This window comes from Ruania alba (genome assembly GCF_900105765.1).
Classification (GTDB): domain Bacteria; phylum Actinomycetota; class Actinomycetes; order Actinomycetales; family Beutenbergiaceae; genus Ruania; species Ruania alba.
The window spans coordinates 1,712,656-1,770,326 of record NZ_FNTX01000001.1 but is presented as its reverse complement, the minus strand read 5'-3'; the positions used below and the strand labels follow the sequence as shown (position 1 = coordinate 1,770,326).

At 68.1% G+C, this 57,671-nt stretch carries 50 protein-coding genes (2 of these 50 only partly in view); 31 read left to right on the top strand and 19 right to left on the bottom strand.

Annotated elements, in window-relative coordinates:
- The 6 genes from BLU77_RS08160 to putP all read left to right on the top strand — a co-directional run.
- A protein-coding gene (locus BLU77_RS08160; RefSeq protein WP_245708729.1) for a MurR/RpiR family transcriptional regulator crosses the window boundary here: on the top strand, positions 1 to 663 show its 3' portion. The gene continues 243 nt to the left of window position 1, outside the view; only the last 663 of its 906 coding nucleotides appear in the window; the start codon falls outside the window, past its left edge; it ends in the stop codon at positions 661 to 663.
- A 45-nt stretch (positions 664 to 708) separates the two neighbouring features.
- The gene (locus BLU77_RS08155) at positions 709 to 1,464 is read left to right on the top strand and encodes a sugar isomerase domain-containing protein (protein ID WP_089772477.1); all 756 of its coding nucleotides are present in this window, start codon (positions 709 to 711) and stop codon (positions 1,462 to 1,464) included.
- An 81-nt stretch (positions 1,465 to 1,545) separates the two neighbouring features.
- Positions 1,546 to 2,973, top strand: a complete 1,428-nt coding sequence (gene ngcE, locus BLU77_RS08150; protein ID WP_089772476.1) for an N-acetylglucosamine/diacetylchitobiose ABC transporter substrate-binding protein — start codon at positions 1,546 to 1,548, stop codon at positions 2,971 to 2,973.
- A complete protein-coding gene (locus BLU77_RS08145; protein ID WP_089772475.1) occupies positions 2,970 to 3,992 on the top strand; it encodes a carbohydrate ABC transporter permease in 1,023 nt (340 codons plus the stop codon). The genes ngcE and BLU77_RS08145 overlap by 4 nt, the downstream gene beginning before the upstream one ends.
- Positions 3,989 to 4,861, top strand: coding sequence for a carbohydrate ABC transporter permease (locus tag BLU77_RS08140; protein WP_089772474.1), 873 nt, complete (start codon positions 3,989 to 3,991; stop codon positions 4,859 to 4,861). Before BLU77_RS08145 ends, BLU77_RS08140 begins: the two co-directional genes overlap by 4 nt.
- Positions 4,862 to 4,987: 126 nt before the next feature.
- Entirely contained in the window at positions 4,988 to 6,493 is a 1,506-nt protein-coding gene (putP, locus tag BLU77_RS08135; RefSeq protein ID WP_089772473.1) for a sodium/proline symporter PutP, read from the top strand.
- A 158-nt stretch (positions 6,494 to 6,651) separates the two neighbouring features.
- On the opposite strand, the gene BLU77_RS08130 is transcribed toward putP, so the two are convergent.
- From BLU77_RS08130 to BLU77_RS08110, 5 genes are all read right to left on the bottom strand, one after another.
- Positions 6,652 to 7,038 (bottom strand): DUF5134 domain-containing protein, encoded by a 387-nt coding sequence (locus tag BLU77_RS08130; protein ID WP_425441220.1) that lies wholly within the window; start codon positions 7,036 to 7,038, stop codon positions 6,652 to 6,654.
- 223 nt (positions 7,039 to 7,261) lie between these two features.
- Entirely contained in the window at positions 7,262 to 9,526 is a 2,265-nt protein-coding gene (locus BLU77_RS08125; RefSeq protein ID WP_089772471.1) for a heavy metal translocating P-type ATPase, read from the bottom strand.
- The gene (locus BLU77_RS08120) at positions 9,523 to 11,607 is read right to left on the bottom strand and encodes a cytochrome c oxidase assembly protein (protein WP_245708728.1); all 2,085 of its coding nucleotides are present in this window, start codon (positions 11,605 to 11,607) and stop codon (positions 9,523 to 9,525) included. Before BLU77_RS08120 ends, BLU77_RS08125 begins: the two co-directional genes overlap by 4 nt.
- A 289-nt stretch (positions 11,608 to 11,896) precedes the next feature.
- Entirely contained in the window at positions 11,897 to 12,628 is a 732-nt protein-coding gene (locus BLU77_RS08115) for a M48 family metalloprotease (protein WP_245708727.1), read from the bottom strand.
- Positions 12,629 to 12,728: 100 nt separating this feature from the next.
- The gene (locus BLU77_RS08110) at positions 12,729 to 13,097 is read right to left on the bottom strand and encodes a BlaI/MecI/CopY family transcriptional regulator (RefSeq protein WP_245708800.1); all 369 of its coding nucleotides are present in this window, start codon (positions 13,095 to 13,097) and stop codon (positions 12,729 to 12,731) included.
- Between the two features lie 429 nt (positions 13,098 to 13,526).
- Between BLU77_RS08110 and BLU77_RS08105 the strand changes: the two genes are divergently transcribed.
- Positions 13,527 to 14,549, top strand: coding sequence for a TerC family protein (locus BLU77_RS08105; protein ID WP_089772467.1), 1,023 nt, complete (start codon positions 13,527 to 13,529; stop codon positions 14,547 to 14,549).
- On the opposite strand, the gene BLU77_RS08100 is transcribed toward BLU77_RS08105, so the two are convergent.
- Positions 14,550 to 14,849: a YciI family protein gene (locus BLU77_RS08100; protein ID WP_089772466.1), complete on the bottom strand. Its 300-nt coding sequence runs from the start codon at positions 14,847 to 14,849 to the stop codon at positions 14,550 to 14,552.
- 23 nt (positions 14,850 to 14,872) lie between these two features.
- Complete coding sequence (locus tag BLU77_RS08095) at positions 14,873 to 15,550, bottom strand: MBL fold metallo-hydrolase (protein ID WP_089773075.1); 678 nt, start codon at positions 15,548 to 15,550, stop codon at positions 14,873 to 14,875.
- A 124-nt stretch (positions 15,551 to 15,674) separates the two neighbouring features.
- On the opposite strand from BLU77_RS08095, the gene uvrA reads away from it, so the two are divergent.
- Positions 15,675 to 18,626 carry an excinuclease ABC subunit UvrA gene (gene uvrA, locus BLU77_RS08090; RefSeq protein WP_245708726.1) on the top strand — a complete coding sequence of 984 codons (2,952 nt, stop codon included), beginning with the start codon at positions 15,675 to 15,677 and terminating at the stop codon, positions 18,624 to 18,626.
- A 142-nt stretch (positions 18,627 to 18,768) separates the two neighbouring features.
- On the opposite strand, the gene BLU77_RS08085 is transcribed toward uvrA, so the two are convergent.
- The gene (locus tag BLU77_RS08085) at positions 18,769 to 19,251 is read right to left on the bottom strand and encodes an OsmC family protein (protein ID WP_089772464.1); all 483 of its coding nucleotides are present in this window, start codon (positions 19,249 to 19,251) and stop codon (positions 18,769 to 18,771) included.
- Positions 19,252 to 19,284: 33 nt separating this feature from the next.
- Between BLU77_RS08085 and uvrC the strand changes: the two genes are divergently transcribed.
- The 10 genes from uvrC (at position 19,285) to BLU77_RS08035 (ending at position 28,923) form a co-directional block, all read left to right on the top strand.
- The gene (gene uvrC, locus BLU77_RS08080; protein WP_089772463.1) at positions 19,285 to 21,258 is read left to right on the top strand and encodes an excinuclease ABC subunit UvrC; all 1,974 of its coding nucleotides are present in this window, start codon (positions 19,285 to 19,287) and stop codon (positions 21,256 to 21,258) included.
- Between the two features lie 80 nt (positions 21,259 to 21,338).
- Complete coding sequence (gene rapZ, locus BLU77_RS08075; protein WP_089772462.1) at positions 21,339 to 22,307, top strand: RNase adapter RapZ; 969 nt, start codon at positions 21,339 to 21,341, stop codon at positions 22,305 to 22,307.
- Positions 22,304 to 23,320 carry a gluconeogenesis factor YvcK family protein gene (locus BLU77_RS08070; RefSeq protein ID WP_089772461.1) on the top strand — a complete coding sequence of 339 codons (1,017 nt, stop codon included), beginning with the start codon at positions 22,304 to 22,306 and terminating at the stop codon, positions 23,318 to 23,320. Before rapZ ends, BLU77_RS08070 begins: the two co-directional genes overlap by 4 nt.
- A gap of 17 nt (positions 23,321 to 23,337) precedes the next feature.
- The gene (gene whiA, locus BLU77_RS08065; RefSeq protein ID WP_089773074.1) at positions 23,338 to 24,318 is read left to right on the top strand and encodes a DNA-binding protein WhiA; all 981 of its coding nucleotides are present in this window, start codon (positions 23,338 to 23,340) and stop codon (positions 24,316 to 24,318) included.
- A 192-nt stretch (positions 24,319 to 24,510) separates the two neighbouring features.
- Positions 24,511 to 25,518 carry a type I glyceraldehyde-3-phosphate dehydrogenase gene (gap, locus tag BLU77_RS08060; RefSeq protein ID WP_089772460.1) on the top strand — a complete coding sequence of 336 codons (1,008 nt, stop codon included), beginning with the start codon at positions 24,511 to 24,513 and terminating at the stop codon, positions 25,516 to 25,518.
- Between the two features lie 93 nt (positions 25,519 to 25,611).
- Positions 25,612 to 26,811, top strand: a complete 1,200-nt coding sequence (locus BLU77_RS08055) for a phosphoglycerate kinase (RefSeq protein WP_089772459.1) — start codon at positions 25,612 to 25,614, stop codon at positions 26,809 to 26,811.
- A gap of 28 nt (positions 26,812 to 26,839) precedes the next feature.
- Positions 26,840 to 27,634 carry a triose-phosphate isomerase gene (gene tpiA, locus BLU77_RS08050; protein ID WP_089772458.1) on the top strand — a complete coding sequence of 265 codons (795 nt, stop codon included), beginning with the start codon at positions 26,840 to 26,842 and terminating at the stop codon, positions 27,632 to 27,634.
- 156 nt (positions 27,635 to 27,790) lie between these two features.
- Positions 27,791 to 28,036 (top strand): preprotein translocase subunit SecG, encoded by a 246-nt coding sequence (gene secG / locus BLU77_RS08045; protein WP_089772457.1) that lies wholly within the window; start codon positions 27,791 to 27,793, stop codon positions 28,034 to 28,036.
- Between the two features lie 15 nt (positions 28,037 to 28,051).
- Positions 28,052 to 28,399, top strand: a complete 348-nt coding sequence (locus BLU77_RS08040) for an RNA polymerase-binding protein RbpA (RefSeq protein WP_089772456.1) — start codon at positions 28,052 to 28,054, stop codon at positions 28,397 to 28,399.
- Positions 28,396 to 28,923: an AAA family ATPase gene (locus tag BLU77_RS08035; protein ID WP_342741464.1), complete on the top strand. Its 528-nt coding sequence runs from the start codon at positions 28,396 to 28,398 to the stop codon at positions 28,921 to 28,923. The genes BLU77_RS08040 and BLU77_RS08035 overlap by 4 nt, the downstream gene beginning before the upstream one ends.
- 57 nt (positions 28,924 to 28,980) lie before the next feature.
- Here BLU77_RS08035 and pgl read toward each other — a convergent pair whose 3' ends face one another.
- From pgl to tkt, 5 genes are all read right to left on the bottom strand, one after another.
- Positions 28,981 to 30,171, bottom strand: a complete 1,191-nt coding sequence (pgl, locus tag BLU77_RS23065; protein ID WP_175476984.1) for a 6-phosphogluconolactonase — start codon at positions 30,169 to 30,171, stop codon at positions 28,981 to 28,983.
- Positions 30,172 to 30,173: 2 nt separating this feature from the next.
- Positions 30,174 to 31,124, bottom strand: coding sequence for a glucose-6-phosphate dehydrogenase assembly protein OpcA (locus tag BLU77_RS08025; RefSeq protein WP_089772454.1), 951 nt, complete (start codon positions 31,122 to 31,124; stop codon positions 30,174 to 30,176).
- Positions 31,121 to 32,659, bottom strand: a complete 1,539-nt coding sequence (zwf, locus tag BLU77_RS08020) for a glucose-6-phosphate dehydrogenase (RefSeq protein WP_089772453.1) — start codon at positions 32,657 to 32,659, stop codon at positions 31,121 to 31,123. Before zwf ends, BLU77_RS08025 begins: the two co-directional genes overlap by 4 nt.
- A gap of 17 nt (positions 32,660 to 32,676) precedes the next feature.
- Positions 32,677 to 33,819, bottom strand: a complete 1,143-nt coding sequence (gene tal / locus BLU77_RS08015) for a transaldolase (protein ID WP_089772452.1) — start codon at positions 33,817 to 33,819, stop codon at positions 32,677 to 32,679.
- 84 nt (positions 33,820 to 33,903) lie between these two features.
- A complete protein-coding gene (gene tkt, locus BLU77_RS08010) occupies positions 33,904 to 36,033 on the bottom strand; it encodes a transketolase (RefSeq protein WP_089772451.1) in 2,130 nt (709 codons plus the stop codon).
- 276 nt (positions 36,034 to 36,309) lie between these two features.
- Between tkt and BLU77_RS08005 the strand changes: the two genes are divergently transcribed.
- On the top strand, positions 36,310 to 37,269 hold the full coding sequence (locus BLU77_RS08005; RefSeq protein WP_425441212.1) for a heme o synthase: 960 nt from the start codon (positions 36,310 to 36,312) through the stop codon (positions 37,267 to 37,269).
- A gap of 4 nt (positions 37,270 to 37,273) precedes the next feature.
- Positions 37,274 to 38,230 (top strand): site-specific tyrosine recombinase XerD, encoded by a 957-nt coding sequence (gene xerD / locus BLU77_RS08000; protein WP_089772450.1) that lies wholly within the window; start codon positions 37,274 to 37,276, stop codon positions 38,228 to 38,230.
- 26 nt (positions 38,231 to 38,256) lie between these two features.
- Here the strand turns inward: xerD and BLU77_RS07995 are convergent, their stop codons facing one another.
- From BLU77_RS07995 to BLU77_RS07985, 3 genes are all read right to left on the bottom strand, one after another.
- Positions 38,257 to 39,708: an SPFH domain-containing protein gene (locus BLU77_RS07995; protein ID WP_089772449.1), complete on the bottom strand. Its 1,452-nt coding sequence runs from the start codon at positions 39,706 to 39,708 to the stop codon at positions 38,257 to 38,259.
- A gap of 121 nt (positions 39,709 to 39,829) precedes the next feature.
- Positions 39,830 to 41,038, bottom strand: a complete 1,209-nt coding sequence (locus tag BLU77_RS07990; RefSeq protein ID WP_175476983.1) for a GNAT family N-acetyltransferase — start codon at positions 41,036 to 41,038, stop codon at positions 39,830 to 39,832.
- A gap of 20 nt (positions 41,039 to 41,058) precedes the next feature.
- On the bottom strand, positions 41,059 to 41,871 hold the full coding sequence (locus BLU77_RS07985) for a serine protein kinase RIO (protein WP_245708725.1): 813 nt from the start codon (positions 41,869 to 41,871) through the stop codon (positions 41,059 to 41,061).
- 298 nt (positions 41,872 to 42,169) lie between these two features.
- On the opposite strand from BLU77_RS07985, the gene BLU77_RS07980 reads away from it, so the two are divergent.
- From BLU77_RS07980 to der, 9 genes are all read left to right on the top strand, one after another.
- Complete coding sequence (locus BLU77_RS07980) at positions 42,170 to 43,036, top strand: ParA family protein (RefSeq protein ID WP_245708724.1); 867 nt, start codon at positions 42,170 to 42,172, stop codon at positions 43,034 to 43,036.
- Between the two features lie 17 nt (positions 43,037 to 43,053).
- On the top strand, positions 43,054 to 43,995 hold the full coding sequence (locus tag BLU77_RS07975) for a segregation and condensation protein A (protein ID WP_089773071.1): 942 nt from the start codon (positions 43,054 to 43,056) through the stop codon (positions 43,993 to 43,995).
- Complete coding sequence (scpB, locus tag BLU77_RS07970; RefSeq protein ID WP_089772446.1) at positions 43,992 to 44,624, top strand: SMC-Scp complex subunit ScpB; 633 nt, start codon at positions 43,992 to 43,994, stop codon at positions 44,622 to 44,624. Before BLU77_RS07975 ends, scpB begins: the two co-directional genes overlap by 4 nt.
- On the top strand, positions 44,621 to 45,427 hold the full coding sequence (locus BLU77_RS07965) for a pseudouridine synthase (protein WP_175476982.1): 807 nt from the start codon (positions 44,621 to 44,623) through the stop codon (positions 45,425 to 45,427). The genes scpB and BLU77_RS07965 overlap by 4 nt, the downstream gene beginning before the upstream one ends.
- A gap of 4 nt (positions 45,428 to 45,431) precedes the next feature.
- Positions 45,432 to 46,481 (top strand): DUF2332 domain-containing protein, encoded by a 1,050-nt coding sequence (locus tag BLU77_RS07960; protein ID WP_089772445.1) that lies wholly within the window; start codon positions 45,432 to 45,434, stop codon positions 46,479 to 46,481.
- A 4-nt stretch (positions 46,482 to 46,485) separates the two neighbouring features.
- On the top strand, positions 46,486 to 47,610 hold the full coding sequence (locus tag BLU77_RS07955; protein ID WP_089772444.1) for a prephenate dehydrogenase: 1,125 nt from the start codon (positions 46,486 to 46,488) through the stop codon (positions 47,608 to 47,610).
- Positions 47,607 to 48,356 carry a (d)CMP kinase gene (cmk, locus tag BLU77_RS07950; RefSeq protein WP_175476981.1) on the top strand — a complete coding sequence of 250 codons (750 nt, stop codon included), beginning with the start codon at positions 47,607 to 47,609 and terminating at the stop codon, positions 48,354 to 48,356. Before BLU77_RS07955 ends, cmk begins: the two co-directional genes overlap by 4 nt.
- Positions 48,353 to 49,057: a lysophospholipid acyltransferase family protein gene (locus BLU77_RS07945; protein ID WP_089772442.1), complete on the top strand. Its 705-nt coding sequence runs from the start codon at positions 48,353 to 48,355 to the stop codon at positions 49,055 to 49,057. The genes cmk and BLU77_RS07945 overlap by 4 nt, the downstream gene beginning before the upstream one ends.
- Before the next feature lie 169 nt (positions 49,058 to 49,226).
- On the top strand, positions 49,227 to 50,705 hold the full coding sequence (gene der, locus BLU77_RS07940) for a ribosome biogenesis GTPase Der (RefSeq protein ID WP_089773069.1): 1,479 nt from the start codon (positions 49,227 to 49,229) through the stop codon (positions 50,703 to 50,705).
- A 118-nt stretch (positions 50,706 to 50,823) separates the two neighbouring features.
- On the opposite strand, the gene BLU77_RS07935 is transcribed toward der, so the two are convergent.
- Positions 50,824 to 52,200, bottom strand: a complete 1,377-nt coding sequence (locus BLU77_RS07935; protein WP_089772441.1) for an ABC transporter substrate-binding protein — start codon at positions 52,198 to 52,200, stop codon at positions 50,824 to 50,826.
- A 276-nt stretch (positions 52,201 to 52,476) separates the two neighbouring features.
- On the opposite strand from BLU77_RS07935, the gene BLU77_RS07930 reads away from it, so the two are divergent.
- On the top strand, positions 52,477 to 55,056 hold the full coding sequence (locus tag BLU77_RS07930; protein WP_089772440.1) for a glycoside hydrolase family 38 N-terminal domain-containing protein: 2,580 nt from the start codon (positions 52,477 to 52,479) through the stop codon (positions 55,054 to 55,056).
- Positions 55,057 to 55,090: 34 nt separating this feature from the next.
- The gene (locus BLU77_RS07925) at positions 55,091 to 56,161 is read left to right on the top strand and encodes a LacI family DNA-binding transcriptional regulator (RefSeq protein WP_089773068.1); all 1,071 of its coding nucleotides are present in this window, start codon (positions 55,091 to 55,093) and stop codon (positions 56,159 to 56,161) included.
- A 165-nt stretch (positions 56,162 to 56,326) separates the two neighbouring features.
- Here BLU77_RS07925 and BLU77_RS07920 read toward each other — a convergent pair whose 3' ends face one another.
- A complete protein-coding gene (locus tag BLU77_RS07920) occupies positions 56,327 to 57,256 on the bottom strand; it encodes a carbohydrate ABC transporter permease (RefSeq protein WP_089772439.1) in 930 nt (309 codons plus the stop codon).
- Positions 57,256 to 57,671, bottom strand: the 3' end of a protein-coding gene (locus BLU77_RS07915) for a carbohydrate ABC transporter permease (protein ID WP_089773067.1). 547 nt of this gene lie beyond the right edge of the window; 416 of the gene's 963 nt are visible here — the last part of the coding sequence; its start codon lies beyond the right edge, outside the window; it ends in the stop codon at positions 57,256 to 57,258. The genes BLU77_RS07920 and BLU77_RS07915 overlap by 1 nt, the downstream gene beginning before the upstream one ends.

Here is a 57,671-nt window from a genome sequence, read left to right as displayed (position 1 = left end):
GCCACGGATTCTGGCCGCGGGGACACGTCGAACTCGGAAGAGACCTGGCGTGCCGAGATGGGTCGGGCATTGGACCCCGATGACACGCCGGAGGACGTGCTGCGTGCGCTGCTGAACGCCCATGTGCGGTCGCTTCGAGCGACGGCAGACGTTCTCGATCTGGACATCGCCGCCTCGGTCGCACACCAGATCGGCGCGGCGCGACACCTGGACATCTATGGCACCGGTGGCAGCTTCGCGATGGCCGAGGAGATGCGCACCCGGCTCTATCGGATCGGCGTGAACGCGCACGCATGGGGTGACGTGCACGCCGGTCTGGCCAGCGCGTCCATCCTCGACGAGCAAGCGATCGCGATCGGCATCTCGAACAGCGGGCGGACCCGCGAGACCTTGGACATGCTCGATCGGGCGAAGCTGACCGGCGCCCACACCGTGGCCATCACCAGCTTCAGGAACTCACCCTTGGCCCAGACCGCAGACTGCACCCTGCTGGCCTCCGTCCCGGAGCAGTACCTGCACCCGGCCGATCTTTCCGCCAAGCACTCTCAGCTCTTTGTGCTCGACGTGCTCTATCTGCTGGTGGCCCAGCTCGACTACAGCGCCACGGTCGCACGAATCGCGGCTTCGGCTGACGCCGTCGCCTCACATCGCCGACCCGACTGATCTGCGGACCCTGTTCGCTTCTGCATCCCCACCGAAAGGACATCGATGATCTCCGCCGCAGCCGACTTCCACCAGGAGGTCTCCCGCCGGCTCGACACACTCGCCCAGCACGCCACCGATGGCACGCTCGACCCTGCTGTGGACCTGCTCGTCGAAGCGCTCGACGCCGGCGGCGTGATCCAGGCGTTCGGTACCGGACATTCCGAGGCGTTCGCCATGGAGATTGCCGGTCGCGCCGGCGGTCTGATCCCCACCACGCGGATAGCGCTGCGCGACGTGGTGCTCTACGGGGACCGGCCGGTGGCCGACCTCGCCGGAGCCGCGATGGAGCGGGACCCGGACGTGGTCGAGGAACTGCTGGACGCTGCGCCCCTGCATTCCGACGATGTCTTCGTCATCGCCTCCAACTCGGGCGTGAACGGGTCGATCGTTGGTCTCGCCCTCGCGGTGCAGGAGCGCGGGCACAAGATCATCGCTGTGACCAGCATGGAGCACACGATGGCGGTGGAGCCCAAGCACCCGAGCGGCAAGCGCCTGATCGACGTCGCCGACGTGGTGATCGACAACCTGGCCCCGTACGGCGATGCCACCCTGACTCTCGGCGAGGAGTACGGCGCGGGTGCGGTCTCCTCGATCACGGCTGCCTTCATCGCCCAGGCGCTGACGCTCGGCGTCACCGAGCGGATGCTCGAAGCCGGCACAGTGCCGCCGCTGTACATCTCGGCCAATCGACCGGGAGGTGATGAGCACAACCATGCACTCGAAGACCGTTACCGCGGTCGGATCCGCCGCGGCGGCTGACCGTCAGGTTCCGGCCCGTCAGGACTACCTGCCGGGCAGCACATCCCCCAATTGCACGCACAACGAAAGGTCAAGGACGACATGAACGACTCACTCACCCACGCACCGAACCGCCGGTCCGTCCTGCGCGGCGCCCTCTACACCGCAGCGAGCGTCCCGCTCGGCGTCACCCTCGCCTCCTGTGCCACCGGTGGTGGTGGTGACGAAGAGACCGGAGGTGGCTCCGAGGAGCCGGGCGGCGAGATGACGGCGGAGAACCCGTTCGGCATGGCCGAGAACACCACCGTCGACGCGGTCATCTTCGACGGCGGCTACGGCGTGGACTACGTCGAGTTCGCCGCGGACATCCTCGCCGAGACGCACGAGGGATCCTCGGTGGAGGTCTCGCCGTCCACCCAGATCGCCACCGAACTGCAGCCCCGGTTCGTCGGCGGGAACCCGCCCGACCTGGTGGACAACTCCGGTGCCGGCTCGATCGGTTTCAACACGATCCTGGACCAGCTCTCCGACCTCACCGATGTGATCGACGCCCCGAACCTCGAGGGCACGAACATCCGGGACACCTTGTTCGAGGGTGTGCTCGCCCCCGGTACCTACGGGGACAAGCTCGCGGCGCTCAACTACGTGCTGACCGTGTACGGCGTCTGGTACTCCTCCAGCCTGTTCGAGGAGCACGGCTGGACCCCGCCCACCACCTGGGACGAGGCCAAGGAGCTCGGCGCTGCCGCCCAGGAGGAGGGGCTCTATCTGTTCGCCTGGGGCACGGAGGCCGCGACGTACTACGAGACGCTCGCCCTCGAGTCGGCCATCAAGGAGGCCGGTGACGAGTTGCGGCTCGCCCTGGAGAACCTGGAACCGGACGCCTGGCGGCACGACGCCGTCCAGGGCGTGTTCACCGCGATGAAGGAGATCATCGACGCCGGCTACTTCAAGCCGGGCGGCTCGGGCACGCAGTTCACCGCGGCCCAGGCGCAGTGGTCCAATGCGCAGGAGGCGATCCTGTACCCGTCCGGCTCCTGGATCGAGAACGAGATGAAGGACCAGACGGCGGACGGCTTCGAGATGAAGGGCGTCTCCTCGATGAGCCTGTCCTCGAGCCCGGCCATGGGCATGAACGCGCTGCACTCCACCGCCGGTGAACCGTTCATCGTCCCCTCGGACGGGAACACGGCCGCAGGCAAGGAGCTGCTGCGGATCATGCTCTCGAAGGAGTCGGCGGAGAACTTCGCTGCGACGAAGCTGGCACCGACCATTGTCAAGGACACGGTGCCGGCCGACGGCTTCGGGTCCACGGCGCTGGTGTCCCAGACCGACCTGCTCGCGGCCGCCGATGGTGCGATCTTCACCTTCGACTTCCGCCAGACCTACGGGATGAACCCCGAGCACCTGCCGATCTGGAACTCCTTCCTGGACGGGCAGAAGTCCGTGGAGGACCTGACCGACGAACTGCAGGCCACTTCGGACCGTGTGCGGGAGGATGACACGATCGAGAAGATCGAGGTCTCATGAGCGGACAGATCTCAGCGCCGGGACGGGGCGCGCCCCCGTCCCGGGACGTCGCGGCGGGACCCAGCAATGGGTCCCGCCGAGGGCGGAAGAAGTGGACCTTCGACCGGATCAGCTTCTTCATCGTGTTCCTCCTGGTCCCGCTGGCGCTCTTCCTCGTCTTCGTCATCTCCCCGTTCATCCAAGCCGGGTTCTACTCCCTGACGAACTGGACCGGGTTCTCACCGGAGTTCGACTTCATCGGGTTCGCCAACTTCGTCAAGCTGGCGCAGGATCCTCGGTGGACCAACGCGGTCGGCAACAGCATTGTGCTCGGGCTGGTCGTGCCTTTCGTGACGCTGTCCATCGCTCTCATCTTCGCGATCCTCATCACGATCGGAGGGTCCGGAAGGGGGCAGATCCGCGGTGTCAAGAACGCCGGCTTCTACCGGGTGGTGTCCCTGTTCCCGTACGTCATCCCGGGGATCGCGATCGGTCTGATCTGGCGCCTCATCCTGGACCCGAGCAGCGGGCTGGTGAATGGCATCCTGACCGGTCTAGGCCTGGACCAGTTCCAATCGTTCGCCTGGCTCGGCAATGTCACCACCGCGCTGCCTGTGTCGATCCTGGTGATCGTGTGGGGCTTCGTCGGCTTCTACATGCTGCTGTTCATCGCGGCGATCAAGGGGATCCCAGCCGAGACCTATGAGGCAGCACGCATCGACGGTGCAGGCCGGGCGCGGATGTCGTGGTCGATCACGCTGCCGTTGATCCGCAGCAACGTACAGACGGCCTACATCTACATCGGGATCATGGCGCTGGACGCCTTCGTGTACATGCAGGCGTTGAATCCGCAGGGCGGGCCCGACAGCTCCACCCTGGTGATGTCCCAGCAGCTCTTCCGGAGCGCGTTCAGTGAGGGTCAGTTCGGATACGCCAGCGCTATGGGTGTGGTCATCGCTCTGGTCACGCTGTTCTTCGCCGCGATCGTGTTCACCGTGAACCGCCTCACCGGCGGTAAGGATGAGGGAGGCACGTCATGACCGCCATCGACACGCGCGTCGCGCGCAAGCCGCCGCCCGCCAAGGGCGACCGTTGGGTCGGTGGAGTCTCGCACACCGCTCTCGTGGTCTGGTGCGTCCTCGTCATCGCCCCGATGTTGTGGACCTTGCTCAGCTCGTTCAAGACCTCCAGCGAGATCTTTGCGTCGCCCTTCGGTCTGCCCGCCGAGTGGGGGTTCTCCAACTACCGGAACGCCTGGGTCGATTCCGGGCTTGGTGACGCCTTCGTCAACACCATCATCGTGGTCGGCTCCGCGCTGATCCTGGTGATGCTGCTCGGTTCCATGTGCGCCTACGTGCTGGGCCGGTTCGAGTTCTTCGGACGCCGATTCATCTATTACCTGATGCTCGCGGGCCTGACCTTCCCGGTGTTCCTGGCGATCGTGCCGCTGTTCTTCGTGCTGCAGAACCTCGGCCTGCTCGGCACGCTGCCCGGTCTGATCATCACCTATGTGTCATTCGCGCTGCCGTTCACGGTGTTCTTCCTGTACTCCTTCTTCCGGGGACTGCCTGGGGAGATCGCCGAGGCAGCGGCGATCGACGGCGCAGGGGAGTGGCGCACCTTCTTCCAGGTGATGTTGCCGATGGCCCGCCCGGGGATGGCCTCGGTGGCCATCTTCAACTTCCTCGGCCTGTGGAACCAGTTCCTGCTCCCGGTGGCGTTGAACACCGACCGGAGCAACTGGGTGCTCGCCCAGGTGCTCGCGAGCTTCATCTCCTCGGCGGGCTACGCCGTCGACTTCGGTGCCATGTTCGCCGCCGCGGTGGTCACGATCGTGCCGGTCCTGGTGGCCTACATCCTCTTCCAGCGTCAGCTCCAAGGTTCGGTGAGCCAGGGCACGATGAAGTAACCACCACGTCGATCGTCGCCTGTCCAGGAGACACGGCCGTGCGAGCACGGCACGATGGGGCCCACGACGACGTCCGACGGCCGGGTGCGTGCGCGCGCCCGGCCGTCGCCATGTGGAAGGAGACCTGTGAACGAGGACACCTATTTGTGGGTGGCGATCGCCCTGTACTTCCTGGTCATGCTGCTGATCGGGTACTACGGGTACAAGCGCACCTCGACCGGTGAGGACTACATGCTCGGCGGGCGCGGGCTCCGGCCCGGCGTCGCCGCGCTCAGCGCCGGGGCCTCGGACATGTCGGGCTGGCTGATGCTGGGCCTGCCCGGCGCGATCTTCGTGGCCGGGCTGGATCAGGCGTGGATCGCCGTCGGGCTGGTCGTCGGGGCGTGGCTGAACTGGAAGTTCGTCGCGCCGCGCCTTCGCAGCTACACCGAGGTCGCGAACAACTCGATCACAGTGCCCAGCTTCTTCGAGAACCGGCTCCGCGACCAATCCCGGTTGCTGCGCATCGTGGCCGGCCTGGTCATCCTGGTGTTCTTCACCTTCTACGTCTCGTCCGGCATGGTGGCCGCCGGGACATTCTTCCAGGGGGCGTTCGGGGCCTCCTACCTGACCGGCATGATGCTGGTCGCCGGCGTCACCCTCGCGTACACCATGTTCGGGGGGTTCACCGGTGTGGCGTGGACGGACGTGGTGCAGGGGCTGATGTCGATGGTTGCGCTCATCGTGCTGCCGGCGATGGCGATCGCGGCCATGGGTGGCTTCGGAGAGAGCGTCGATGCCATCGGGGCCGTGGATGCCTCGGCGACGTCCTGGATCGCCGGCGCGTCCTTCGTCGGGATCATCTCGGCCGCCGCCTGGGGGCTCGGTTACTTCGGACAGCCGCACATCATCGTCCGGTTCATGGCGCTACGGTCGGCCAAGGACGCCGTGGCTGGACGACGGATCGGGATCAGCTGGATGATCCTGTCCACCGGCGGTGCGGTGCTGCTGGCCCTGCTGGCGATCGGCTACCTGCCCACGCAGGGCGTCACGCTCATCGAGGAAGAGCGGGAGACGGTGCTGCTGCGGATGGCGGACCTTCTGTTCCACCCGTTCATCGCGGGCATCCTGCTGGCCGCGGTGCTCGCCGCGATCATGAGCACGGTCTCCAGCCAGCTCCTGGTCTGTTCTTCCGCGCTGGTGGAGGATCTGGTCAAGGTGGTCTTCACGCGCGCGGCGTCAGGAAAGATGACTGTGCTGCTCGGTCGGTTCGCCGTGCTGGTGGTGGCAGTGGTCGCGGCCGTCATCGCACGCGACCCTGAGGGCTCGGTCCTGGACCTGGTCGGATTTGCGTGGGCGGGATTCGGCTCCGCCTTCGGACCGCTGATCATCCTGAGCTTGTACTGGCGTCGCCTCACCTCCTGGGGCGCCCTGGCCGGGATGGTGACGGGCGCCGTCGTGGTCTTCTTCTGGGCCAGACTCGGGCTAGGGGACTCGCTGATCTACGAGATCGTTCCCGGGTTCCTCGCGTGCGGTGTGGTGGCGATCCTGGTGAGCCTGGCCACAGCAAGGCACGATGCACAGATCGAGGGCGAGTTCGATGCCGCGATTCGGCAGTCCGACGCCTGGAAGCAGCCTGAGCCGACGTCCTGAACCGGGCCCGCGAGAGCTTCGCCCGAGGCTCAGCAACGGCCGCCGGAGCCGGCCTCGCGGGGTGCCCTCGGCGCCACACTGTTGGCAGAACGGGGCATCGTCACGCTCCGCGACGCGGCAGGCGAGTACCGCCCGGTCGGGCTCCAGTCGCTGCCTGGTCAGTTCATGAGCACGAGCATGGCAGCCATCCCGATTCCCTTCACGGCGTGGACGCTCACGTGCAGCCGGTGCCCCTGAGCGGTGACGGCACGGTACGCCCACCACAGGGCGACCGCGACACACAGGACGACGAAGCCGATGTTGACGACGCCCGCCCACATCGGCGTTCCCATCATGGCGGCACGTCCTTCGCCGCTCATGTCCATGTCGGCCATCAGCAGCGGCATGGCGGCGAGCATCCAGATCATCGCCCCATTCAAGACGACGTGCCAGCCGAAATCGCGGCGCCGCCTGGTCGTCCTTGCACCGAGCAGGAACAGCAGGAGGCCAGCGGTGAGAGCGGCAAAGAGGGCGACCTGGAGCCCGAGGGTGAGCGCGGATTCCATCGACCAGGACATCCAGATCATCGCCGCGGACATCAGCATGTGGTTGACATCGACCAGCGCCTCGCCGTCGAACCGCCGCTCGGCTCGCGGTCTGCGGAGCCTGGCGATGAGATTGACGGCCAACACCGCCCCCGTGTACACGAAGGCAGTGGTCAGGATGAGGTTCCACGGCGCGACGATCATCACGCCAATCTACTACAAGATGTAGAGTTAATTGGAGTGGTCAGTCTGCGCGGCGGAAGTTCTGCAGACGGAGACTGTTGTATACGACCAGCACCGAGGACAGGGCCATCGCTGCGGCGGCGATCAGCGGGTTGAGCAGGCCGGCGGCGGCGATGGGGATGGCGGCGATGTTGTAGCCGAATGCCCAGCCGAGGTTGGTCCTGATGGTGCGCAGGGTGCGGCGGGAGAGTCCGATGGCGTCCGGGATGACGGCGAGGTCGTCGCGGACGAGGATGATGTCGGCGGACTTCAAGGCGATGTCGGTGCCGGAGGCGACGGCGAGACCAAGGTCGGCCGCGGCGAGAGCGACGGCGTCGTTGATTCCGTCGCCGACCATCGCGACCCGCTCGCCTCGGGCTTGCAGGTCGCGGATCGTGCCGGCCTTGTCGGCCGGGAGTACGCCGCTGATGACGGTGTCGATGCCCAGCCGTTCGGCGGTGTGCTCTGCGGCGATCCGGGTGTCACCGGTGAGCAGCACGGTCTTCATGCCCTGGCGGTGCAGCGCCGCGATCGCTTTCCGAGCGCCGGGCTTGATCGCATCGCTGAGCCCGATGCGCCCGAGTAGCCGGTCGCCGTGGGCGACGAGGACGGCGGTTTCCGCTCCTGAGTCCGTCTGGCCCTGGTCGTCGGCATTCGTGACGGCGATGCCGTGCTCTCGCAGGAACGTGGGGCTTCCGACCGCGACGATGTCACCGCGAACCATGGCGGTGATGCCACGACCGGGATGGGTGACGAAGTCGGTGGCCGGCTCGCGGCCGGTCTGCCGGGCATCGGCGGCCGCGGTGATGGCCCGGGCGATGATGTGCTCAGAGCCGTGTTCGACCGACGCGGCGATCCGGAGGAGTTCGTCTTCGCCGACCCCGTCTGCCGGGATGAGTGTGCGCGCGGCCATCTCGCCGGTCGTGAGGGTGCCGGTCTTGTCGAGCACGACGGTGGTGATGGTGCCGCTCGCTTCCAGTGCGTCCTGGCCTTTGACGAGGATGCCGAGGGTTGCGCCGCGGCCGATGCCCACCATGAGCGCTGTCGGGGTCGCCAACCCGAGGGCGCAGGGGCAGGCGATGATGAGCACCGCGATTCCGATACCGAACGCGTCCTCGAACGGAGTCCCGGCGAGCATCCAGCCGACGGTGACGAGAATCGCCAGCACGATCACGGCGGGCACGAAGTACGTGGTGACCCGATCGACGAGCGTCTGGACCCGGGCCTTGCGACCTTGGGCCTGCTCGGCGAGTGCCGCCATCTGCGCGAGCTGAGTGTGTGCGCCGACGCTCGTGGCGGACACCTCCAGGCGTCCGTTCGTGCTGATCGTCCCGGCGACCACGGCATCGCCGGGGCCGAGGTCTGCGGGGAGCGGTTCACCGGTGAGCATGCTCGTATCGACCGCCGCGGTGCCGGCGGTGATGGCGCCATCAGCAGGAATCGTCTCGCCGGGAAGGACGACGAAGACGTCGTCGACCCGCAGTGACGCCGCGGGCACGATTGTCTCGGTGTCGCCGGTTCGGAGCCGCACGTGGGTGGCCGCGAGCTGGTTGAGGGCGCCGAGCACGTCGCCGGCCTTCCGGCGTGAGCGGGTCTCGAAGTAGCGACCGGCGAGCTGGAAGGTGGTCATCCCCGCAGCGACATCGAGATAGATGGAGTTCGCGCCCTCGGGAGTGACGCCGAACCCGAGCCAATATCCGGTTCCCTCCTGCCCGAGCCCGAACAGCAGCGTGAGCACCGCCCAACCGAACGACGCGGTGATGCCGAGGGAGACGAGAGTGTCCATGCTGGCCGACCCGTGCCGCAGGTTCCGGAGTGTGGCCCTGTGGAACGGCCATGCCGCCCAGCCCACGATGGGCAGTGCCAGCAGCACGCAGACCCACTCCCAGCCGGGGAACCGCCAGCCGGGGACGAGGGCGAGGATGATGGTGATATCCATCAGCGGGACCGTCAGGATCGCCGAGAGCAGCAGCCTCCTCCGCAGTGAATCGATCCGTACCTCAGTCGCCCGCCGCGACCACGTATCGTCGGCGTCATCGTGCACCCGTGCCCCGTAGCCGGCCTTCTCCACCCGCTGGACGGCGTCACCGACCCGGTCCGCGGTGAGACCGGTGATGATCGCCCGTTCTGTGGCATAGTTCACGCTCGCGCGCACGCCATCGAGCTTGTTGAGGGCGCGTTCGACGCGCCCGGCACATGCCGCGCAGGTCATGCCGGACACGTCCAGCTGCACTGGTTCGTGGGGCAGCGTCGTTTCGGGGGCCGGACGGGGGGCGTTGGTGGTCATGTGGTGTTCTCCTGGTCAACGTCGCGGCGGCCGGGCGCGGGCTGGCGACCAGGCCGGTGGGCGAGTTGCTCGAGCATCCGGTTGTACTGGTCGAACTCGTCGGCGCGACCGGTATCGAAGTGCCGGTTCGTGTGGTGGGCGTCCTTGGCGTCCTGCCGGGACCATTGGACGCCGAGCGCGATGATCACGATCAGCAGCGGGAGTTCCCCACCGGCCCATGCCACCCCGCCGGCCAGATACTGCGCTGACTGCAGGTCGGCCCAGGGCAGGGCGAGGGAGCGGTAGAAGTTCTCCGCGATGATCTCTGTGCTGCTCATGAGGATCACGCCAAAGAACGCGTGGAACGGCATCGCTGCCAACACGAACCCGAGCTTTCCGATGTGCGGCAACGGCCGCGGCGGCCGATCCACACCTATCACGAGCGAATAGAACAAGTACCCGGCGACGAGGAAATGCGCGTTCATCAACTGGTGCGCCCAGTGGAAGCGCATGTACTCCCCGAAAAGGCCCGTGAGATACAGCCCATAGTACGAACCGACGAAGAGGGCGAATACGAGCAGTGGGTTGAACACGAACCGCAACACCGGCCAGTGCAGCACCCACGTGATCCACTCATGCAGTCCAGCGGGCCGGGAGTCGTCGGAGCGCGTCACGCGCAGCAGCAGCGTCAGCACTCCGCCCATCACCAGCAGGATCGGCGCGAGCATGTTCAGGCTCATGTGCACGATCATGTGGATCCCGAAGTCTGGGGCCGAGTATCTCCCGAACCCAGAACTCGTGGCGAACACGACCACGCCCCACCCGGCGATCCATGACACCGTGCGACCGATCGGCCACCGATCGCCCCGACGCCGCAGCGCCCGCACCGCCCACAGGTAGACCGTCACGGCCGCGATCGCGACGACGAGGAAAAGCAGGTTCGGTCGCCACTGCGTGAACAGCACCTCGAGTGTGGGCTCGTCGGGTGCCTCGAAGCCGAGGTAGATCTGGGTAATGCTCGTCGGCGCGAAGTACTGCGGTGGCGGGATGCGCGTCATGGCCGCCGACACGCCCAGCCAGACACCGGCCGCGGCCGTCGAGATGAGCAGCAGGCCGGTCATGCGGTGCGCGGTCAGCCGGCCCCGCCGCCACGATGCCCATGCCGCGCAGATCGTCGTTCCCGCGATCAGCCAGCCGGTTGCACGGAGCAGAATCTGCCAGCCCGTCACGGAGTCGAATAGTCCGCTGCCGGCGAGCTTGAACCACGCCAAGAGCGCGTCCGCTGCGATGAGCACCGGCAAGAGCACGGCGATCGTGACACACAGGCGGGCAAGGATTTCCGGAGCGATCGGCCGACCGGAGAGCACGCGTATCGTTGCGACGACCATCAGGCCGAACACCGCCGGGGCGACCAACGCCTGATAGATGCCTGCGTCGCTGCCGAAATCGTGATTCGGACCGACCAGAATCTGCCCCACGACCACCGGAGCGAGCACACCGAAGATGGACGCCCACAGCGGGATGAGCAGGCCCGTCCACCGGTCGGCAAACATGCTCATGACGAAGACCACCATCGCTGCTGCCGCCGCGACGGTCCATGCCTGCGGGAAGGCACTGGCTTCGTAGAGAACCTGGACTGCGCCAGGCTCGCCGAGACGTGCGAACGGGACACCGCTGCTGTCGAACATCTCGAACACGACCATCGCCATCGCCGCCGTCGCCCAGATCGCGGAAGCGATCTGTAGCACCGTCAGCTCGATGAGGCCTCCCAGTCGCGCCGCATCATGGCCCCGCGCGGTTCGGAAGAACAGCAACCACAGCAGCGCGCCGACCGTGACGGTCGAGGCCGCATCCGCGATGGCTTGTCCGATGGCCGTGGCAACACCGACATCGAGGCCTGGGAAGCCCTGGAGCAGTCGCTCGTAGGGCTCCGCTCTGGCGCGCACAGTCGTGACCACTGCCGGCACGACGGCCAGAAGCGCGAGTGCCGTCACTGTCAGGGCAAGCGGCCATCGACGATGACGGAGCACGTGACAGTCATCGTTGTGGGGCTCACCGGCCGAGGTGGCTGAGGGAGTTGTCACCGGGGAGGACGTACTCACGAGACCGCCTCCTAACCAGCGTCGCCGACAGCAACTGCGACCGTGCCTCTGCCGACACGTCCGGCATGCTGCAGCAGCACCCGTCCACTGATGGGGTTCACGTCGGCGACTGTCACGTCTGCACGTCAGGCAATGCCGGTGTGAGTACGCGTTCGCAGCGCACGCAGGTCATGCCATTCACCACGAACTCGGACTCACCGATACTCAGAAACCCTTCCGCCAGAACGGACTCTCATGCCACCTAACTCTACAAGATGTCGATGAGGGTGACGTGAGTTGTGGCAGCGGATCACGCGGGAGCCGCGATGCGTACCGCTTCCGGCAGCCGGCGTTGCTTCGAGGGCGGCCACCGCCGCGCAGTCACACGTTCCGCGCGCAGCCGTAGACCTTCGGCACCTGTGATCTCTGCGAGGGTGGAGAGCGCGTTGGCGAGATTTGCCGCCCCAGCCTGCCGAGCGGCCGTGTCATCCGCAGTGAGCTCGATCAACAGCCGCGTGGCCTGTTGAAAGGCCTGGCCCGGCCGGGTATTGGGCAGGCACGCCCCATTGACCCGGGCAATGCGGATCGCCCATCCGTGCCTCGCACGCAAGTGTGCGTACTCGTGCGCAAGGACAGCCTGCAACTGTGGCAATGACAAGGCTGCCTCCATCGCCGTCGACACCAGGATCTCGGGGTGACGCCCAGGCACAGCACAAGCGACATGCTGGTCCGATTCGAAACGCACCAGGGTGAAGTCGCTTCGCTTCTCGCGTGAGCAGGCGAGCGCCGTGAACGCCCGCTCCGGGACGCCGTCATGGGCTACGACAGTGGACGCCGATGCCGTGATGAAAGCGAGCGCAGCTCCGAACCCGCCCAGCCCCAGCCAGGCCGCGGGCGTCAGCAGGACCGCTTCTGTGTGGGGATGTGCTGATGAAGCGGTCACTGCCCCGACAATGCTCACGAGCAATGCGGTCAGGATGAGGAGGATACCGAGGAAGAACGAGGCGAACCACGCGGTGAGCGCGAGTCTGGGATGCAGCATCTGCCAACGGCCCACCGTCAGTACCCGGGGTGCCAGAAACGCTGTCAGAACAGCGCCCGATGCGCACCCGAACACCAGCAAGAGGAACATGGTCCGCTCGTCACCGTTTCTTGCGTTGCCCGGCGAACGCCGCCCGCAGCAGCGCCACATCGTCGTCGTCGAGGTTCCCCGCGAATGCTAGCAGCGCAGCCTGTCGATCGCCGGCTTCGTCTAGCGCCGACATCATCGATATGCCGGCGTCCTGCCCATCGGAGCGCCGAATGGAGAACCGCACCTTACGGGGCGATTCCTCGACGCGCGCAATCACACTCTTGCGCTCGAGCCGAGTGAGCGCAGTCATCAGCGTCGTGTACGCGGGCACTGGCTCAGCGAACAGATCCTGCAACTGGCGTGCGCTTACTGGCTTGGCCTGCTCCCGCAACAGACGCAACACCTCACGCTCCAGCCCACCCCACTCACGGGTTCGCATACTTGTCACAGGTCGCCTCCTTGGGAGCCCATGGTAGGGCAATCAGGCTGCCCGCCTCGGGACCAGCTGGCGCACCCGTAGATCGGGGCTTTCGCTACCTGCTGGACCAATTCGCAACCTGCGGTGGTCGTTGCCTGGAGTAACTCGAGGGAGCTGCGCCGGTGCGCTCCATCGTGAAGTCGTGTTCCGTAGACCCCGCTGGGCTCCGGGGACCTGTTCGCACCCCCTGTCGGCTTGCCGAGAATCTGCGCCTCAGGGTGCTGAGAAGGCTCCAGATCTCCGTGTATGATCGGGCGTCTAGGAGGGGAGTACCCCTTAAGCGTTGTCGTCGTCACCACAGGCAGGCCCAGTCCGCCTCGGCGCCATCGGCCCACCACAGGGTGGGGGAGACCTCCGGTGCCATCGTTGACTCACCGGAGGGTTTTTCTCATGGATGTTCCTGTCTGGGCATGGGCGATCACGGTCGGCGTGATCGTGATCATGCTGGCGGTCGACTTCGTCGGCCACGTGCGGACCCCGCATGCGCCCAGCCTCAAGGAAGCGGGCCTGTGGTCGCTCGCCTACGTGTTGATGGCGCTGCTGTTCGGGGTGTTCGTGCTGTGGGAATGGGGCGGGGAGTACGGCCTGCAGTACTTCTCCGGATACATCACGGAGAAGTCCCTCTCCGTGGACAACCTGTTCGTGTTCGTGCTGATCATGGCCAGTTTCCGGGTGCCCCGGGAGTATCAGCAGAAGGTGCTGCTGATCGGCATCGTCATCGCCCTCGTGCTGCGTACGGCGTTCATCTTCGCCGGCGCGGCGATCGTGGCCCAGTTCTCCTGGGTGTTCTACATCTTCGGCGCCTTCCTCATCTACACCGCGATCACCCAGCTCAAGCAGGAGGACGACGAGGAGTTCAAGGAGAACGGGGTCCTTCGTCTCACCCGGCGGGTGTTTCCCACGACGCAAGGCTACGTGGGCGACAAGATGCTGGTGCGCAGCGAGGGCCGCTGGGCCATCACCCCGATGCTCATCGTGATGATCGCGATCGGCAGCGCGGATGTGCTCTTCGCGGTGGACTCGATCCCGGCCATCTTCGGCCTGACCCAGGAAGTCTTCCTGATCTTCGCGGCGAACGCCTTCTCCCTGCTCGGGCTGCGTCAGTTGTTCTTCCTCATCGACGGCCTGCTCGACCGGCTCGTCTACCTCAACTACGGTCTCGCCGCCATCCTCGCGTTCATCGGGTTCAAGCTGGTGAACCACGCGCTGCACGAGAACGAGCTGGGCTTCATCAACGGCGGGGAGCACTGGACGGCGATCCCGGAGCCGAACACGTGGCTGTCCCTGATCGTCATCGTCGGGATCCTGGTGGTCACGACTGTGGCCTCGGTGACTGTGGGCAAGCGCACGACGCCTGACGGCGACGATGACGCAGCTCGCGAGGAGACCTCGTCCGGTGACCTGTATCGCTGACTACTCGGCCCTGTCGGCGAAGACCCCGATCAGCGGGTTCCACGCGCGCACCGTGCGGTGGGTGATGACGTGTGCCCGCTGGAACGGGTCCTCGTCCAGGATCTGCTTGGCTGTGGTGTCGTCCTCGGCGCTGAGCAGAAGCAGGGCACCCGGTGCAGCGTTGTCCAGCCACGGTCCCGAGGCGAGCAGCGTGCCCTCGTCGGCAAGGGCGCGCAAGAACTCCCGATGTTGTGGGCGTAACTCGTTGATGTCCGACGTGCGGGTGATGTCGTAGGAGTACTCGACGGCGAAGGTGCTCATGAGGGGCACTGTAGTGGCGGCGGTCACCAGCCGCGCGTGCGCCAGTCGCCCAGCTGTGGGCGTTGGGCGCCGAGCGTGGTGCTGTCGCCGTGGCCCGGGTGCACCACCGTGTCGTCATCGAAGCGCTCGAACACCCGGGCGGTCACGTCGCTCAGGAGGCGGGTGAAGTCGCCGGTTGAATCGGTCTTGCCGACCCCGCCCGGGAAGAGGCTGTCCCCGGTGAAGAGCCAGGTGGCGCCGTCGGGCGGGTGATAGGCGAGGGCGATGGAGCCGGGCGTGTGGCCGCGCAGGCTGATCACCTCGAGCTGGATGTCGCCGAGCACGAGGTGATCACCGTGGTCCAGGGCCCGGCCCAGGGTGACCGGCAGATGTCCGGCGTCGTCGCGGCCGGCGACAGCTTCCGCGCCCGTGACACCCACTACCGCGGCCAGTGCGCGGTGGTGGTCCCAGTGGCCGTGGGTGGTCAGCACGGTGGTCAGGTGTGGCTGGGGGTGCGCACCGCCGAGCACCTCGAGCAGTGTTTCGGCGCTGTCGGCGGCGTCGACGAGGAGCTGCTCCCCGCTGGTGTGCGTGAGCAGGTAGGCGTTGTTGTCCTGCGCGGAGACGCTGACCTTGCCGATGCGCAGTGGACCGACCTGCCAGTGCAGTGCAGCGCCACCTGGCTCGACGTGTCCTGGGACGGGATGGGTGGTCTCACTCATCCGTCCATGCTGCCCCATGTGAGGTCCGAGTGCGCGTCGTTCCGGACGCGTCCACGTGGAATAACACGCCCACCCAACATAGAACGTTTGTGCGATGTCGGTACCTCGGCTTACCATGGCGGACGTGAGTGAGACCCTCCTCGTCCGTGGTGCCCGCGAGCACAATCTCAAGAACGTCAGCATCGAGCTGCCCCGCGATCGGCTGATCGTGTTCACCGGTCTGTCCGGGTCCGGGAAGTCGTCGCTGGCGTTCGACACGATCTTCGCCGAAGGACAGCGCCGGTACGTCGAATCACTGTCCGCGTATGCGCGCCAGTTCCTCGGTCAGATGGACAAGCCGGACGTGGACTTCATCGAGGGCCTGTCCCCGGCAGTCTCGATCGACCAGAAGTCCACGAACCGGAACCCGCGCTCCACCGTGGGCACGATCACTGAGGTGTACGACTACCTGCGCCTGCTCTTCGCCCGGGCGGGCACTCCGCACTGCCCCACGTGCGGGGAGCGGATCGTGGCCCAGACTCCGCAGCAGATCGTGGACAGGCTGCGCGAGATGCCCGAGGGCACCCGGTTCCAGGTGCTCGCACCCGTGGTGCGCGGACGCAAGGGGGAGTACGCGGATCTCTTCAAGGACCTGCAGTCCCGGGGTTTCGCTCGCGCGCTGGTGGACGGTGAGCTGGTCCAGCTCAGCGAACCGCCGACCTTGGAGAAGAAACTCAAGCACACCATCAGCGTGGTGGTGGACCGGCTCGTGGTGCGCGAGAACATCCGGCAGCGGCTCACCGACTCGGTCGAGACCGCACTCGGCCTCGCGGACGGCCTGGTCGTGGCCGACTTCGTGGACCTCGACGCCGACGACGCGGACCGCACCCGGAGGTTTTCCGAGAAGCGTGCGTGCCCGAACGACCACCCCCTCGCCCTGGAGGAGATGGAGCCCCGGACGTTCTCCTTCAACGCACCGTACGGGGCTTGTGCGGAGTGCACCGGCCTGGGTACTCGCTTGGAGGTGGACGCGGAGCTGGTGATCCCGGACGATGAGCTGAGCCTGGCGGAGGGGGCCGTGGCCCCGTGGGCGAGCGGCAACTCGCAGTACTTCGACCGGGTCCTGGTCGCGCTCGGTGACGATCTCGGGTTCTCGGTGGACACCCCGTGGCGCGCGCTGCCCAAGCGTGCCAAGGATGCCGTGCTCTACGGCAAGGACCATAAGGTGCACGTGCGATACCGGAATCGGTGGGGTCGTGAACGTTCCTACTCCACCGGCTTCGAGGGCGTCATCTCGTTCCTGGAGCGCCGGCACACCGAGACGGAGTCGGAGTGGTCGCGGGAGAAGTACGAGGAGTACATGCGCCAGGTGCCGTGCCCTGCGTGCCAGGGTGCCCGGCTCAAGCCCGAGGTGCTCGCCGTGACCGTTGGTGGAAAGTCCATCGCCGACGTGTGCTTCCTCTCCATCGATGAGGCCAAGCAGTTCCTGGATGGGCTCCAGCTGGGTGAGCGTGAGGCCGCTATTGCCGGCCAGGTGCTCAAGGAGATCCATTCCCGGTTGGGATTCCTGCTGGACGTCGGACTCGATTACCTCTCGCTGTCTCGCCCCGCCGGCACACTTTCCGGCGGTGAGGCGCAACGCATCCGTCTGGCCACCCAGATCGGTTCCGGGCTGGTGGGCGTGCTGTACGTGCTTGACGAGCCGAGCATCGGGCTGCACCAGCGGGACAACCGCCGGCTGATCGAGACACTGTCTCGACTGCGCGACCTGGGTAACACGTTGATCGTGGTCGAGCACGACGAGGACACCATCCGGACCGCTGACTGGATCGTCGACATCGGACCCGGTGCCGGTGAGCACGGTGGCCACATCGTGCACTCCGGCGACTACGACGGTCTGCTTGCCGCCGAAGGCTCACTCACGGGCGACTACCTGTCCGGTCGTCGCAGCATCCCGTTGCCGAGTCATCGGCGTGCGCCGGAGAAGGGCCGGTGGGTCACGGTGCACGGTGCGCGGGAGAACAACCTGCGGGGCATCGACGTCTCCTTCCCGTTGGGCACCTTGACCGCGATCACCGGGGTGTCCGGCTCCGGGAAGTCCACCGTGGTGAATGGGATCTTGTACAACGTGCTGGCGAACGAGCTGAACGGTGCCAAGCACGTGCCTGGCCGGCACAAGCGGGTGACGGGCGTGGACCAGCTGGACAAGGTCGTGCACGTCGACCAGAGCCCGATCGGGCGGACACCGCGATCCAACCCGGCCACCTACACCGGCGTCTGGGACCACATGCGCAAGCTGTTCGCGCAGACCACCGAGGCCAAGGTGCGTGGCTACACACCGGGCCGGTTCTCCTTCAACGTGAAGGGCGGCCGCTGCGAGGCATGCTCGGGGGACGGCACGTTGAAGATCGAGATGAACTTCCTCCCGGACGTGTACGTGCCGTGCGAGGTGTGCCAGGGGGCCCGGTACAACCGCGAGACGCTCGAGGTGCACTACAAGGGCAAGACCGTGGCCGAGGTGCTGGACATGCCGATCTCGGAGGCGGCGGAGTTCTTCGCCGCCGTTCCGGCGATCGCCCGGCACCTGCACACCCTCGTCGACGTTGGCCTCGGATATGTGCGGCTCGGGCAGCCGGCCCCTACGCTCTCCGGCGGTGAGGCACAGCGTGTGAAGCTGGCCTCCGAACTGCAGAAGCGGTCGACCGGTCGCACCGTGTACGTGCTCGACGAGCCGACTACCGGTCTGCACTTCGACGACATTCGCCGGCTGATGGGGGTGCTCCAAGGTCTGGTGGAGAAGGGAAACACGGTCCTGGTGATCGAGCACAACCTCGACGTGATCAAGAGCGCTGACTGGGTCGTGGACATGGGCCCGGAGGGTGGTTCCGGCGGAGGCACCGTGGTGGCCGAAGGGCATCCGGAGGACGTGGCGGCGGTCCAGGGGTCACACACGGGCGCCTTCCTGGCAGAGATTCTCGGCTCGACGGCGCGCCCCACCCTGAAGCCGGTCACGGCGGTCGCGCCGCTGAGCCGGCCGAAGGCACGGTCGGCGCGCCGTTCTGCGAAGATCGCCAAGGCGAAGCGGGAGAGTGCGTGAGTCGGACGGGCGACGATCCGACCGGTCAGTGCGGCGAACCGAGCCACCCGTAGAACGCGACGGCCTCCGGGACGTGGCGCACCGGCACGATCGGCACGCTGCGCTCACCCGAGGCTGACCGCCCCGGTCGTGGAGCCGGGGGTCAGGCCGGTTCGGCCACGCGCGTGGTCGCCGGCATGTGCCGCACGGGGAAATTCACGGACCGGGCGATGAAACAGTGATCGTGCGCCTGCTGGTGCAGGTCAACGATGACGTCGTCGCTGACCTCGTGCGCCACCGTGACCTTCGGGTGCAAGGTGACCTCAGTGAACTGCCCGGCTCCAGCCGTCTCCACCCGCATCGTGCCAGTCGCACGGTCGACATATCCGGTCACCACCACGCCTGCGACGGCGGCCCGGTGCAGGAACCACAACATGTGGCACTGGGAGAGCGAGGCCACGAAGAGTTCCTCAGGTGAGTACCGGTCGGCGTCACCGCGGAAGGCGGGGTCGGCCGATCCGGGCAACGCAGGCTTCCCCTCGATGGTGACCTCATGGTCGCGTGAGTAGGCGGTGTAGGACTCAGTGCCACGTTCGCCGGCTCCGGTCCAGTCCACGGTGACTGAATAGGTGTGAAGTGGTCCCATGACCACACGCTAGCGCGAACTACGCTGGTTGGCATGGCAGACCCTTCCACCTATCGGCCACGACCGGGAGAGATCCCGACCCAGGCGGGGGTCTACCGATTCCGCGACCCGCGCGGTCGGGTGATCTACGTGGGCAAGGCGAAGAACCTGCGTGCCCGGCTCAGCAACTACTTCCAGAACGTGGCGGGGCTGCATCCGCGCACCGCCCAGATGGTCACCACCGCAGCATCAGTGGAGTGGACCGTGGTGGCCACCGAGGTGGAGTCCTTGGCGCTGGAGTATTCCTGGATCAAGGAGTACGACCCGCGCTTCAACGTCAAGTACCGCGACGACAAGTCCTACCCCTACCTGGCGGTCACCATGGGGGAGGACGTTCCCCGGGTGCAGGTGATGCGGGGGGCGAAACGGAAGGGCACCCGCTACTTCGGCCCCTACTCGCATGCGTGGGCGATCCGCGAGACCGTGGACCTCCTGCTGCGGGTGTTCCCGATCCGGTCGTGTTCGAAGGGTGTGTACCGGCGGGCCGAGCAATCCGGGCGCCCCTGCCTGCTCGGCTACATCGACAAGTGCTCGGCACCATGCGTCGGGCAGATCGACCTCGACGCCCACCGTGACCTTGCCGAGGACTTCTGTGCCTTCATGGCGGGGGAGACCGGCGCCGCTGTGAAGCGCCTGGAGCGGGAGATGAAGGCCGCGTCGGCCGAGCTCGACTTCGAGCGGGCGGCGCGGTTGCGCGACGATCTTGCGGCACTGCGACGCGTGGTGGAGAAGAACGCCGTGGTGCTCCCGGACGGGACGAACGCCGACGTCTTCGCGATGGCGGCGGATGACTTGGAGGCCTCCGTACAGGTTTTCCACGTCCGCGGTGGGCGAATCCGTGGCCAACGTGGCTGGGTGACCGAACGGGTCGAGGACATCTCCGACGCCGAGCTGGTCGAGCGCCTCCTGGAACAGGTCTACGGCGATGCCGCCGACGATGCGGAGGTGGTCGACGGGAATGAGACTGTCGTGCCGAGGGAGATCATCGTTCCCGTCCTTCCGGAGAATCTGCCTCAGGTGCAGGCGTGGTTGCGCGGGATCCGCGGGGCCGCCGTCAACGTGCACGTGGCGCACCGCGGCGACAAGCGCGCTCTCGCCGAGACCGTCCACCAGAACGCCGTGCAGGCTCTTGCCCTGCACAAGACCCGGCGGGCGGGTGACCTCACCGCCCGGTCGGCGGCCCTGGCCGAGCTCACCGAGCACCTCGGCCTGCCCGAGTCGCCACTGCGCATCGAGTGCTACGACATCTCGCACACCTCCGGCACCGAGCAGGTCGGGTCCATGGTGGTCTTCGAGGATGGCATCCCGCGCAAGAGCGAGTACCGGCATTTCGTGGTCCGCGGTCCGGACGGCACGGGCGCCCGGGACGACACCGAGGCGATGAATGAGGTGCTCACCCGCCGGTTCCGCCGGCACCTTGCCGAGGCGGAGGGCGCAGCCGGCGAGGCGGTGGATGCGGCCGAGGACGGAGAGGCCGTCACTGACGCCACCGGGGTGCCTGCAGCCGTGCAGGAGAGGCGCCGGTTCGCCTACCCGCCTCAGCTGGTGGTCGTCGACGGCGGAGCACCCCAGGTGGCCGCAGCGCACCAGGCGCTGATGGACCTGGGCGTCACGGATGTGTCCGTGGTGGGCCTGGCCAAGCGGCTTGAGGAGGTGTGGCTCCCCGGGGAGGACTACCCTGCTGTGCTGCCCCGCACCAGCGATGGGTTGTTCCTGCTGCAACGGCTACGGGACGAGGCGCACCGGTTCGCGATCACCCACCATCGCAAGCGCCGCGCCAAGGGAATGACCCGTTCCGCCCTCGACTCAGTTCCGGGGCTCGGACCGAGTCGGCAACGGGCCCTGCTCAAGGAGTTCGGGTCGGTGCGTGCGCTGCGTGGGGCGAGCCCCGACGAGATCGCTCGGGTCTCCGGTATCGGACCGAAGCTGGCGGCAACCATCGCCGATGCCTTGCAGAAGTCGCCATAGATGTGCGCCGCCGTGCCGTCGGGCGGGGGAGATCGGCGACGGACCCGTCGCAACGTGCCGGCACGTGCCATCCTTGGAGGATGAGCGAATCGAGTTCCCCGCCGGGTTCGCAGGACGTTGCGGAGCAGCCCACCACCGTGCCGTACGGGATCCCGTTGCTGGAGGAATCCACGCCACCCCCTACCGACGATCGACCGGAGATCTTGATCATCACCGGCATGTCCGGAGCAGGTCGCACCCGCGCCGCGGCCGTGCTGGAGGATCTGGACTGGTACGTGGTGGACAATCTGCCGCCCAAGATGATCATGGCTCTCGCCGGAATGATGACTCAGGCGGACGGGGGTGTGCGGCGGCTCGCAGCCGTGGTGGACGTGCGCTCACGCGAGTTCTTCTCCGACCTGGTACAGGTGCTGGACGATCTGCGGGGCGCACGGATCGACTATCGGATCGTGTTCCTGGACGCCTCTGATGAGGTCTTGGTGCGACGGTTCGAACAGGTGCGCCGTCCGCACCCGCTGCAGGGAGACGGCCGGATGCTGGACGGCATCGCCGAGGAACGGCGCCTGCTGGTCCACCTGCGCTCCCGCGCCGACGAGACGCTCGACACCAGCGAGCTCTCCGTGCATGACCTGGCCCGGGCGGTACGCGACCTGGTGGCCAACGAGACCGAGACCGCCTTGCGGGTGACGACCGTCTCCTTCGGGTTCAAGTACGGCTTGCCGCTGGATGCCGATCACGTCGTGGACATGCGCTTCCTGAAGAACCCGTACTGGGTGAACGAGCTGCGACACCTCACCGGCAAGGACGAACCGGTGCGGGACTACGTGCTCGGTCTTCCGGGTGCCGAGGAGTTCGTGCAGCGTTGGGTGGCCGCGATCGAGCCGGTCCTGGATGGTTACATCCAGGAGCAGAAGCCGTACGTGACGATCGCCGTCGGCTGCACGGGCGGCAAGCACCGCTCGGTCGCCGTGTCCGAAGCGATCGCCACGGCGTTGCGTGCTCAGGGCCGCACGGTGCGTACCGTGCACCGCGACCTGGGGCGCGAATGACGCCGGCTGTGCCGGGACGTCGCCCGCCGGCGGGCGGGGGCCGCGACCGTCGTCCGCACGTGACCGCGCTCGGCGGTGGGCACGGCCTGGCTGCCACCCTCGGTGCTCTGCGGCATGTGACCACGGCGTTGACCGCCGTCGTGACCGTGGCCGACGACGGCGGGTCGTCCGGGCGGCTACGACAAGAACTCGGAGTGTTGCCTCCGGGAGATCTGCGCATGGCTCTGTCTGCACTGTGCGACGAGTCCGACTGGGGGCATACCTGGCGGGACGTGCTGCAGCACCGGTTCAGCTCCACCGGTCCGTTGCACGGGCATGCGGTGGGTAACCTGCTCATCTCCACGGTCTGGGAACTGCTCGGCGACCAGGTGGCCGGACTGGACCTGATCGGTCAGCTGCTCGGTGCGCACGGGCGAGTGCTCCCGATGGCGGCGGTGCCCTTGGACATCGAGGCGGACGTGGTGCACCGACAGGGCTCGGCCGAGCACCGGAGTCTGGTGCGTGGACAGAGCCGGGTGGCAGTCACGGCCGGCCATGTCGAGCGGGTGCGGCTTCTCCCGGAAGAGCCACCGGCTTGCCCGGAGGCCGTGGCGGCAATCCTGGACGCCGATTGGGTCATCCTTGGTCCCGGTTCCTGGTACACCTCAGTGATGCCGCATCTGCTCGTGCCCGAGATCTCTCGAGCCCTGCACACCACGCACGCCCGGATCGGGCTTACCCTGAACCTGTCTGCGCAGGTCGGAGAGACCTCCGGGTTCAGCGCCGCCGACCATGTGCGATCGTTGTCGGAGTTCGCTCCGGACCTGCGCCTGGACGTGGTGATCGCGGACCCGACGGCGGTGGAGGACATCGACGATCTGTCCGCCTGTGCGGGCGCTCTCGGTGCTGACCTGCTGCTGCGGCAGGTCAGCGAGGGTGATGGCACGCCGCGGCACGACACGCTGCGGCTGGCGGCGGCGTACCGCGATGCGTTCGAACGGTTCCTTGGCGACGTGGGGGAGAAGTCTCGATGAATGGCAGGATGGCGCTCATGTCTCTGACCGCCGACGTGAAGGACGAGCTCGCCCGGCTCAAGGTGGACAAGCTCTCCGCCCGCAAGGCTGAGGTGGCCGCGACCCTCCGGTTCGCTGGTGGCTTGCACATCATCTCCGGGCGCATCGTGGTGGAGGCCGAGGTGGACACCGGTGTCGCGGCCCGTCGCCTGCGTCAGGCCATCCAGGAGGTCTACGGGCACAACAGTGAGGTGATCGTGGTCTCCGGTGGCGGGCTGCGCCGCGGCAACCGTTACGTGGTGCGCGTGGTGGCCGGTGGTGAGCAGCTCGCCCGGCAGACGGGTCTGCTGGACAATCGCGGCCGTCCGGTGCGCGGACTCCCGCCGCACGTGGTGAACTCCAGCATCGGCGATGCTGTGGCCGCCTGGCGGGGAGCGTTCCTGGCGCACGGGTCACTCACTGAACCCGGCCGCTCCTCTGCTCTTGAGGTGACCTGCCCCGGTCCCGAGGCCGCACTGGCGCTCGTCGGAGCAGCCCGTCGTCTCGGAATTCAAGCCAAGGCACGTGAAGTGCGTGGAGTCGACCGCGTCGTGATCCGGGACGGTGACGCGATCAGCGCGATCCTCACCCGGATGGGCGCCCACGACGCCGTCATCGCCTGGGAGGAGCGACGGATGCGCCGGGAGGTGCGGGGGACCGCGAACCGGCTGGCAAACTTCGACGACGCCAACCTGCGCCGGTCCGCCCAGGCGGCGGTGGCCGCCGGCGCACGTGTGGAGCGTGCCTTCGAGATACTCGGTGAGGAGATGCCTGACCACCTCCGGCAGGCCGGCCGGTTGCGGTTGGAGAACAAGCAGGCGAGCCTGGAAGAGCTCGGGCAGCTGTCCGACCCTCAGCTCACCAAGGACGCTGTTGCCGGTCGGATCCGGCGGCTGCTGGCGATGGCGGACAAGCGGGCCCAGGAACTCGGCGTCCCGGACACTGAGAGCAATCTCACCCAAGACATGCTCGATATGTGAACGGTTCGCTTCCCGACGGCTCAGTAAGCGGACCTTTGCCCGCCACGGGTGTACCGTTGACTCCTGGTGAGACTCCGTGCCCGAACTTCCGATCACGGCCTCCCCGGTCGCTCGCGGCGGCCGCTCTCGCGTGAGTAACGCGATTCCCCGACCCAGACGCTATGCGCGCAACGAGCGCGCCAGGAGGAAAACGTGACCATCCGCGTCGGAATTAACGGCTTCGGCCGCATCGGACGGAACTTCTTCCGTGCCGTCCTCGCAAGCGGTGCAGACATCGAGATCGTCGGTGTCAACGACCTGACGAGCAACGAGTCCCTCGCCCACCTGCTCAAGTACGACTCGATCCTCGGCAAGCTGTCCGAGGACGTCTCGTTCGACGAGACGTCCATCACCGTGGGCAACCAGACCTTCAAGGCCCTCGCCGAGCGCGACCCGGCCGCCCTTCCGTGGGGCGAGCTCGGTGCCGACATCGTGATCGAGTCCACCGGGATCTTCACCGACGCCTCCAAGGCGAAGGCGCACATCGACGCCGGTGCGAAGAAGGTCATCATCTCCGCGCCCGCGAAGAACGAGGACGCCACCTTCGTGATGGGTGTGAACCACACCGACTACGACCCGGCGAACCACCACATCGTCTCGAACGCCTCCTGCACCACGAACTGCCTGGCCCCGCTGGCCAAGGTGCTGGACGAGAAGTTCGGCCTCGTGCGCGGCCTGATGACCACGGTGCACGCCTACACGGCCGACCAGAACCTGCAGGACGGTCCGCACAAGGACCCGCGCCGTGCCCGCGCCGCCGCCCTGAACATCGTCCCCACCTCCACCGGTGCGGCGAAGGCGGTCTCCCTGGTGCTCCCGCAACTGGCCGGCAAGCTGGACGGATACGCCCTGCGTGTGCCGGTCCCGACCGGCTCGGCCACCGACCTCACCTTCACCGCTTCGCGCGAGGTGACCGTCGACGAGGTCAACGCCGCGATCAAGGAAGCGGCAGAGACCGATGAGCTCAAGGGCATCCTCGTCTACTCCGACGACCCGCTGGTCTCCACCGACATCGCGGGTGACCCGGCGTCGAGCGTCTTCGACTCCGGGCTGACCAAGGTGATCGGCGACCAGGTCAAGGTCGTCTCCTGGTACGACAACGAGTGGGGCTACTCGAACCGACTCGTGGACCTCACCGTCTACGTCGGCGAGCAGCTCTGACGAACCGCCCGTGACCCGCGCCCGCGTGCTTGATGAGCACGCGGGCGCGGTCATGCGGTCGGTCCCAGGCTCGAAGAATCCGTGGGAGGACTCATGAAGACGATCGACGACCTCGGCGAGCTGCGCGGCAAGCGCGTCCTCGTCCGCTCTGACTTCAACGTGCCGCTGGACGGCACCACTATCACCGATGACGGTCGCATCCGGGCCGCGCTGCCGACCATCCGCCGGCTCACCGAGGCCGGCGCCCGTGTCGTCGTGACCGCGCACCTGGGCCGCCCGAAGGGCGCCGTCGACCCGGCGTTCTCGCTCGCGCCGGTCTCCTTGCGGCTCGGTGAGCTCCTCGGCACCTCGGTGACCCTGGCCACCGACACCGTCGGGGAGGGGGCCCGGCACGCCGTCGCGGCGATGCACCCAGGCGACGTGGTGCTGCTGGAGAACATCCGCTTCGACCCGCGCGAAACCTCGAAGGAGGACGCCGAGCGTGCCTCGCTCGCGGACGACCTCGCTGCGCTGGCTGACATCTACGTCTCCGATGGATTCGGTGTGGTGCACCGCAAGCAGGCCAGTGTCTACGACGTGGCACTGGAGCTCCCGCACGCCGTCGGTGGTCTCGTGCAGACCGAGCTGGAGGCGCTGGGCCGCGCCACCGAGTCGCCCGAGCGCCCCTACGCGGTGGTGCTCGGCGGGTCGAAGGTCTCCGACAAGCTCGGAGTGATCGAGAACCTGCTCACCAAGGCCGATCGGCTGCTCATCGGTGGCGGGATGGTCTTCACGTTCCTCGCGGCGCAGGGGCACTCCGTCGGTTCCTCCCTGCTCGAGGAGGACCAGGTCGAGACCGTCAAGAGGTACCTGGCGGCCGCTGCTGAGCGTGGCGTGCAGATCGTGCTCCCGACCGACGTGGTGGTGGCGCCGGCGTTCGCCGCCGACGCCCCCGCCACCGTGGTCCCCGCCGATGCGATCCCGGACGACCAGATGGGCCTCGACATCGGCCCGGATTCGGCGACTGCGTTCGCCGCATCGATCGCCGAGGCGAAGACCGTCGTATGGAACGGCCCGATGGGCGTGTTCGAGTTCGCGGCATTCGCCGACGGCACGAAGGCTGTGGCCCAGGCGATGGTCGACGCGACCAGTGCAGGTGCCTTCAGCATCGTCGGCGGCGGCGACTCCGCAGCCGCGGTGCGCCAGCTCGGTTTCGACGAAGCCGGCTTCAGCCACATCTCCACCGGCGGCGGTGCGTCGCTGGAGTTCCTCGAGGGCAAGACTCTGCCCGGTATCGACGTCCTCGCCGACTGATCCCGGCCGACCCACGGAAAGGCAACACATGCCCACACGTACCCCGCTCATGGCGGGCAACTGGAAGATGAACCTCGACCACCACGAGGCCACCCACCTGGTGCAGAAGCTGGCGTGGACGCTCAAGGACGCCAAGCACGACTTCTCCTCGGTCGAGGTCGTGGTCTGCCCGCCGTTCACGGACCTGCGCTCGGTGCAGACTCTCGTGGACGCGGACAAGCTGGAGATCGGTTACGGCTCCCAGGACATCTCCACCGAGGCGAAGGGCGCCTACACCGGTGAGATCTCCGCGGCCATGCTGACCAAGCTGGGCGTGAGCTACGCCGTCGTGGGTCACTCGGAGCGCCGGGAGAACCACGACGAGAGCGACGCTCTGGTCGGGGCGAAGGCCAAGGCCGCCCTGGGCGGCGGCATCGTCCCGATCATCTGCGTCGGCGAAGGGCTGGACGTCCGGCAGGCCGGTGAGCAGGTTCCGCACACCCTCGCTCAGGTCGACGGCGCGTTCGACGGGATCTCTGCCGAGGACGCCGCCAAGACAGTGATCGCGTATGAGCCTGTCTGGGCCATCGGCACCGGTGAGGTGGCGACCCCGGAGGACGCGCAGGAGGTCTGCGCGGCGATCCGTGGCCGGCTCGCGGAGCTCTACTCCACCGAGGTGGCCGACGCCGTCCGTGTGTTGTACGGCGGGTCGGTGAAGTCCGGCAACGTCGCCACGATCATGGCCCAGGCCGACGTCGACGGCGCTCTCGTCGGCGGCGCCAGCTTGGACGCCGAGGAGTTCGCGGCGATCGTGCGGTACCAGTCCCACAACGTCGGTCTCTGACCGCGGACCAGTGCGCGCACATCCGGCTGCACGGGAGTGCCGCACCGTGAGCGTGCGTGATCGGTGCGAGACGATCGTCTCGCACCGATCACGTAGACTCACCCATGACCGGGTTCGACCGGTACACATGCCCCCACGAGGAAAGTTCAGCGACACGTGACCGCACTGACCATCGTCCTGCAGGTACTACTGGTGCTGACCAGTTTCATGCTGGTGCTCTCGATCCTCATGCACAAGGGCAAGGGTGGGGGCCTGTCCGACATGTTCGGTGGAGGCATCTCCTCCAGTCTCGGCTCCTCCGGCGTAGCCGAGCGCAACCTGAACCGGATCACGATCGGGTCCGCAATCGTCTGGGGCGTGGTGATCGTGCTCCTGGGCCTGATCCAACGCTTCACATTCTGAGCAGGGAGTTCCTCGATGGCAGGCGGTAGCGCGATTCGCGGTTCACGTGTGGGTGCGGGCCCGATGGGCGAGGCCGAGCGCGGCGATTCGGCCCCCCGGGTGTGGGTGTCGTACTGGTGCGCCAGTGGTCACGAGACACGGCCGAGCTTTGCTCAGGAACAGGGCGTCGCTGTCCCCGAGACCTGGGACTGCCCGCGCTGCGGGCTCCCTGCCGGGCAGGACCAGGCGAACCCGCCGTCGGCTCCCCGCAACGAGCCCTACAAGACCCACCTTGCGTACGTGAAGGAGCGTCGTAGCGACGCCGACGGCGCTGCTCTCCTCGACGAGGCGCTCTCCGCACTGCGTGCACGCCGCGGCGGCTGATCATCCGCACGGTTTTCCTGAACGGTACGGTCGGTTCGGGCAAGACGACGACGGCCGCGGCCGTCGGTGCCGCCCTCGCGGCACAAGACCTGCCGCACGCGGTGCTCGACCTGGACGAGGTGCGGCGCACCTGGCCGACGACGGCGGACGATCCGTTCGGCGCCGCAGTGGAGCTGGCAGCGTTGCGCGCCCTGGCGTCCGTGTACCGCCGGCATGGCGCCACCGTGCTGGTGCTCGCCGGTGTGCTCGAGGAGCGGGCGATGCGCCCGAGCTACACGGACGCGGTCGGCGGATCGTTGCACGTGGTGCGTCTGCGGGTGCCGCTCGAGGAGGTGCAGGCCCGCCTCCGTGCCCGACACGCGGCCGACGGCGATGGCGCCGGCCTGGACTGGCACCTGCGCCGCGCACCCGAGCTGCACCGGATCCTGGAGGGTGCCGGGGTGGACGACACGGTGATCGACGTGGCAGGCCGGCCCGTGGCGGACGTGGCCGCCCAGGTGCTGCACGACTGGCGCGGCTCCTGACCTGCTGCGCTCCGGTCATGGCCTACCGCATCGGACGACCTGTTCGACCCTCCGCCGTCAGCCCTCGACGAGCCGGGCGAGCCGCTCGATCGAGGCCAACAGCTTCTCGCTGGTGGTCGACCGTGCACGCTCGAGCCGGGTGGTGTCAGTGAGTCCGGACCAGTCGTAGGTGTGGGTCACCGTGGTCCGCCCCTCGTCCACTGGGGTGAGCTCCCAGCGCCACAGGTGCCCCGGACGAGGACGGCCCACCTCGGCGGGCTGCCACGCGATCGCGGGACCCTCGGAGAACTCCACCACGTGGTTCTCCCGAACGGCGCCCTTGGTGAGGGTGGTGCGGAAGACGTCACCGACGGCACGGACCCGTTGTCCGGGGGCTGCCTCGGCGAGATTGTCGTTGCCGTCCCACTCGGGCTGGCGGGCCGGGTCGGCGATCAGCTCGAAGAGCGTGGCGGCGTCCGCGGCGACCTCACGGCTGGCGGAGACCACCTTCTCCGGGCTGGGTCCGTGACCGGCGGCCTCGGCGTCCACCAGCCAGAGCGTCAGGTCGCGACCGGCCGCGGTTGCGGCTGGGATCTCGTCGGGGTCCGCACCGGCCAGCGCGCGGGCGACCGGCGCCGCCTTCGCGGCACCGGCGACGATCACCCACACCTGACGAGCGTTCGTGAGGGCCGGAACCGCCAGGGAGAGCCGCCGCGGCGGCGGCTTGGGGGAGTCGGGTACACCGATGACGGTCCGGTCGTCGATGGCGACGGTGCCTTGCCCGGGGAACAGGGACGCGATGTGCCCGTCCGGTCCCATCCCGAGCAGCACCACGTCGAACTCGGGTGCCCGCACCGCGGAGCCCTCCGGGGCGAAGCCGGCGAGCTCTGCCGCATAGTCGGCAGCGGCGGCGTCCGGGTCACTCGCGTGGTCCGAGGAGGGCATCCGGTGCACATTCGCTGCCGGGATGTCCAGACCGCCGAGCAGTGCCTCGGTGGCCTGCCCCTCGTTCCGGTCCGGGTCTCCAGCTGGCACGAGACGCTCGTCGACCCACCATATGTGCAGCCCGGTCAGGTCGACGTTCTCGAGCAGCTGCGAGCGTGCCGCCTCGACGAGCACCTGGGTGCCGACGGTGCCGCCGGTGATCGCGACGTGCACCGGGCGGCGCAGCGCCTGAGCGTCCGCGATGGCGAGCAGCAGCCGCGCCGCCGTCGCGCGGGCGAGGGCATCAGCACCGGGGTGCACCAGGACGGCGCGCTGAGCGGTCATCGTCATCCTTCCGTTACGTTCACGCGGGCAAGGCCGTTCAGTAGGGTCCGCTGGTACACGGCATCCGGATCCATCCGCCGCAGATCCTCCATCAGGCAGTCCTGGAGGGGGCGCTTGGGCATGGCAAGCTCGTGGTCGGGCTGACCTGGTTGGGTGATCGTCACCACGACCTCGCCCTCGGGGCGGCGCATCGAGATGGTGCCGTCGGCGCGTTCCAGATCGAGTCCGGTGATGGCGGTCGTGTCCGGCTCGGGGTGCACTGTCACGTTCAGGTCGAGAGCCGAGGCCAGCCAGGCGGCGAACAGGTGGGTGGAGGGGCGTTCTTTGGACCCGTACACCCGGACGGCACGGACCGGTTCGGACGCACCGTCCAGGGCGGCGGCGGTGATTCCACGCCACAGGGTGGTCCGGGCCCAGGACAGGTCGGTGTCACCGGGGCTGTATACGGCACCGAGGTGCGCGAGCTGGGTGATCGCGTCTGCGCACTCGCCCACATCGCTGATCCGGCGCTGGGCCATCCGGCCGAGCGGGTCCTCACCGGGATGTTCGGGTGGGTTCGTCGGCCACCACACCACGATCGGTGCGTCCGGCAGCAGCAGCGGGATCACCAGGGTGTCCACCTCGGTGCGGGCACCGCCGAGGGGGCGCAGCAGCACCACCTCGGACGCGCCGGCATCCCCACCGATGCGGATCTCCGCGTCCAACCCGGCCGCAGTTGACTCATCGGGCTCACCGCGGGTGCCCGCCGGGTCCACCACGATCACCCGGCACGGGTGCTCCTTGCTGGCCTGGTTGGCTGCCTCGATCAGGGCGTCGGTGGACGTTCCGGAGTCGGTGGGTACGATCACCAGGGTGAGGACCCGGCCGAGAGCGACGGCGCCGCCTTCCTCCCGCAGCTGGACCAGGCTGGCGCCGATCTCGGCGGTGGTGGTGTCCTTCAGGGTGATGATCACGGCCGCCTCCAGGTCCGTCCGTCACGTGCGAGCATGGCGTCGGCCGATGGCGGACCCCAGGTGCCGGCCCGGTACTGGTCGGGCTGACCGTAGGTGGACCAGGCGTCGATGATCGGGTCGAGGATCTCCCAGGAGAGCTCCACCTCCCGCTGGTGCGGGAACAGCGGCGGGTCACCGAGCAGCACGTCCAGGAGGAGTCGCTCGTATGCCTCGGGGGAGGACTCGGTGAACGAGTGCCCGTACCCGAAGTCCATCGTGACGTCCCGTACCTCCATCGCCGTGCCAGGGACCTTGGAGCCGAACCGGATGGTGACGCCCTCGTCCGGCTGCACCCGGATCACCAGGGCGTTGTGGCCGAGCTCCTGGGTCTCGTTCAGGTCGAACGGCAGGTGCGGGGCCCGCTTGAAGACCACGGCGATCTCGGTCACGCGGCGCCCGAGCCGCTTCCCGGCGCGCAGGTAGAACGGCACGCCGGCCCAGCGACGGGTGTCCACATCGAGGCGGATCGCCGCATAGGTCTCGGTGCCGGAGTCGGCGGGCACCCCGTCCTCGTCGAGGTAGGCGCGGACCTGCTCACCACCTTGCCACCCGGCCGCGTACTGACCTCGTGCGGTGTGCTGGCGCAGGTCCTTCGGCAGCCTGACGGCGGAGAGCACCTTCTCCTTCTCCGTGCGCAGGGAGTCCGCCTCGAACGAGACCGGCTCCTCCATCGCGGTGAGTGCGAGGAGCTGCAGCAGGTGGTTCTGGATGACGTCTCGCGCGGCGCCGATGCCGTCGTAGTAGCCGGCGCGGGATCCGATACCGATGTCCTCGGCCATCGTGATCTGCACGTGGTCGACATAGTTGGCGTTCCAGATCGGCTCGAACAGCTGGTTCGCGAATCGCATCGCGAGCAGGTTCTGCACCGTCTCCTTGCCGAGGTAGTGGTCGATCCGGAAGACCGCATCGGCCGGGAACACCTCCTCGACCACGTCGTTGAGCGCGCGTGCCGACTCCAGGTCCGAGCCGAACGGCTTCTCGATCACCACGCGCCGCCAGGTGCCCGGCTTCGGTGTGGACAGACCTGATTCGGAGAGCTGCTGGCAGACCACCGGGAACTTGTCCGGCGGGATCGAGAGGTAGAAGGCATGGTTGCCGCCGGTGCCACGCTCGGCGTCAAGCTCGGCCACGGTACGTGCCAGGTTCGCGAAACCTTCCTCGTCATCGAACGTGCCCTGTACGAACCGGAAGCCCTTGGCGAGCTGCTCCCAGACATGCTCGTCGAAGGGGGTCCGGCAGTGGGCCTCGACGGCCTCCCGGGCCACACCACGGAAGTGGTCGTGGTCCCAGTCGCGGCGTCCGTAGCCGGTGAGGCCGAAGCCAGGCGGCAGCAGGCCACGGTTGGCGAGGTCGAAGATCGCCGGAAGGAGCTTCTTGCGGGCCAGATCCCCGGTGACTCCGAAGAGGACCAGGCCACCCGGCCCCGCGATACGAGGGAGTCGCCGATCGGCGGGATCGCGCAGCGGGTTGGAGGCAGGCGCAACTGTGTTCGGCATGGAGATGAGAAGCCCTTTCAGCCGGCGGCGCGCAGACCAGCGGTCACGGTCTCGAGCAGCTCAGCCCAGCTCTTCTCGAAGGAGGCCACACCGGCGTCCTCCAGGTCGGTCAGGATCTTCTCGTAGGGGACGCCGTGCCGCACGAGAGCGTCCAGTACCTGGCGGGAGTCGTCGTAGGTGCCGTGCACCGCGTCCGCACCTGTCGCTCGAGAGTGGTCGTGCGCTGCGGCGAGGGTCTTGCGCGGCATCGTGTTCACCACGTCCGCGACCACGAGCTCGTCCACATACATGGTGTCCGGGTAGTCGGGGTCCTTGGTGCTGGTGGAGGCCCACAACGGACGCTGACGATGCGCTCCCTCCGCAGCGAGGGCACCGAAGCGCGGTGTGGAGAAGATCTCCTCGAAGACCTCGTAGCAGAGCCGGGCTCCGGCGATCGCGGCACGACCGCGCAGCGCCATGGCCTCCGGGGTTCCCGCCTGTTCCAGCGCGGCGTCCACCTTCGCGTCGATCCGGGAGAGGAACACCGAGGCCACCGAGTGGATCGTGGTCAGGTCGATGCCGGCCTGGTGGGCCTGCTCCAGCCCGTCCACGTAGGCCTGCGCCACGGCACGGTACCGGTCCAGGCTGAAGATGAGGGTGACGTTCACGCTGATCCCGGCGGCGGTGGCGGCGGTGATCGCCGGCAGTCCCTCCTTGGTGGCCGGGATCTTCACGCACAGGTTCGGGCGGTCGACCGTGTTCCAGAGGCGGTGCGCGGCCTCGATCGTGCCATCGGTGTCGCGGGCGAGGCGTGGGTCCACCTCGATCGAGACGCGCCCGTCCTTGCCGCCGGTGGCGTCGAAGGTGGGGCGGAACAGGTCGCAGGCGGCGCGGACGTCGTCGGTGGTGAGAGTGAGCACGGCCTCCTCGGTGGAGGCGCCGGCGGCCGCGAGCTCACGCAGCTGCGCATCATAGGCCGTGCCGTCGGCGAGGGCGCCGGCGAAAATCGTGGGGTTGGTCGTCACACCGACCACGTGCCGCTCGGCGATGAGCTCGGCGAGATCTCCGGACTCGATGGCGTCACGGGAGAGGTCGTCGAGCCAGATGGAGACGCCGGCGGCACTGATCGCAGCCAGAGGCGACGCGGAGGTGGTGGATGGGGTGTTAGCCATGTCGGTCATCACGAACTCCTCGGGTGGGGAAGGAAGAACCGGCCCGGGTGGGTCGATCGTCAGGTCACGGTCGACCCGCCCGGGCCGGCGGGGTCACGAGGCGGCTGCGGAGAGCGAGTCCTTCGCTGCTGTCACGGTGGCCTCGGCGGTGATACCGAACTCCGTGAAGAGCGTCTTGTAGTCCGCGGATGCTCCGTAGTGCTCGAGGGAGACGGCGCGGCCCGCGTCGCCGAGGTAGCGGTACCACGGCATCGCGATCCCGGCTTCGACGCTCACCCGCGCGCGAACCGCCGGCGGGAGCACAGTTTCGCGGTACTCGGCGTCCTGCGCGTCGAACCACTCCAGACACGGCGCCGACACCACACGGGTGCCGATTCCCTCGGCCTCGAGCTGCTCGCGCGCCTCGACAGCGAGCTGAACCTCCGAGCCGGTCCCGATCAGGATGACCTGCGGGGTCGGCGTGGAGGACTCCAGCAGCACGTACGCACCCTTCGCGACGCCGTCGGTGGTGGCGAAGCCTTCCGCACCGCGTGGGAAGGTCGGCACCCCCTGGCGAGTGAGCACCAGGCCGGCGGGACCGTCCCGACGCTCCAGCACGGCCTGCCAGGCTGCGGCGGTCTCGTTGGCGTCCGCCGGGCGCACCACGGACAGACCGGGGATCGCGCGGCAGGCGGCGAGGTGCTCGACCGGCTGGTGCGTGGGACCGTCCTCGCCCAGGCCGATCGAGTCGTGCGTCCACACGAAGATCGACGGCGCCTGCATCACGGCGGAGAGACGGACGGCGCCACGCATGTAGTCGCTGAACGTCAAGAACGTCCCGCCGTAGGCACGAGTGAGTCCGTCCAGGGCGATGCCGTTCACGATGGCACCCATCGCGTGCTCGCGGATCCCGAAGTGCAGTGTTCGCCCGTACGGGTTGCCCTCGAACTTGTTGGTGGAACGGTCCGAGGGGATGAAGGACGGCTCGCCCTTCATCGTCGTGTTGTTCGACCCGGCCAGGTCGGCCGAGCCGCCCCAGAGCTCGGGCAGCACCGGCGCCAGAGCGCCGAGCACACTGCCCGAGGCGGCGCGGGTGGCGAGTGCCTTGCCCGCGTCGAACGTGGGCAGGGCGGACGCCCAGTCGGTCGGCAGCTCGTGGGCACGCAGACGCTCCAGGAGCTGGGCCTGCTCCGGATTCGCGGCGGCCCAGGCGGCCAGCTGCTGGTCCCATGCCGCGTGCGCCGCGGCGCCACGCTCACCGACCTTGCGGGTGTGGGCGATCACCTCGGGTTCGACCTGGAAGTTCTGCTCGGGATCGAAACCGATGGCCTCCTTGAGACCCTTGACCTCGTCCTCGCCCAAGGCAGACCCGTGCGCCTCCCCAGTGTTCTGCTTCGTCGGTGCGGGCCAGGCGATGATGGTGCGCAGAGCGATGAAGGACGGACGGTCGGTCACCGACTTCGCTTCCTCGATCGCGGCGGCGAGTGCGTCCACGTCCTCGACGTATCCGTCCGCGCCGGTCCAGTCCACGCGCTGGGTGTGCCAGCCGTAGGCCTCGTAGCGGGCCTCGACGTCCTCGGTGAACGCGACATCGGTGTCGCCCTCGATCGAGATGTGATTGTCGTCCCACAGCACGATCAGGTTCCCGAGCTCCTGCGTGCCTGCGATCGAGGATGCTTCGCCGCTGACGCCTTCCTGCAGGTCACCGTCCGAGGCGATCACGTAGACATGATGGTCGAAGGGCGAGGATCCGGCGGGAGCGTCCGGATCGAGCAGCCCGCGCACACGGCGCTGGGCCATCGCCATCCCGACCGCGGTGGCCACTCCCTGTCCGAGCGGACCAGTGGTGGTTTCCACCCCCTTGGTGTGACCGACCTCCGGGTGCCCGGGGGTGAGGGAGTTCCAGGTGCGCAGTGCGGCGATGTCCTCCACCTCGAGGCCGTAGCCGGCGAGGTAGAGCTGGATGTACTGGGTCAGGGAGGAGTGGCCGGCGGAGAGCACGAACCGGTCCCGGCCCAGCCAGTCCGGGTCAGCCGGGTCCAGGCGCATCACGTTCTGGTACAGCAGGTAGGCGGCCGGGGCGAGCGAGATCGCCGTTCCGGGGTGGCCACTGCCGCACTTCTCGACGGCATCTGCGGCGAGCACGCGCACGGTGTTGACGGCCTTCACGTCGAGCTCGTTCCAGCCGACGGTCGCGGACCGCGGGGCGGCGGCGGTGGCGGTCTTGGTGGACGGGGCGTTCACGGGACCTCATCTCTCTCGTTCGCGATCGTGCGAACGCGGTACTGGGTGTGTGGTCTGCTCCTCGGCCCGGACGGGGCCGGTACTGGCTCTGAGCCTACTCAATCCTCGAAGGTCAGGTGTGAGCGATCCCGCACCGTGGACCACCCGCTGGGACGCCCCAAGCTGGCCGTCGTCATGAGCCCCCGCCAGTGGAACCTCTACACTGGCAAGCAGCGGCGTTCCCATCGCTGCACCTGCGTGACATCACGCCTCCCGAGACGAAAGACCGCGACAGACGTGCCCGACGCCCCGCTCTCCACCGACCCGCGTTCGACTGCCGGTTCCGCCGGTGCGGCGACGCTGCGCCGGAAGTCTGTCGCGGCTCGGGTGCGCGCCTACGTGGCGCTGACCAAGCCCCGGGTGATCGAGCTGCTGCTGATCACCACGGTACCGACGATGATCCTCGCGCAAGGCGGGTTTCCCTCGTGGTGGCTGATCATCGCGACCCTGGTGGGCGGTGCGACAGCGGCGGGCTCGGCGAACACCCTGAACATGGTGTACGACCGGGACATCGACGCGGTGATGAACCGGACCCGAAACCGTCCGCTGGTCACCGGGGAGATCACTCCGCGTGCCGGCCTCGTCTTCGGCCTGGTGCTCGGGGCATTCTCCGTCGTGTGGCTGTGGCTCACGGTGAACTGGGTCGCAGCGGTCCTCGCGCTCGCGGCGAACCTGATGTACACCGTCGGCTACACGATGCTGCTGAAGCGCCAGACCTCGCAGAACATCGTGTGGGGTGGTGCTGCGGGCTGCATGCCCGTGTTGATCGGATGGGCCGCTGTCACCGGGCGCCTGGACTGGGCGCCGCTGCTGCTGTTCGGGATCATCTTCTTCTGGACGCCCCCGCACTACTGGCCACTGTCGATGAAGTTCCGTCAGGACTACGCGAACGCCGGCGTGCCGATGCTGCCCGTGGTGGTGGCGGACACACGCGTCGCGCGCCAGATGATCGGCTATTGCGTGGCTATGGTGGTGTGCTCCCTCGCGCTGATCCCGGTCGCCGACATGGGCTGGTTCTACTCGGCCGCTGCGGTGGCCTCGGGCGCGTGGTTCGGCGGCTCCTGCGTGGCGCTGTATCGACGGGCAGTCACGGGGACGACCCGCAAGCTCGGCGCCATGAAGGTGTTCCACGCGTCGATCACGTACCTGACCCTGGTATTCGTGGCGATCTCGATCGATCCGTTCCTGCCGTTCTGAGCCGATGACCGCGACTGAGCCGGCTCCGAAGGTCTCGCCGTTCCAGGCGGACCTGCGGGAGTACCTGGCGCATCTGGGCGTGGAACGAGGTTTGTCCGAGCACACGCTCGCCGCCTACCGTCGTGATCTGAACCGGTATGCGAGATTCTTGACGGCGCGCGGTCGGGACCACTTCAGTGACGTCACCGAAGGTGATGTGACGGACTACGTCGAAGCGCTCCGCAGCGGCTCCGACGGCGGCCATCCGCTCTCGCCGTCCTCGACCTCACGGGCGGTGGTCGCCGTGCGTGGGTGGCACCGGTTCGCCACCCTGGAGGGGCGTACCGAGCACGACCCTGCCGCCACAGTGCGTCCGCCGAGCGGGGTGAAACGTCTGCCGAAGGCGATCTCGACCGATGAGGTCGACAAGCTCCTGGCGGGCGCATCCATGGCCGATGGGGTGCTCGGGCTGCGCGACCGGGCGCTCGTGGAGGTGCTCTACGGCACCGGCGCGCGGATCTCGGAGGCTGTTGGTCTGCACATCGACGACCTCGACCTGGACCGCGAGGCGCCCTCGCTGCGGCTGTTCGGCAAGGGCCGGAAGGAGCGGGTCGTGCCGATGGGCCGGTTCGCCGTGGAGGCGCTCGAGGCCTATCTGGTCCGCGCTCGCCCGGTGCTGGCACAGGGCGGGCGCGGCTCCTCCGTCGCCTTCCTGAACCAGCGGGGGAACCCGCTGAGCCGGCAGAGCGCGTGGGCGGTGCTGCAGACCGCTGCCGAGCGTGGGGGAGTGCAGGCGCACATCTCCCCGCACACGTTGCGGCACTCCTATGCCACGCACCTGCTGTCCGGAGGTGCAGACGTGCGTGTGGTGCAGGAGCTGCTGGGGCACGCCTCGGTCACCACCACGCAGATCTACACGTTGGTCACCCCGGACACGCTTCGGGAGGTGTACGCCGCCAGCCACCCTCGCGCCCGCGGGTGAGCCCGGCAGCGCGCGGCCTGCGGGGGCTACTGCGCCGGGGGCGTCGGGTCTGCGGGAGGGGCAACGTCGGGCCCCTCGTCGGGGGCGGCCGGTGACGGGTGACTGTCAGTGGCGGAGGGCTCGGGGTGGGCGCCGTCGGCGAAGGCTCGTCCGACGGCGCGGCCCTGGATGACCTCGCCCAGATCGATACCGGTCGCCGCCCGCACGGAGTCGAATACACCGCGCATGGCCACCGAGCTCTCGTTGGCGAGCACCCCGCTGGCGCCGGATTCGGTGCTTCCGTTGCTGACGACGGTGACCTCGCCGATCGTGGCATATCCCTTCGCGAACTGCGTCATGAGCTCGGGCAGGGCGTCGACGACGCGCTGCATGAGCAACGCCTCCTGGTGCGTGGCCAGGGCGTCCGCCTCGGCGCGGATCGACTGCCCGTGTGCTTCACCGGCGAGACGAGTGGCCTCCGCGTCCGCCTCGGCACGCACCCGGGTGGCCTCGGCTTCCCGGCTCGCGATCGTTGCCTGCGCCTCCGCTTCCTTCGTGAGGCGATAGGCGTCAGCGTCTGCGGCCTTGGACGCACGGTAGAGATCGGCGTCGGCAACCCGCTTGACGTCGGAGTCCAGGCGGGCCTGCGTGTTCTCGGCCTCCTGCTTCAGCACCTGCTGCTCGGCCTCGGCCTTGGCGAGCGCTTCGGCCTGGAGCGCCTGGGCGTTGGCCCGGCCCACCTCGGACTTGGAGGCGGCGAGGTTCTTGTCGTACTCGGTCTGCTCGACGAGGTTGGCTTCCTCGTTGGTGATCTGCTGTTGCCGGACGGCGCGTTCGGCGTTGGTCTCGGCAATCTCTGCGGCCTGGCGCTTGGACTGGATCTCCGGTGCACCGAGGGACTGGATGTAGCCCACGTTGTCGGTGATGCCCTTGATCTGGAAGGAGTCGAGGATGAGACCCTGCTCCTCCAGCTCCAGCGAGACGTCGGTGGCGATCTGCTCGGAGAACCGCTTGCGGTCGCGCATCAGGTCGATCACCGGCAACTTCGCGACAACGCCGCGCAGGGCGCCCTCGAGCTGTTCGGTGGTGAAGACCTCGATGGCGGAGTCCTGCGAGGCGAACCGTTCGGCGGCGCGTTTCACGTAGGCGGGGTGCGAACCGATCTTCACGATGGCGACCGCCTCGACGTCGAGCGTCACTCCATCCTCGGACTGTGCCTCGGCGTTCATCGTCACCTGTCGGGAACGCAACGAGATGACCTCGTGCCGCTGCGTCATCGGGTTGACCACAGCCCGACCGTTGACGACCACGCGCACGGAACTCTCCGGCTCGCCGTCGACGCCACGCTGCTTCACACCGGAGACGACCAGCGCTTCGTCGGCGCGGGCCACTTTCACCCAGGACCGGAACACGATCAACCCGATCACGAGTGCGACGACCAGAACGGCGCCGACGATTCCGATGACCGCCACGGCCCCGGCTCCTGCGAGTATTTCCATCAGAACATGACCCCCTCGACCCAATGCGGTGCGTCTCGCACGCTAGCAGTCATCCTCCGGGCTCGGTGGCGTTTCTGGTGCGCTGCGAGCGCGGGCCGCCGTCGAGCACCGGGTCGCTCGTTCAGAAGTGGTTCCGGATCTGGACCTCGGGCCCGGCGAGCACTTGGTCCAGGGCGGCGTCGGTCTCCGGATCCCCGCCGTCGAGGTGGCCGAGCAAGCGGAGGGTCGCGCAGTTCTGCACCCCGGCCCAGAGCAGCGCGAGGCCCTGCGGTGTGAAGGTGGGGACGCCGTCGGGTGCTGCGGAGGTGACCCGTTCGCACCGGGACGCCCCGTCCGCCACGGTGAGCCGGTACGTGCCGTCTCCCACCCCGAGTCGGTCACCGGCCACGGTGAACGTCGCCTCAGCGGTGCCGCGGAGGCGACGTGCGGCGAAGGCGCCGGGCACGTCGTCCACCCGCAGCATGTAGTCCTGCCGACCGATCACCGACCAGTCCGTGGTCGGCAGGAACAGACGTGCCGGATCGGCACCGGAGGTCTTGAGATGCAGCGAGGGGATGATGCTGGCGTGCGAGCCCAGGATCCTCCACAACGCGCGGTACCCGTCCGCGGTCAGCGCCAGCAGATCGGTCACCTCCAGCGCGCTGTCCTCCTGGGGACCACGCCTCCAGGAGGCGTAGCCGATGACGGCGCCGCTCGGGTTCTCCACCACGGTCACCCCGGTGAACCGGTCGAGGTACTGCTCGTCGGTGGCAGTGAACGGGGCGCCACGCCGGCTCAGCGGCCCGCACTGGCTGGCCGCCCAGGCGTCGTAGACGGCACGGACCGCGGGGACGTCGGCGACTGCAGCCCGCCGGACCCGGAGGCGATCGCCACCGCGCACCATGGCCGCCGCTGCCGTGGGGACCCGCACGGTGTCGAAGCTGCCGACCAGCTCGTAACCGAACGACCGGTAGATGCCCGGGGCACTCGGGAACAGGGTAGAGATCACCGCACCCTGCTCGCGAGAGGCGCCGAGGGCGGCACGGAAGAGGCCCTCCACCAGGCCGTGACCGCGGTACTCCGCGGCCACCGTGACTCCTGCGATCCCGGCCGTGGGAACCAGCGACCCGGTCCACCAGGACTCGAAGTCGTCGACGACCATCTGGCCTGCGAGTGTGGCGCCGTCGAAAGCGCCCCAGTGCTGCACACCCGGGACGGGCCAGGGCTCGTCCGTGACCGGTGGTGGCCCGCCGGCGGGCATCCCGAAGGCTTCTGCGCCGAGACGGCGCCCGGCGATCTGGTCCTCGCGGGTGTACCGGCGGACAGTGGGCTGTGGGTGCGGTGCGGACATGAGCCTCAGCCTACGAGTGGTCACCATGCGAACGAGATCAGCTCGGCGAGCAGCACGTCCGGGTCCTGTGGCAGACCGTGGGAGGTGAACCAGGTGCACATGGTGCGGCAGTCCCGGTCGAGGATCTCGATACCGTGCGGGTTCGCCACCAGGTCCACCACCTGCGGCACGTCGATCACCACGATCCGCTCACCGGTGGCGAGCACGTTGTACGGGGAGAGGTCGCCGTGCGCGAGCTGTCGGGAGGCAAACATCCGCAGGGCACGGCGCACGTCCTCCCAATAGCGGGCGAGCAGTGCGCGGTCCGGTCGTGTCGCGGCCAGCCGCGGCGCTGGGTCTCCAGCGGTGTCGGTGACGAGCTCCATCAGGATCTCGGTGCCGTCCAGCTGCACCGGGTAGGGCACAGGCGCCCCGGCGGCGGCCAGATCGCAGAGCACGGAGAACTCGGTGGCCGCCCATTGTCCTGCCTGCACCGTGCGGCCGTATCGGGTGCCGCGTGCCACCGCTCGCTGGTCTCGGGAACGACGTTCGCGCCGGCCCTCGGTATAGGTGGAGTCGCGGTGGAAGTCACGATGGGTCCGCGATCGGTATCGCTTCGCGGCGAGGAGGTGGGCGCGACCAGCCGCCGATCGTTCCAACAGGTCCACGTCGGCTTCCTTGCCGGACTTCAGGGTGCCAATCTCGGTTTCGACGGCGCCGTCGTCAGTGATGAGCCAGTCCGGGACGGGCGCGGGTCCGGTGAGGACCCCGGGTTCGCCGTACATGGTCCAGCGTTGGTCGTCAGCGAGATCGAACCCGCCGGGTAGGTCGAAGGGAGAGGAAGGTGTGCTCACGTGAGGCTCCAAGAACGCAGCAGGTGGGGATGGTCGAACGCATCGTGACGGTCATCTCGCCACCTCCTTCGTCTTGGCCGCGCGGCCCGATCGGGCGGCGCGGGTACGGTCCGCAGACAGCCTGGCACCCATGATCTGGCACAGCCAAGGGAATAATGCGCACGCCGCGATCGTCGGCCCGACGTCGACGTGACCCGCTCTCGTCAGGACCTGAGGGGAGCCGGAGTACCCCGCAACGAGCCCGGACTACCCGCACTGGTCACGCCCTGAACGGCGTGCGCGGTTGGTAATGGCCCCAGTGGCCAGTAGGTTTGGCGGGGTGAGTACCGATGCAACCGAGCTCCGCACCGACCGCGACTTCCCCGTACCGGAGCCGCTGAACGGGCACGGCCCGGCGCGCATCATTGCCATGTGCAACCAGAAGGGCGGGGTGGGAAAGACCACCACGACCATCAACCTCGGCGCCGCGCTGGCGGAGTACGGCCGCAAGGTCCTGATCGTCGATTTCGACCCGCAGGGCGCCGCGTCGGCCGGTCTCGGCTTCAACGCGCACGAGCTCGATCAGACCGTCTACACCGAGCTGATGGCCGCCAAGCCGGACATCCACCAGGTCATCCAGCAGACCGTGGTTCCGGACCTGGACCTCGTGCCGGCGAACATCGACCTCTCTGCGGCCGAGGTGCAGCTGGTGAACGAGGTGGCCCGCGAGCAGGCGCTCGGCCGCGTGCTGCGCCCCGTCGCGGACGACTACGACGTGATCCTGATCGACTGCCAACCCTCGCTCGGGCTGCTCACGGTCAACGCCCTGACGGCGGCCCACGGGGTGATCATTCCGCTGGAGACCGAGTTCTTCGCGCTGCGCGGCGTGGCCCTGCTGGTGGAGACGATCGACAAGGTGCGGGACCGCCTGAACCCGCGCCTGCACACCGACGGCATCCTCGCCACCATGGTGGACAACCGCACGTTGCACTCCCGCGAGGTGCTCGCGCGAGTGAGGGAGGCGTTCGGCGAGACCGTCTTCGACACGGTGATTGCGCGGACGGTGAAGTTCCCGGACGCCTCGGTGGCGACCGAGCCGATCACCACCTACGCCCCGAACCATGCCGGCGCCTACAACTACCGCAAGCTCGCGCGCGAGCTCATCGCCCGTGGCGACGTGGCCTGACTCCTGATGCACCCGTGGTGACGGTCGAACCTGTGGCGAGTTCCGCCGTCGAGGACTCACCGGACGGCTTGGTCGACGGAGCGGACGCGCGCACAGCGAGCGCCCACCACCGGGCGACGTTCGAGGTGCGGCTGGAGAACTTCTCCGGTCCGTTCGACCTGCTGCTCTCCCTGATCGCCAAGCACAAGATGGACGTCACCGAGGTGGCACTGGCGGTGGTGACCGACGACTTCATCGCCCACATTCGCGGGCAGGAGGAGTGGGACCTGTCCCAGGCGAGCGAGTTCCTCGTGATCGCCTCCACGCTGCTGGACCTGAAGGCGGCACGACTGCTCCCGCGCGGCGCGGTCGAGGACGCTGAGGACCTGGAGCTGCTGGAGGCCCGGGACCTGCTCTTCGCACGCCTGCTGCAATACCGCGCCTTCAAGGAGGTGGCTGCCCACCTCGGCGCCGCCTGGGAACGGGCGGGCCGCGCCCACCCCCGGGAGGTAGCGCTCGAACCCCGGTTCGCCGCCCTGCTGCCCGAGCTCATCATGCAGATCGGACCCGAGGACCTGGCAGCCCTTGCGGCCCAGGCCCTGGCGCCGAAACCTGCTGCCGAGGGTGTGGACATCTCCCATCTGCACAACCCTGCGGTGAGCGTGCGTGAGCAGGCAGCGATGATGGTGGACCGACTGCGGCGTTCCCGGAGTCTGTCCTTCCGGACGCTCACCGATGACGCGGACGGGACACCGGTGGTGGTGGCGCGTTTCCTGGCATTGCTCGAGCTGTACCGTGAGGGAGCCATCGGCTTCGACCAGGCCGATCCGCTCGGGGAGCTGACCGTGCGGTGGACCGGTGCCGATGCAGGGGACGTCGATGTGATCGACGACTACGACGACTCGGGCGGGGCCGTCGACGCAGGGGCCGGCGGCGAGGAGACCGAGAACAGCGACGACACCCAGGAGGGCCCCGGATGAGCACGCCCGAGGACACACCGCCGGCGCAGCAGCCGGAGGAGATGCCCGCCGCCGCGCGCGTACTGGATGCTCCGGGGGGACTCCCGTCCGCGCTGGAGGCCATCCTGATGGTGGCCGAGTCACCAGTGCCTGCCGAGCGCATCGCATCGGTCTTGCAGGTCCCGACGGCGGAGGTCACCGCGGCACTGGAAGGTCTGGTCGCCGAGTACACCGGTGGGCAGCGCCCGCACGGGTTCGAGCTGCGCGAGGTCGCCGGGGGGTGGCGCTTCTACTCCGCGACAGCCTTCAGCGACGCCGTGGATGCCTTCGTCATCGACGGGCAGACCGCGCGGCTCACCCAGGCCGCGCTGGAGACCCTCGCAGTGATCGCCTACCGGCAACCGGTCTCGAGGGGCAGGATCTCGGCCATCCGCGGCGTGAACGTGGACTCGGTCGTGCGTACCCTGCTCGCACGCGGACTGGTGGAGGAGGCCGGCCAGGACGCCGAGGGTGGTGCCACGCTCTACCGGACCACCTCCTACTTCGTGGAGCGGCTCGGACTGCGTAGCCTCGACGACCTGCCACCCCTGGCTCCCTACCTGCCCGACATGGACAGCTTCGACGACATCGACGGAAGCGGCACACGATGACACCCTCCACCTCCCGCGGCGGCCGCCGCAGCAACCGCCAGCAGCGTTCGCCGCACCCGGCCCGTGATGTGCACACCCCCGACGGCGTCCGGCTGCAGAAGGTCCTGGCCGGTGCCGGTTTCGGTTCCCGCCGGGCCTGCGAGGAACTCATCGCTGCCGGGCGGGTGAGTGTGGACGGGGTCCAGATGCGCGAACTGGGCGTACGGGTGGACCCGAAGCGTGCGGTGATCCACGTGAACGGGTTGCGCGTACAGCTGGACGACTCGCTGGTCACCATCGCCCTGCACAAGCCGGCCGGGGTCTACTCCACGATGGCGGACGAGTCGGGACGCCCGGACCTGTCCCAGTACGTGGCTGATCGCCGGGAGCGGCTCTTCCACGTCGGGCGGCTGGACGCTGAGACGACCGGGCTGATCCTGCTGACCAACGACGGCGACCTCGCGCACCGCCTCACCCACCCCTCGTACGAGATTCCGAAGACCTACGTCGCGAAGGTCGAGGGCGCGGTCGCGCGCGGCCTCGGCGGCCGGCTCAAGGACGGGATCGTGCTCGAGGACGGCACGGTGCGCGTGGACGCCTTCACGGTGCTCGAGACCACGCCGCAGGCGAGCGTGGTGGAGGTGGTGCTGCACGAGGGGCGCAAGCACATCGTCCGCCGGCTGTTCGAGGAGGTCGGGCACCCGGTCACCCAGCTCAGCAGGACCACCATCGGTCCGATCCGGCTCGGCCACCTCAAACCCGGCCGTACGCGCGTGATCGAGGGACGTGAGCTGGGCAGCCTGATGACCGCAGTACAGCTGTAGTCGAATGCAGACACAGGCACGCGATACCGCCGCGTTCTACCGTTCCTGGGCCCAGGTAGAGGCGCGTGGTTCGTCACCGCAGTACCAGGCACTGGCCGAGGCAGTCGCGGACGACCCGACCACCATCGCCTTCCTCGACGCCCTCCCACGCTCGAAGCGGCAGCCGAACCTGCTGTTCGGTGCACTGCGGTGGTTCGGCGCCCCGGTCGAGGACCCGGCCGCCGCCTTGGCACAGTTGCGGCAACAGACGGCGGAGGTCGCGGCGCTGATGAGAGCTCGTGCCACGCAGACCAACGAGGCCGCGCGATGTGCGGTGATGCTGCCGGCACTTGGACTGGTCGGCGGCCCGCTCGCGTTGCTGGAGCTCGGTGCCAGCGCTGGTCTGTGCCTGCTCCCGGACCGGTGGTGCTACGCCTGGACCGACGAACACGGTCGTACGACCCGGCTCGGCGACGCCTCGGACCCCGGAGCTGTGCTGCTGGAAGCGAGCGTCCGGGGCAATCCACCACTTCCCGATCGCCACCCGGAGATCGCCGCACGGCTCGGGCTCGATGCGCACCCGGTGCAGGCCGGTGACCCGGACGAACGCCGCTGGCTCCGGTGCCTCGTCTGGCCCGAGCACACCGAACGCGCGACGCGGCTCGCGGCGGCGCTGGAGATGGCCGCGCGTGCACGTGTGGACATCCGCGCGGGCTCCTTCCCTGACGACATCGCCGAGACGGTCGCAGCGTTGCGCACCGCAGCTCCGGGAGCACCGGTCGTGGTGACACACAGTGCCGCAGCCGCCTACCTGGATCAGGACGGTCGGCACCGGTTCGCATCCGAGCTGGACGCTCTGGATGTGCATCGGATCGGGCTGGAAGGGCTGGCGGTGAGCCGCGACCTGGGGGTGGCAGGCCTGGAGGATGTGGACGTCCGGGAAATGGCGCACCGATTCGTGCTGAGCCTGGACGGACAAGCCCTCGGCACGGCGCACCCGCACGGCCGAGACCTCGACTGGTGGTCGCCGGGAGCGCCGGGACCGGAACCGGCCGGAGCCGCCGGTAAGGTGTGACCTCGTGACGGCCGACGATCCCACCGCGACCCGTGGCCCGGTGCACATCGTCGGCACCGGGCTGCTGGGCACGAGCATCGCACTCGCGCTTACGGCACGGCAGGTACCGGTGACCCTCTCCGACACCTCGCCCTCGATGCTGGCCCTGGCCCGCGATCTGGGCGCTGGGGAGATCGACGCGCCCGCGGCGCCCGCACTGGTGGTCGTGGCCGTACCGCCTGACGTGACCTCAGGGGAAGTCGCACGCGCACTACGGACGTTCCCGGACGCCGTCGTGACGGACGTGGCGAGCGTGAAATCGGTCCTGCTCGCCGAGCTGCGCGAGCTGGGCGAGGCTGATCCCCAGGTGGACCTGAGCCGCTATGTCGGCTCGCACCCGATGGCCGGCCGGGAGAAGTCCGGCGCCGCCGCTGCCTCCGCGGACCTGTTCATCGGCCGGCCCTGGGTGATCGCGGCGCACGAGCACTCCACGGACACCGCGGTGCTGACCGTGCGTGCACTGGCCGCCGATGCGGGTGCCTCCGTGGTCTCCATGGACGCTGTCGAGCACGACGACGCTGTAGCGCTGATCTCCCACGTCCCGCAGTTGATGGCGTCGCTGATGGCCGCCCAGCTGACGGAGGCGCCGGAGCGGGCGCTCGCCCTCGCCGGTCAGGGCGTGCGTGACGTCACGCGAATCGCTGCCTCCGACCCGCGGCTCTGGTCCGCGATCCTGACCGGCAACGCACGCGCCGTGAGTGGGCTGCTGCGTGGCATCCGGGACGAGCTGGACTCGCTCGTAGCAGCGGTGGAGCGCGCGGCCGCGGACGGACCTCTCGCCCCCGGGGCCGTGGCGGGGATCTCTCGACTGATCACTGCCGGCAACCACGGGGTGTCCCGGGTGCCCGGCAAGCACGGGGGAGCGCGGCGCCGCTATGCCGAGGTGACCGTGCTGGTGCCGGACGAGCCCGGTGAGCTCGGCCGGCTGTTCTCCGAGGTGGGAGAGATCGGCGTGAACATCGAGGACTTCCAGATGGAGCACTCTCCGAAGCAGAAGGTGGGTATGGCGATCGTGTCGGTGACACAGGACTCGGCGCAGCCGCTCGAGCAGGCACTGGAGCAGCGTGGCTGGCGGGTGGTGGCACCGTGAGCGTCGATGGAATCGTGGTGGCCATCGACGGTCCCAGCGGGTCAGGAAAGTCCACGATCAGCAGACGCGTGGCGGCCCACTTCGGGCTCGGTTACCTCGACACCGGCGCCATGTATCGCGCCGCCGCGTGGTGGTGCATCCGCGCGGGCGTGGACCTGGACGACCACTCGACGGTGGCTCAGCTCGTCCGGGAGATGCCGCTCGAGATCAGTACCGATTCCGCCCATCCGACGTTCATCGTGGGTGGGGAGGACGTCGGGGTGGTGATCCGCAGCACCGAGATCTCCACCCGGGTGAGCGCGGTGGCCACCAACCTGGACGTGCGCGCCGAGCTGCAGCGCCGGCAGCGCGACGTGATCGCCGCCGAGAGCGGGCAGGCTAAGACCGGTCACCAGGCGCACAGCGGCGGCCGCGGCGTGATTGCCGAGGGCCGCGATATCACCACGGTGGTGGCCCCCGACGCCGACGTACGGATCCTGCTCCTGGCCGATGAAGAGGCCCGGCTTGCCCGCCGGGCACGCGAGGTGCACGGCACGGTGGACGAGGTGAGTCTTGCGGCCACCAGGGACCAGGTGATCCGTCGGGACGCGGACGATTCCACCGTCTCCAACTTCACCACCGCCGCAGATGGCGTGATCAGCGTGGACACCTCCGCACTCACCCTCGAGGAGGCGGTGGCCACCGTGCAGGAGATCGTCTCCGCCGCATCCACCCGCAGCACCGGATCCCCCGAGGAGCACTCATGAGCAGCGACCGAGCCGCGACCCCCGGCCAGGCCATCACCGCTGCGCAGATCAAGCGCTGGGGCCCGACCTGGTCCCGCCGGGTGGGCTGGTGCCTGGCACACGGCGTGTGGAACACGCAGGTGGTCGGGGGCGACCGCATGCCGCGGACCGGCCGTTTGCTCGTGGCCGCGAACCACACGGGCATCATCGACGGTCCACTGCTGCACGGGGTGATCCCGCGGGAGTCGCACATCATCATCAAGGAGGAGATGTTCTCCGGGGTGATCGGGTTCCTGATGCGCAACGCGGGACAGATTCCGGTGGACCGACGCAACGGGCGGGCCGCGTTGCAGACGGCGCTCACTCTGCTGAACGAGGACCGCCTGGTCGGGGTGTTCCCCGAAGGCACGCGCGGGACCGGCGACGTGAAGCAGACCAAGGCAGGGATCGCCTGGCTCGCCGTGCGGTCCGGCGCCCCGGTGCTCCCGGTGGCCATCCTGGGTACCCGGCCCGCCGGGAAGAAGCCCGGCTATATCCCGGGCTTCCGGGGACGGCTCGTGGTGGAGTTCGGCGAGCCGTTCCAGGCCGTCGCGCCCGAGGCGGGGATCGGGCGGACGGCGGTCACCGACGCGATGGGCACGATCCAGGAGCAGTTGAGCATGCACGTGCACGGAGCGTCCGAGCGGCACGGCGTGCCGCTGCCGCGGACTACCGAGATCTGACGACGGGCAGGGTGCTGACGATCGCCGGTCGCAGGTGATCCGACCATGACGTGCGCGGACCCACATCGGATCGCGTTAGGTGTAGGACCGCACAGCGGGGAGAATAGCGGCTGTGAACGATGAGTCGAAGCCTACAGAGCGCCTTGCCGCCGACGACGTGTCCGATGACATGCTCGTGGACCCGCGACGCCCTGATCTGACCGAGACCGCGGAGGACGGCCAGCGTGCAGAAGCGTTGCGCGCAGGCCTGCGGGAGTACGAGCTGGAGGAGGACGACCTCGCCCTGCTCGCAGGGGGCGACGACGTCACGGACCGTGCCGAGCCGGCCGGCCCGCCGCCCGTGCTCGCCGTGGTCGGGCGACCGAACGTGGGCAAGTCGACCCTGGTGAACCGGATCCTCGGCCGTCGTGAGGCCGTCGTGCAGGACACACCGGGCGTGACCCGGGACCGGGTGAGCTACCCGGCCGACTGGTCCGGGCGCCAGTTCACCCTCGTGGACACCGGCGGCTGGGAGCGTGACGCCAAGGGGTTGGGCAGCCGCGTGGCCGATCAGGCCGAGATCGCGATCGCCCTGGCCGACGCGGTGCTCTTCGTCGTGGACGCCGTAGTCGGGCCCACGGACGAGGACGAGTACGTGGTGCGAATGCTGCGGCGCGCCGGCAAACCCACATTGCTGGTCGCCAACAAGGTCGACGATCAGCGCGGTGAAGCCGATGCGGCGCTGCTGTGGTCGCTCGGCCTGGGCGAGCCCTACCCCGTCTCGGCACTGCACGGTCGTGGTTCGGGCGACCTGCTCGATGCCGCACTCGAGGTACTTCCGGAAACGTCCGCCGTCGGGGGCGAGATCCCGGAGGGCGGGCCACGGCGCGTGGCCCTGGTGGGCCGGCCGAACGTGGGCAAGTCGTCCCTGCTGAACGCGATCTCGGGCGCCCACCGTGTGGTGGTCGACGAGGTCGCCGGGACGACGCGGGACCCGGTCGACGAGCTCGTCGTGGTCGGCGGCCGTCCCTGGTGGTTCGTGGACACCGCCGGGATCCGACGTCGGGTGCACCAGACCTCCGGAGCCGACTTCTATGCCTCCCTGCGGACCCAGTCTGCGCTGGAGAAGGCCGAGGTGGGGGTGGTGCTCATCGACGCCAGCGTCCCCATGACCGAGCAGGACATCCGCGTGGTGCAACAGGTGATCGATGCCGGACGCTCCCTGGTGATCGCCTACAACAAGTGGGACCTGATGGACGACGATCGGCGGTCCTTCCTCGACCGGGAGATCGAACAGCAGCTCGTGCAGGTGCCATGGGCACCGAGGGTGAACTTCTCGGCGAAGACCGGCTGGCACACGAACCGGCTGGTGCGCGCGCTCGACACGGCGCTGGAGTCCTGGGACACCCGCATTCCGACCGGGAAGCTGAACGCCTTCCTCGGTGAGGTCACCGCCGCCAAGCCGCACCCGGTGCGCAGCGGCAAGCAGCCACGCATCCTGTTCGCCACGCAGGCGAGCACTCGTCCGCCCCGATTCGTGCTGTTCACCACCGGGTTCCTGGACCCTGGCTACCGGCGCTTCGTCGAACGCCGGCTGCGTGAGACCTTTGGCTTCGAGGGAACCCCGATCTCGATCGGGGTTCGGGTGCGGGAGAAGCGCCGGCGCTGAGTGCGCCTCGGGCGCGGCTGAGCGCACCTCGGGCGCGCCCTGTCGACACAGACCACAGGTGGCGTCGGATCTGCTCTCGCAGACCCGACGCCACCTGTGTCTGGGCTGGCGGAGTCGATCAGCCGCCAGCGGTCACGTTGTCGTAGGCCCGCATCGCCGCAGCCTGTGCCTCGGCGAGTGCCTCTTCAGGTGTTGCCTCACCGAGCAGCGTGCTCGTGATTGCGTTGTTGAGCTCGTTCTGAATGTCCTGACCGGCGGGAGAAGCGCCGTAGGTCTGGCCGTAGTCCAGCACCTCGTAGTAGGTGGAGATCACCTGGTCGAGCCCTTCGTTGCCGGTCGGCACGACCCACTCTTCGCGAATGCTGGTGTCGGCCTCGGGTGAACCGGTGAACAGCCCGGTGTTGATCCCACCGTCCGCCTCACGCGTCTCGCCACGGGCCTGGCCGGCGGCCTCCCAGCCTTCCAGGGAGGTCAGGTTGAGCATCCAGGCGCACGCGGCTGCCGGGTTCTCGGCACCGGCGGGCACCACGAACGCAGTGCCGGAAGCCACGGAGAATGGTTCGCCGTCCGGGCCCCGGAACGGCACAGCCTGCAGGTCGAGGTCGTCGACATAGGGCACCAGCACGTTCGGGTACCACTGGGGGTTCACCTGTGCGCCGACCTGGTTGGCCACGAACTGGTTGTTCTCGCCGAAGGTGTCGAAGGAGTCAGTGAAGCTCTTCACCTCGGCGAAGCCGCCCTGGGCGTCGGTGACCTGCTGCAACAGTTCCAGTCCGGGCACGTTCGAGGGGTCGTCGAGAGTGGGCACTCCCTCGGCGTCGGTGAGTTGTCCACCCATACCGAGAATCCACAGTTCACCCTGCCCGGTGGCTACCGGGTCCAGTCCCAGTCGGTTGGGAACGCCACCCTCCTCCTGGTACATGGTCTCGATGGCATCGAGCAGCACCTCGGGCTGGGACGTGTCGATGTCCTCAGCGCTGACCCCGGCCTCGTTCAGCACGTCCATGTTCAGCAGGATCGCCGGTGGCTGGAAGAACTGCCCGACGCCCCAGATCTGGCCGTCGAGGCTCATGTCGTCGATCACGAAGGGGTAGTAGTCCTCTTCGGGCGTGACGTCATGGGCCGCGTAGCATTCATCCAGCGGCAGGAGCAGGTCCTGCGCGGCATAGGTGGCGACGTACCGGCGGTCCATCTGGACCACATCGGGCACATCGCCGCTGGCGAGGCGGGTGGTGAACTTCTGGGCGTCGAAACCCGTGGCATCCAGCTCGATCTCGAGATCCGAGAGCTGCTCCGCCGCATAGTCGAGACGGGACTGACCGACGTCGTCGGCGTTGTTGAAACCCCAGGCGGACAGTGTGCCGGTGGGCTCGGCACCCCAGTCGACTCCCTCGGCGCCGCCGTCCCCCTCATCGCCGGTGTCGCCGCCACCACAGGCGGCGAGGATCAGCGCGGTGGGGAGTGCGGCGAAGATCAGGCGCTTTCTCGTCGTCATCTCACAAGTCCCTTCGTGTGACTGCCCGGCGACTGTGCCGGGAGGTGGGTGCCGCCGCACCGTCGTCGGTGCCGCGTATGGAATCCTTCCCACATCGAACGGTAGACGACGGGAGGCGTCATCACAAGCGGAGTGATCAACCCGTGACCTGCATTTCTGTGATATTTGGGATAAATGCGCGGATTGGTCGCCATTCGTGTCTTGCTCCTGTGGTGTAGAGGAGACTAGTGTCGGTGTGGCAACGATGCCAGAGAAGGAAAGGCCCAGGATCTCCTGATGTCCCGTATTCGCCACCTGTACCTGGTGGGACACACCCATCACGATGTGGGCTACACCCTGTCACCACGACTGGTGGACGGTCTGCACACCGAGATCGTCACACGTGTGCTCGACCTCTGCGACGAGCACGACGGTGACGGTCCGGACGCGTTCCGGTGGACCTTCGAGGTCTCCCGCCCGGTGCTGAAGTTCGTGGCCGAGGCGACGCCGCAGGATGTGGCACGGCTGGTCGCTCGGGTGAACGAGGGGCGCATCAGCCTCACCGGGGGCTACTTGAACATGACCCAGCTCCCGAGCGAGGCCGAGCTCGATGTGGCCTATGACGCGCTGAGCACCCTGCGAGACGCAGGGCTGACCCTGCGGACCGAACAGCATGGTGATGTGAACGGGATCGCGTGGGGAACGGTGGAACAGATGCGCCGTGCCGGCCTGGACCGGCTGGTGATGGCCCTCAACCCCGATCACGGACGACCGCCGTTGACCCAGCCGTCCGGCTTCTGGTGGGAGGGCGTGAGCGGCCAGCAGGTCTTCGTCTGGTTGTCCACCCACTACGGGATCGGCGAGGAGTGGGGGATCATCGACGGGGACGTGGACCTGGCGGTGCAACGCATCGGCGAGCTCGTGGCTGATCTTGAGGCACGCGAGGACTACCCGTATGACGCCGCCCTGGTGCACGCCGCCAATGACAACAGATGGCCCACCGCACTGTTTCTCGATGTCGTCCGCCGCTGGAATCAGCTGCATCCGGATCGTCCGATGCGTACGGCGACAACGGACCAGGCCCTGGACGCCCTCCTCGAGTCAGCCAGCGGCGACGCGGTGCCCGCGCTGCGTGGTGAATGGTCGGACTGGTGGTCGCACGGTCACGGCTCCACGGCTCGCGAGGTGGCGGTCTATCGAGAGGCCCGCAGCTTCACCCGGGCTGCCGGATCGCACCTGGCGCTGACAATGCTTCGGGGCGACGGCCCGGTGAGCTACGCCGACGTGATCGGATACCGTCGGGCTCCGGTACGGTCGCGTCCACCGTCGCGTGTGGTGCGCGACCTCGACGCCGTGGACGAACAACTGCTTCTCTTCGGCGAGCACACCTGGGGGTCGTGGGAGACCTACAGCAAGCCGTTCTCGACCCTGTCTCACTCTCACTGGAATGCCAAGGCCGGATTCGCTTACGGCGCATGGGACGTCGCGCGCGACCTGGCGGTAGAAGGGATGCACCGCCTGGTGGCCTCCGGGACCAGCGAGCAGCTCCCGGAGGTAGACGCGACCCAGCCGCCCACGGTAGTCGTCACCAATCCCACCGAGACCGAACGGACCGAACCGGTCGAGGTGGAGGTCGATGGCGCCCGCCGGGTACGCCTGGTCGCGACGGTGCCCGCCTTCGGCCTCACCAGGTTGCCATTGCCTGAGGAAGGCGAGGTGCGGACCGAGAGCGAACGCGTCGACCTGACATTCGGACACTACCGGCTCACGGTCAGCAGGGCCGGTGGCGGCCTGGTCTCGCTGGTCGATGAACGCCATGGTCGCGAGCTCGTCGACACTGGTACGCCTCATGCGCTCGGTGCCGTCGTGGTGGAATCCGTGCGCCCCGGCAGCACGCACCCGATGCTCACGCGTAGCCCCAAGGATTTCCACCCCGACAACCCCGGTCCGGACTTCGATCGGACACCGGCCACCATGAGCTCTCCGATCAGCGTGACCACCCGGTCGGACGCCGTCACGGTGGAGTGGGAGAGCACCCCGCCTGGGCTCCCACCGGCACGCACCACGCTCACCATCTATCGAGACACCCCCGCGATCGACCTCGCGGTGCACCTGGTGAAGCCGGAGGCATTCGGCCCGGAGAGCATCTTCGTGGCGTTCCCGTTCGCCTTCGCCGAACCGCAGTTCCTGCTGGAGACCGCGGGTGCGGTCTACCGGCCGGAGGAGGACCAGCTCCCGGACACCTCGAAGGACTGGTACTCGATCCAGCAAGCGATTGGTGTCGGTGACGTGACATCGGGAGTGTTGTGGTCGAGCTACGACGCACCGTTGGTCCAGCTGGGTGACTTTCACACGGGCACGTGGGCACGGACGTTGGAGCCGCGCACTGGCCATATCAACAGCTGGCTGATGAACAACCTGCACTTCACGAACTTCCAGGCCCGGCAAGAGGGCACTCGCACCTACCGCTACCGGTTCCTGCCCATCGAACAGCCTCCGGCCGCTGCGCAGGTCGCGACGTTCGGACGAGATGCCGGGGTGCCGCTGCAGGCGCGGGCCACCCGGATACCGGTGCCGTGGCAGGGAACGAGCGGACTGTCCGTGACCTCCGACGGGGACGTGCTCACCGAACTGCGGCCGGTGAGTGAGGACCAGGTGCGCGTGCGGCTCCGAGAGACCGCCGGCAACTCAGCCCGTGCGCTGGTCGAGACGCGGCTGCCGGGGCACCGCAGTACGCGGGAGGTCACCGTCCCGGCCTGGGGGCGAGCAGATGTGGTGCTCGACGTCCGCGAGCGTCGCGAAGACGCCGAGGGGCCAGCGGAGATCGATACCATGCCTAGCAGCGGTGCAGGCGACGAGCGGAGCGTAACCAGATGAGACGTCCCAGCCAGTGCTCGAGCCGGGAGGCGCGATGAGCAGCCCGACTCGTCGGCCCACCATTCGCGACGTGGCCGAGACAGCGAAGGTTTCCCGGTCGACGGCGTCCCGTGCGCTGACCGGCCGTGGTTACGTTGCACCGGCCGTGCGCGAACGCGTCCAGTCGGTGGCCCAGGAGCTCGGCTACGTCCCTGACATCACCGCCCGCTTCCTCAAGCAGCAGACCAGCCGTTCCATCGGTGTGCTGGTCTGGGACATGCGCAACTCCTTCTACGGCGAGCTGGCATCCGGGATCAGCCAGGAGTCACGCAAGCACGGCTACAGCATCATCCTGGCTGACGACCTGACCGGCCCGGAGGCCAAGGTGGAGGTGGCCGAGCGCTTCCTCGCCATGCGAGTGGCGGGTGTCATCATCACCCCCACGAGCCCGGAGGTGACGACGTACCTGGCCGAGCGCAATGTCCCGGTGGTGGAGGTCGACCGTCAGTTCGCTGCGGGCCAGGTGGATGCCGTGGTGGTGGACAACATGACGGCGTCGCGACGGGCCACCGAGAGCTTGCTGGCGGTGGGTCACGAGCGCATCGCCCTCGTGATCGACGAGATCGACTGGACCACCGGACGGGACCGCCTCGCCGGATACCAGGCGGCGCTCGCTGCGGCCGGTCATGACCCAGATACCGCATTGGTCGTGAGCGCCGGATGGGACGTACCGAACGTCTATCGTGCCGCGCGGGAGCTCCTCAGCCGTGAAGATGCCCCGACGGCGGTGTTCGCCGCGAACAACGTGCTCGCCGAGGGAGTGTGGCGGGCCGCGACGGACCTGGGGATCACCATCCCGGACGACCTCAGCCTGGTGGCCTTCGACGACGCTCCCTGGATGACGCTCGTCTCGCCGCGGGTGACCGCCGTGGCACAGGACTCGGTAGCGCTCGGCGAGATCGCAGTGCGTCAGCTGCTCGAGCGGATCGAACGCCCCGAGGTCCCGGCTCGGACCATCATGCTCGCCGCGCTGCTGCGGGAGCGCGAGTCCACGGCGCCGCCGCCGGAGCGACCGGCCAGGTGGAGCACCGAGCCAGGTCCGGAGCAGGCCGCGAGCAGCTTGTGATGCGGACCGGGCTGACCGGCTGGTATCGGGTCGAGCGCCGCTTGTGGCCGCTCTGACGCCCCTCAGCATGGAACCAGTCAGCTGCCTCCTCTCGGGATCAACGACAGGGACGCCCCCGCCGAATCGGCGGGGGCGTCCTCGTCTGACCAGGAGGGAGCGATCGGATCAACCCTTGCGGCCCGTGGTGGCCACACCTTCGATGAAGTACCGCTGCCCGAACGCGAACAGCACGAGCATCGGCAACGTGACCATCAGGGAGGCCACCATCACGTACTGGTAGTCACCCTGCCCACCCGCGGTGGGCGAGTACTTGGTCATCGCGTAGGCGATGCCCAGGGGTGCGGTGAAGTCACTCACGCTTCCAGCGTTGAGGTAGATCAGGGCCTGCTGGAGGTTGTTCCAGGACGCCTGGAACTCGAACAGCAGCACGATGACCACCGACGGGATGGACAGCGGCATCGCAATCTTGGTGAACAGCCGCCAGTAGCTGGCGCCGTCGATCCGTGCCGCTTCGAACAGCTCCCGCGGCAAGCCGAGGAAGAACTGGCGTTGCAGGAAGATGTAGAAGGCGGAGCCGAACAGGTTGTAGGCCCACAGCGGCGCCCACGTACCCAGCAGCCCGACTTCTTTCCAGATCAGGTAGATCGGGATCATCGTGACTGCTCCGGGCAGCATCATCGTAGCCAGCACCAGGCCGAACAGGATCTTGCGGCCGGGAAATCGGAAGTAGGCGAAGCCGAACGCGACGAGCGAACTGGAGAAAGCCACCGCCACCGAGGCGAGCACGGCGATGCTGACGCTGTTGAACAGCCAGCTGAAAAGGGGAAGCTCGTCCCAGACGGTCACGTAGTTGCCCCAGTTGAACGTCTCCGGCACGAGGGTGTTGTCGAAGACCTGCCCGCGGCCCTTGAGGCTCGCGGAGATCAGCCAGATCAGCGGGTACATGAAGGCTGCCGTGAAGATCAGCAGCAACACCCACGAGGTGCCGCGACCGATCCTGGTGCTCAGCCGTACCTTCTCGCGAATGATCTGGCGCTCGGGCTGCGGTTGCTCGGGAGCGGCGGCGGTCTGCATCGCCGTGGTGTTCACGCTCATCACTTGTCTCCCTCGTAGTACACGAACCGGTTACCGAACTTCATCTGGATGAACGTGACGCACATGATGATCACGAACATCAGCCAGGCCATCGCGGCGGCGAAGCCGAAGTTGAACTGTCGGAACGCCTGCTGGAACAGGTACACGGCATAGAACAGGGACGACTCCGGGGACGCGTTGGATTGATCCCGCCAGAACAGCAGATACGCCTGGTCGAATGTCTGGAAGGCGGCGATGGAAAGCACGATGACGTTGAAGAACATCGCGCTGGAGATCATCGGCAGGGTGATCGTGGTGAACTTTCGGGCCGCGCCGGCGCCGTCTAGGGACGCCACTTCGTAGAGCTCCCGGGGAACATTCTTCAAGGCCGCGAGGAAGATCACCATCGTGCCGCTGACTGCCCACAGGGACATCA

Bases quoted from the DNA above. Each gene is read 5' to 3' on its own strand.
- BLU77_RS08155 (WP_089772477.1), top strand. From the start codon at position 709: ATGATCTCCGCCGCAGCCGACTTCCACCAGGAGGTCTCCCGCCGGCTC.
- ngcE (WP_089772476.1), top strand. From the start codon at position 1,546: ATGAACGACTCACTCACCCACGCACCGAACCGCCGGTCCGTCCTGCGC.
- BLU77_RS08145 (WP_089772475.1), top strand. From the start codon at position 2,970: ATGAGCGGACAGATCTCAGCGCCGGGACGGGGCGCGCCCCCGTCCCGG.
- BLU77_RS08140 (WP_089772474.1), top strand. From the start codon at position 3,989: ATGACCGCCATCGACACGCGCGTCGCGCGCAAGCCGCCGCCCGCCAAG.
- BLU77_RS08130 (WP_425441220.1), bottom strand. From the start codon at position 7,038: ATGGAATCCGCGCTCACCCTCGGGCTCCAGGTCGCCCTCTTTGCCGCT.
- BLU77_RS08125 (WP_089772471.1), bottom strand. From the start codon at position 9,526: ATGACCACCAACGCCCCCCGTCCGGCCCCCGAAACGACGCTGCCCCAC.
- BLU77_RS08115 (WP_245708727.1), bottom strand. From the start codon at position 12,628: ATGCTGCATCCCAGACTCGCGCTCACCGCGTGGTTCGCCTCGTTCTTC.
- BLU77_RS08110 (WP_245708800.1), bottom strand. From the start codon at position 13,097: ATGCGAACCCGTGAGTGGGGTGGGCTGGAGCGTGAGGTGTTGCGTCTG.
- BLU77_RS08105 (WP_089772467.1), top strand. From the start codon at position 13,527: ATGGATGTTCCTGTCTGGGCATGGGCGATCACGGTCGGCGTGATCGTG.
- BLU77_RS08100 (WP_089772466.1), bottom strand. From the start codon at position 14,849: ATGAGCACCTTCGCCGTCGAGTACTCCTACGACATCACCCGCACGTCG.
- BLU77_RS08095 (WP_089773075.1), bottom strand. From the start codon at position 15,550: ATGAGTGAGACCACCCATCCCGTCCCAGGACACGTCGAGCCAGGTGGC.
- BLU77_RS08085 (WP_089772464.1), bottom strand. From the start codon at position 19,251: ATGGGACCACTTCACACCTATTCAGTCACCGTGGACTGGACCGGAGCC.
- uvrC (WP_089772463.1), top strand. From the start codon at position 19,285: ATGGCAGACCCTTCCACCTATCGGCCACGACCGGGAGAGATCCCGACC.
- rapZ (WP_089772462.1), top strand. From the start codon at position 21,339: ATGAGCGAATCGAGTTCCCCGCCGGGTTCGCAGGACGTTGCGGAGCAG.
- BLU77_RS08070 (WP_089772461.1), top strand. From the start codon at position 22,304: ATGACGCCGGCTGTGCCGGGACGTCGCCCGCCGGCGGGCGGGGGCCGC.
- whiA (WP_089773074.1), top strand. From the start codon at position 23,338: ATGTCTCTGACCGCCGACGTGAAGGACGAGCTCGCCCGGCTCAAGGTG.
- BLU77_RS08055 (WP_089772459.1), top strand. From the start codon at position 25,612: ATGAAGACGATCGACGACCTCGGCGAGCTGCGCGGCAAGCGCGTCCTC.
- tpiA (WP_089772458.1), top strand. From the start codon at position 26,840: ATGCCCACACGTACCCCGCTCATGGCGGGCAACTGGAAGATGAACCTC.
- BLU77_RS08040 (WP_089772456.1), top strand. From the start codon at position 28,052: ATGGCAGGCGGTAGCGCGATTCGCGGTTCACGTGTGGGTGCGGGCCCG.
- pgl (WP_175476984.1), bottom strand. From the start codon at position 30,171: ATGACCGCTCAGCGCGCCGTCCTGGTGCACCCCGGTGCTGATGCCCTC.
- zwf (WP_089772453.1), bottom strand. From the start codon at position 32,659: ATGCCGAACACAGTTGCGCCTGCCTCCAACCCGCTGCGCGATCCCGCC.
- tal (WP_089772452.1), bottom strand. From the start codon at position 33,819: ATGACCGACATGGCTAACACCCCATCCACCACCTCCGCGTCGCCTCTG.
- xerD (WP_089772450.1), top strand. From the start codon at position 37,274: ATGACCGCGACTGAGCCGGCTCCGAAGGTCTCGCCGTTCCAGGCGGAC.
- BLU77_RS07995 (WP_089772449.1), bottom strand. From the start codon at position 39,708: ATGGAAATACTCGCAGGAGCCGGGGCCGTGGCGGTCATCGGAATCGTC.
- BLU77_RS07990 (WP_175476983.1), bottom strand. From the start codon at position 41,038: ATGTCCGCACCGCACCCACAGCCCACTGTCCGCCGGTACACCCGCGAG.
- scpB (WP_089772446.1), top strand. From the start codon at position 43,992: ATGAGCACGCCCGAGGACACACCGCCGGCGCAGCAGCCGGAGGAGATG.
- BLU77_RS07965 (WP_175476982.1), top strand. From the start codon at position 44,621: ATGACACCCTCCACCTCCCGCGGCGGCCGCCGCAGCAACCGCCAGCAG.
- BLU77_RS07960 (WP_089772445.1), top strand. From the start codon at position 45,432: ATGCAGACACAGGCACGCGATACCGCCGCGTTCTACCGTTCCTGGGCC.
- BLU77_RS07945 (WP_089772442.1), top strand. From the start codon at position 48,353: ATGAGCAGCGACCGAGCCGCGACCCCCGGCCAGGCCATCACCGCTGCG.
- der (WP_089773069.1), top strand. From the start codon at position 49,227: ATGCTCGTGGACCCGCGACGCCCTGATCTGACCGAGACCGCGGAGGAC.
- BLU77_RS07935 (WP_089772441.1), bottom strand. From the start codon at position 52,200: ATGACGACGAGAAAGCGCCTGATCTTCGCCGCACTCCCCACCGCGCTG.
- BLU77_RS07930 (WP_089772440.1), top strand. From the start codon at position 52,477: ATGTCCCGTATTCGCCACCTGTACCTGGTGGGACACACCCATCACGAT.
- BLU77_RS07925 (WP_089773068.1), top strand. From the start codon at position 55,091: ATGAGCAGCCCGACTCGTCGGCCCACCATTCGCGACGTGGCCGAGACA.
- BLU77_RS07920 (WP_089772439.1), bottom strand. From the start codon at position 57,256: ATGAGCGTGAACACCACGGCGATGCAGACCGCCGCCGCTCCCGAGCAA.